Origin of the sequence: Lysinibacillus sp. JNUCC-52 (genome assembly GCF_015999545.1) — a bacterium.
In the GTDB taxonomy this organism is placed as follows: Bacteria; Bacillota; Bacilli; order Bacillales_A; family Planococcaceae; genus Lysinibacillus.
On the sequence record NZ_CP065546.1, the window covers coordinates 57,672 to 115,198 of the forward strand.

General features: G+C 34.9%; 67 protein-coding genes (1 of these 67 only partly in view). 56 read left to right on the top strand and 11 right to left on the bottom strand.

Going from position 1 to position 57,527, the window contains the following annotated elements:
- Positions 1 to 10: 10 nt before the first annotated feature.
- From JNUCC52_RS00300 to JNUCC52_RS00330, 7 genes are all read left to right on the top strand, one after another.
- Positions 11 to 559 carry a hypothetical protein gene (locus tag JNUCC52_RS00300; protein ID WP_172771875.1) on the top strand — a complete coding sequence of 183 codons (549 nt, stop codon included), beginning with the start codon at positions 11 to 13 and terminating at the stop codon, positions 557 to 559.
- Between the two features lie 73 nt (positions 560 to 632).
- Positions 633 to 1,067, top strand: a complete 435-nt coding sequence (locus tag JNUCC52_RS00305) for a GNAT family N-acetyltransferase (protein ID WP_337980976.1) — start codon at positions 633 to 635, stop codon at positions 1,065 to 1,067.
- Positions 1,068 to 1,077: 10 nt separating this feature from the next.
- Complete coding sequence (locus tag JNUCC52_RS00310; RefSeq protein ID WP_337980977.1) at positions 1,078 to 1,557, top strand: nucleoside 2-deoxyribosyltransferase; 480 nt, start codon at positions 1,078 to 1,080, stop codon at positions 1,555 to 1,557.
- 12 nt (positions 1,558 to 1,569) lie between these two features.
- Entirely contained in the window at positions 1,570 to 1,893 is a 324-nt protein-coding gene (locus JNUCC52_RS00315) for a YbjQ family protein (RefSeq protein WP_172771873.1), read from the top strand.
- Positions 1,894 to 2,111: 218 nt separating this feature from the next.
- Complete coding sequence (locus JNUCC52_RS00320) at positions 2,112 to 3,089, top strand: helix-turn-helix transcriptional regulator (protein WP_172771872.1); 978 nt, start codon at positions 2,112 to 2,114, stop codon at positions 3,087 to 3,089.
- A 60-nt stretch (positions 3,090 to 3,149) separates the two neighbouring features.
- The gene (locus tag JNUCC52_RS00325) at positions 3,150 to 3,665 is read left to right on the top strand and encodes a hypothetical protein (protein WP_337980978.1); all 516 of its coding nucleotides are present in this window, start codon (positions 3,150 to 3,152) and stop codon (positions 3,663 to 3,665) included.
- A 179-nt stretch (positions 3,666 to 3,844) separates the two neighbouring features.
- A complete protein-coding gene (locus tag JNUCC52_RS00330; RefSeq protein WP_337980979.1) occupies positions 3,845 to 4,369 on the top strand; it encodes a GNAT family N-acetyltransferase in 525 nt (174 codons plus the stop codon).
- Between the two features lie 73 nt (positions 4,370 to 4,442).
- Here JNUCC52_RS00330 and JNUCC52_RS00335 read toward each other — a convergent pair whose 3' ends face one another.
- Positions 4,443 to 4,841 carry a glucosamine 6-phosphate synthetase gene (locus JNUCC52_RS00335; RefSeq protein WP_172771869.1) on the bottom strand — a complete coding sequence of 133 codons (399 nt, stop codon included), beginning with the start codon at positions 4,839 to 4,841 and terminating at the stop codon, positions 4,443 to 4,445.
- A gap of 197 nt (positions 4,842 to 5,038) precedes the next feature.
- Between JNUCC52_RS00335 and JNUCC52_RS00340 the strand changes: the two genes are divergently transcribed.
- Positions 5,039 to 5,806, top strand: coding sequence for a DUF2935 domain-containing protein (locus tag JNUCC52_RS00340; protein WP_337980980.1), 768 nt, complete (start codon positions 5,039 to 5,041; stop codon positions 5,804 to 5,806).
- 79 nt (positions 5,807 to 5,885) lie between these two features.
- On the opposite strand, the gene JNUCC52_RS00345 is transcribed toward JNUCC52_RS00340, so the two are convergent.
- Positions 5,886 to 6,152, bottom strand: a complete 267-nt coding sequence (locus JNUCC52_RS00345; protein WP_337980981.1) for a hypothetical protein — start codon at positions 6,150 to 6,152, stop codon at positions 5,886 to 5,888.
- 225 nt (positions 6,153 to 6,377) lie between these two features.
- Between JNUCC52_RS00345 and JNUCC52_RS00350 the strand changes: the two genes are divergently transcribed.
- The 14 genes from JNUCC52_RS00350 to JNUCC52_RS00415 all read left to right on the top strand — a co-directional run bounded on the left by JNUCC52_RS00350 (position 6,378) and on the right by JNUCC52_RS00415 (position 19,210).
- Positions 6,378 to 8,519, top strand: coding sequence for a type IA DNA topoisomerase (locus JNUCC52_RS00350; protein ID WP_337980982.1), 2,142 nt, complete (start codon positions 6,378 to 6,380; stop codon positions 8,517 to 8,519).
- A 144-nt stretch (positions 8,520 to 8,663) separates the two neighbouring features.
- A complete protein-coding gene (locus JNUCC52_RS00355) occupies positions 8,664 to 9,578 on the top strand; it encodes a class I SAM-dependent methyltransferase (protein ID WP_337980983.1) in 915 nt (304 codons plus the stop codon).
- 664 nt (positions 9,579 to 10,242) lie between these two features.
- A complete protein-coding gene (locus JNUCC52_RS00360; protein WP_172771864.1) occupies positions 10,243 to 11,601 on the top strand; it encodes an aspartate kinase in 1,359 nt (452 codons plus the stop codon).
- Between the two features lie 228 nt (positions 11,602 to 11,829).
- Positions 11,830 to 12,012, top strand: a complete 183-nt coding sequence (locus JNUCC52_RS00365) for a hypothetical protein (RefSeq protein ID WP_172771863.1) — start codon at positions 11,830 to 11,832, stop codon at positions 12,010 to 12,012.
- A gap of 270 nt (positions 12,013 to 12,282) precedes the next feature.
- Entirely contained in the window at positions 12,283 to 12,966 is a 684-nt protein-coding gene (locus JNUCC52_RS00370; RefSeq protein ID WP_172771862.1) for an adenosylcobinamide amidohydrolase, read from the top strand.
- On the top strand, positions 12,963 to 13,919 hold the full coding sequence (gene cbiB, locus JNUCC52_RS00375; RefSeq protein ID WP_337980984.1) for an adenosylcobinamide-phosphate synthase CbiB: 957 nt from the start codon (positions 12,963 to 12,965) through the stop codon (positions 13,917 to 13,919). The genes JNUCC52_RS00370 and cbiB overlap by 4 nt, the downstream gene beginning before the upstream one ends.
- Entirely contained in the window at positions 13,906 to 14,991 is a 1,086-nt protein-coding gene (locus JNUCC52_RS00380; RefSeq protein WP_172771860.1) for a pyridoxal phosphate-dependent aminotransferase, read from the top strand. The genes cbiB and JNUCC52_RS00380 overlap by 14 nt, the downstream gene beginning before the upstream one ends.
- A gap of 5 nt (positions 14,992 to 14,996) precedes the next feature.
- Positions 14,997 to 15,605 carry a histidine phosphatase family protein gene (locus JNUCC52_RS00385; RefSeq protein ID WP_337980985.1) on the top strand — a complete coding sequence of 203 codons (609 nt, stop codon included), beginning with the start codon at positions 14,997 to 14,999 and terminating at the stop codon, positions 15,603 to 15,605.
- A gap of 13 nt (positions 15,606 to 15,618) precedes the next feature.
- Positions 15,619 to 16,194 (top strand): bifunctional adenosylcobinamide kinase/adenosylcobinamide-phosphate guanylyltransferase, encoded by a 576-nt coding sequence (locus JNUCC52_RS00390; protein WP_337980986.1) that lies wholly within the window; start codon positions 15,619 to 15,621, stop codon positions 16,192 to 16,194.
- Between the two features lie 86 nt (positions 16,195 to 16,280).
- Positions 16,281 to 17,057, top strand: coding sequence for an adenosylcobinamide-GDP ribazoletransferase (gene cobS, locus JNUCC52_RS00395; RefSeq protein WP_337980987.1), 777 nt, complete (start codon positions 16,281 to 16,283; stop codon positions 17,055 to 17,057).
- A complete protein-coding gene (locus tag JNUCC52_RS00400; protein WP_337980988.1) occupies positions 17,030 to 17,626 on the top strand; it encodes a histidine phosphatase family protein in 597 nt (198 codons plus the stop codon). The genes cobS and JNUCC52_RS00400 overlap by 28 nt, the downstream gene beginning before the upstream one ends.
- Positions 17,578 to 17,970 (top strand): bifunctional adenosylcobinamide kinase/adenosylcobinamide-phosphate guanylyltransferase, encoded by a 393-nt coding sequence (locus JNUCC52_RS00405; protein WP_337980989.1) that lies wholly within the window; start codon positions 17,578 to 17,580, stop codon positions 17,968 to 17,970. The genes JNUCC52_RS00400 and JNUCC52_RS00405 overlap by 49 nt, the downstream gene beginning before the upstream one ends.
- 62 nt (positions 17,971 to 18,032) lie before the next feature.
- Positions 18,033 to 18,527 (top strand): ECF transporter S component, encoded by a 495-nt coding sequence (locus tag JNUCC52_RS00410; protein ID WP_337980990.1) that lies wholly within the window; start codon positions 18,033 to 18,035, stop codon positions 18,525 to 18,527.
- A complete protein-coding gene (locus JNUCC52_RS00415; protein WP_337980991.1) occupies positions 18,524 to 19,210 on the top strand; it encodes a hypothetical protein in 687 nt (228 codons plus the stop codon). The genes JNUCC52_RS00410 and JNUCC52_RS00415 overlap by 4 nt, the downstream gene beginning before the upstream one ends.
- A 123-nt stretch (positions 19,211 to 19,333) precedes the next feature.
- On the opposite strand, the gene JNUCC52_RS00420 is transcribed toward JNUCC52_RS00415, so the two are convergent.
- Both JNUCC52_RS00420 and JNUCC52_RS00425 read right to left on the bottom strand, forming a co-directional pair.
- Complete coding sequence (locus tag JNUCC52_RS00420; RefSeq protein WP_337980992.1) at positions 19,334 to 20,149, bottom strand: ABC transporter permease; 816 nt, start codon at positions 20,147 to 20,149, stop codon at positions 19,334 to 19,336.
- Positions 20,146 to 21,159: an ATP-binding cassette domain-containing protein gene (locus JNUCC52_RS00425; RefSeq protein WP_337982162.1), complete on the bottom strand. Its 1,014-nt coding sequence runs from the start codon at positions 21,157 to 21,159 to the stop codon at positions 20,146 to 20,148. Before JNUCC52_RS00425 ends, JNUCC52_RS00420 begins: the two co-directional genes overlap by 4 nt.
- A gap of 327 nt (positions 21,160 to 21,486) precedes the next feature.
- On the opposite strand from JNUCC52_RS00425, the gene JNUCC52_RS00430 reads away from it, so the two are divergent.
- From JNUCC52_RS00430 to JNUCC52_RS00510, 17 genes are all read left to right on the top strand, one after another.
- Positions 21,487 to 23,220, top strand: a complete 1,734-nt coding sequence (locus JNUCC52_RS00430; protein ID WP_337980993.1) for an ABC transporter ATP-binding protein — start codon at positions 21,487 to 21,489, stop codon at positions 23,218 to 23,220.
- Positions 23,217 to 25,037 carry an ABC transporter ATP-binding protein gene (locus tag JNUCC52_RS00435; protein WP_337980994.1) on the top strand — a complete coding sequence of 607 codons (1,821 nt, stop codon included), beginning with the start codon at positions 23,217 to 23,219 and terminating at the stop codon, positions 25,035 to 25,037. The genes JNUCC52_RS00430 and JNUCC52_RS00435 overlap by 4 nt, the downstream gene beginning before the upstream one ends.
- 211 nt (positions 25,038 to 25,248) lie before the next feature.
- Entirely contained in the window at positions 25,249 to 25,779 is a 531-nt protein-coding gene (locus tag JNUCC52_RS00440) for a sigma-70 family RNA polymerase sigma factor (protein WP_228134515.1), read from the top strand.
- Positions 25,763 to 26,665 carry a signal peptidase II gene (locus JNUCC52_RS00445; protein ID WP_337980995.1) on the top strand — a complete coding sequence of 301 codons (903 nt, stop codon included), beginning with the start codon at positions 25,763 to 25,765 and terminating at the stop codon, positions 26,663 to 26,665. The genes JNUCC52_RS00440 and JNUCC52_RS00445 overlap by 17 nt, the downstream gene beginning before the upstream one ends.
- A gap of 199 nt (positions 26,666 to 26,864) precedes the next feature.
- On the top strand, positions 26,865 to 27,587 hold the full coding sequence (locus JNUCC52_RS00450) for a toast rack family protein (RefSeq protein ID WP_172771848.1): 723 nt from the start codon (positions 26,865 to 26,867) through the stop codon (positions 27,585 to 27,587).
- A gap of 112 nt (positions 27,588 to 27,699) precedes the next feature.
- The gene (locus tag JNUCC52_RS00455; protein WP_172771847.1) at positions 27,700 to 28,224 is read left to right on the top strand and encodes a tubby C-terminal domain-like protein; all 525 of its coding nucleotides are present in this window, start codon (positions 27,700 to 27,702) and stop codon (positions 28,222 to 28,224) included.
- A 250-nt stretch (positions 28,225 to 28,474) separates the two neighbouring features.
- A complete protein-coding gene (locus JNUCC52_RS00460; RefSeq protein ID WP_172771846.1) occupies positions 28,475 to 29,398 on the top strand; it encodes a DoxX-like family protein in 924 nt (307 codons plus the stop codon).
- On the top strand, positions 29,395 to 30,006 hold the full coding sequence (locus JNUCC52_RS00465; protein ID WP_337980996.1) for a DUF4166 domain-containing protein: 612 nt from the start codon (positions 29,395 to 29,397) through the stop codon (positions 30,004 to 30,006). Before JNUCC52_RS00460 ends, JNUCC52_RS00465 begins: the two co-directional genes overlap by 4 nt.
- The gene (locus JNUCC52_RS00470; RefSeq protein ID WP_337980997.1) at positions 29,975 to 31,528 is read left to right on the top strand and encodes a YndJ family protein; all 1,554 of its coding nucleotides are present in this window, start codon (positions 29,975 to 29,977) and stop codon (positions 31,526 to 31,528) included. The genes JNUCC52_RS00465 and JNUCC52_RS00470 overlap by 32 nt, the downstream gene beginning before the upstream one ends.
- A 396-nt stretch (positions 31,529 to 31,924) precedes the next feature.
- A complete protein-coding gene (locus JNUCC52_RS00475) occupies positions 31,925 to 33,607 on the top strand; it encodes a methyl-accepting chemotaxis protein (protein WP_337980998.1) in 1,683 nt (560 codons plus the stop codon).
- A 345-nt stretch (positions 33,608 to 33,952) separates the two neighbouring features.
- Positions 33,953 to 34,894, top strand: a complete 942-nt coding sequence (locus JNUCC52_RS00480) for a hypothetical protein (RefSeq protein WP_337980999.1) — start codon at positions 33,953 to 33,955, stop codon at positions 34,892 to 34,894.
- A 217-nt stretch (positions 34,895 to 35,111) separates the two neighbouring features.
- Positions 35,112 to 36,017 (top strand): hypothetical protein, encoded by a 906-nt coding sequence (locus tag JNUCC52_RS00485; RefSeq protein WP_337981000.1) that lies wholly within the window; start codon positions 35,112 to 35,114, stop codon positions 36,015 to 36,017.
- 230 nt (positions 36,018 to 36,247) lie between these two features.
- Complete coding sequence (locus JNUCC52_RS00490; protein ID WP_337981001.1) at positions 36,248 to 37,822, top strand: right-handed parallel beta-helix repeat-containing protein; 1,575 nt, start codon at positions 36,248 to 36,250, stop codon at positions 37,820 to 37,822.
- Between the two features lie 537 nt (positions 37,823 to 38,359).
- Positions 38,360 to 38,551: a hypothetical protein gene (locus JNUCC52_RS00495; protein ID WP_172771839.1), complete on the top strand. Its 192-nt coding sequence runs from the start codon at positions 38,360 to 38,362 to the stop codon at positions 38,549 to 38,551.
- A gap of 359 nt (positions 38,552 to 38,910) precedes the next feature.
- Positions 38,911 to 39,507, top strand: a complete 597-nt coding sequence (locus JNUCC52_RS00500) for a class I SAM-dependent methyltransferase (protein WP_337981002.1) — start codon at positions 38,911 to 38,913, stop codon at positions 39,505 to 39,507.
- Between the two features lie 30 nt (positions 39,508 to 39,537).
- A complete protein-coding gene (locus JNUCC52_RS00505; protein WP_337982163.1) occupies positions 39,538 to 40,095 on the top strand; it encodes a DNA-3-methyladenine glycosylase I in 558 nt (185 codons plus the stop codon).
- 331 nt (positions 40,096 to 40,426) lie between these two features.
- On the top strand, positions 40,427 to 40,627 hold the full coding sequence (locus JNUCC52_RS00510; protein WP_024360941.1) for a cold-shock protein: 201 nt from the start codon (positions 40,427 to 40,429) through the stop codon (positions 40,625 to 40,627).
- 90 nt (positions 40,628 to 40,717) lie between these two features.
- On the opposite strand, the gene JNUCC52_RS00515 is transcribed toward JNUCC52_RS00510, so the two are convergent.
- On the bottom strand, positions 40,718 to 41,005 hold the full coding sequence (locus tag JNUCC52_RS00515; RefSeq protein ID WP_337981003.1) for a transposase: 288 nt from the start codon (positions 41,003 to 41,005) through the stop codon (positions 40,718 to 40,720).
- A 696-nt stretch (positions 41,006 to 41,701) separates the two neighbouring features.
- Between JNUCC52_RS00515 and JNUCC52_RS00520 the strand changes: the two genes are divergently transcribed.
- Complete coding sequence (locus tag JNUCC52_RS00520; protein WP_172771835.1) at positions 41,702 to 42,004, top strand: hypothetical protein; 303 nt, start codon at positions 41,702 to 41,704, stop codon at positions 42,002 to 42,004.
- A 181-nt stretch (positions 42,005 to 42,185) separates the two neighbouring features.
- On the opposite strand, the gene JNUCC52_RS00525 is transcribed toward JNUCC52_RS00520, so the two are convergent.
- On the bottom strand, positions 42,186 to 42,653 hold the full coding sequence (locus JNUCC52_RS00525) for a hypothetical protein (protein ID WP_172771834.1): 468 nt from the start codon (positions 42,651 to 42,653) through the stop codon (positions 42,186 to 42,188).
- A gap of 375 nt (positions 42,654 to 43,028) precedes the next feature.
- Between JNUCC52_RS00525 and JNUCC52_RS00530 the strand changes: the two genes are divergently transcribed.
- From JNUCC52_RS00530 to JNUCC52_RS00560, 7 genes are all read left to right on the top strand, one after another.
- Entirely contained in the window at positions 43,029 to 43,424 is a 396-nt protein-coding gene (locus JNUCC52_RS00530) for a hypothetical protein (protein ID WP_172771833.1), read from the top strand.
- Positions 43,425 to 43,569: 145 nt separating this feature from the next.
- Entirely contained in the window at positions 43,570 to 44,220 is a 651-nt protein-coding gene (locus tag JNUCC52_RS00535) for a hypothetical protein (protein ID WP_337981004.1), read from the top strand.
- 94 nt (positions 44,221 to 44,314) lie between these two features.
- Positions 44,315 to 44,944 carry an NAD(P)-dependent oxidoreductase gene (locus JNUCC52_RS00540; protein WP_337982164.1) on the top strand — a complete coding sequence of 210 codons (630 nt, stop codon included), beginning with the start codon at positions 44,315 to 44,317 and terminating at the stop codon, positions 44,942 to 44,944.
- 274 nt (positions 44,945 to 45,218) lie between these two features.
- Positions 45,219 to 45,599 (top strand): hypothetical protein, encoded by a 381-nt coding sequence (locus JNUCC52_RS00545; protein WP_337981005.1) that lies wholly within the window; start codon positions 45,219 to 45,221, stop codon positions 45,597 to 45,599.
- A complete protein-coding gene (locus JNUCC52_RS00550) occupies positions 45,586 to 46,221 on the top strand; it encodes an O-methyltransferase (protein WP_337981006.1) in 636 nt (211 codons plus the stop codon). Before JNUCC52_RS00545 ends, JNUCC52_RS00550 begins: the two co-directional genes overlap by 14 nt.
- Before the next feature lie 252 nt (positions 46,222 to 46,473).
- On the top strand, positions 46,474 to 47,220 hold the full coding sequence (locus JNUCC52_RS00555) for a polysaccharide deacetylase family protein (RefSeq protein ID WP_172771830.1): 747 nt from the start codon (positions 46,474 to 46,476) through the stop codon (positions 47,218 to 47,220).
- Between the two features lie 164 nt (positions 47,221 to 47,384).
- Positions 47,385 to 47,954 (top strand): cysteine hydrolase family protein, encoded by a 570-nt coding sequence (locus tag JNUCC52_RS00560; RefSeq protein WP_337981007.1) that lies wholly within the window; start codon positions 47,385 to 47,387, stop codon positions 47,952 to 47,954.
- Between the two features lie 50 nt (positions 47,955 to 48,004).
- On the opposite strand, the gene JNUCC52_RS00565 is transcribed toward JNUCC52_RS00560, so the two are convergent.
- The 3 genes from JNUCC52_RS00565 to JNUCC52_RS00575 form a co-directional block, all read right to left on the bottom strand.
- Positions 48,005 to 48,181 (bottom strand): asparagine synthase, encoded by a 177-nt coding sequence (locus tag JNUCC52_RS00565; protein WP_172771828.1) that lies wholly within the window; start codon positions 48,179 to 48,181, stop codon positions 48,005 to 48,007.
- 201 nt (positions 48,182 to 48,382) lie between these two features.
- Complete coding sequence (locus tag JNUCC52_RS00570) at positions 48,383 to 48,595, bottom strand: YjcZ family sporulation protein (protein WP_172771827.1); 213 nt, start codon at positions 48,593 to 48,595, stop codon at positions 48,383 to 48,385.
- 369 nt (positions 48,596 to 48,964) lie between these two features.
- Positions 48,965 to 49,114 carry a GNAT family N-acetyltransferase gene (locus tag JNUCC52_RS00575; protein WP_337981008.1) on the bottom strand — a complete coding sequence of 50 codons (150 nt, stop codon included), beginning with the start codon at positions 49,112 to 49,114 and terminating at the stop codon, positions 48,965 to 48,967.
- Between the two features lie 665 nt (positions 49,115 to 49,779).
- Between JNUCC52_RS00575 and JNUCC52_RS00580 the strand changes: the two genes are divergently transcribed.
- Complete coding sequence (locus JNUCC52_RS00580; RefSeq protein WP_172771826.1) at positions 49,780 to 50,157, top strand: phage holin family protein; 378 nt, start codon at positions 49,780 to 49,782, stop codon at positions 50,155 to 50,157.
- Between the two features lie 432 nt (positions 50,158 to 50,589).
- Entirely contained in the window at positions 50,590 to 50,898 is a 309-nt protein-coding gene (locus tag JNUCC52_RS00585) for a hypothetical protein (protein WP_172771825.1), read from the top strand.
- Between the two features lie 126 nt (positions 50,899 to 51,024).
- On the opposite strand, the gene JNUCC52_RS00590 is transcribed toward JNUCC52_RS00585, so the two are convergent.
- Positions 51,025 to 51,564, bottom strand: a complete 540-nt coding sequence (locus JNUCC52_RS00590) for an HXXEE domain-containing protein (RefSeq protein ID WP_337981009.1) — start codon at positions 51,562 to 51,564, stop codon at positions 51,025 to 51,027.
- A gap of 545 nt (positions 51,565 to 52,109) precedes the next feature.
- Here JNUCC52_RS00590 and JNUCC52_RS00595 point away from each other — a divergent pair.
- The 7 genes from JNUCC52_RS00595 (at position 52,110) to JNUCC52_RS00625 (ending at position 57,101) form a co-directional block, all read left to right on the top strand.
- Complete coding sequence (locus JNUCC52_RS00595; RefSeq protein WP_172771823.1) at positions 52,110 to 52,271, top strand: hypothetical protein; 162 nt, start codon at positions 52,110 to 52,112, stop codon at positions 52,269 to 52,271.
- A 166-nt stretch (positions 52,272 to 52,437) separates the two neighbouring features.
- Positions 52,438 to 52,962 carry a GNAT family N-acetyltransferase gene (locus JNUCC52_RS00600; protein ID WP_172771822.1) on the top strand — a complete coding sequence of 175 codons (525 nt, stop codon included), beginning with the start codon at positions 52,438 to 52,440 and terminating at the stop codon, positions 52,960 to 52,962.
- A 173-nt stretch (positions 52,963 to 53,135) separates the two neighbouring features.
- The gene (locus JNUCC52_RS00605) at positions 53,136 to 53,495 is read left to right on the top strand and encodes a mediterrocin family bacteriocin (RefSeq protein ID WP_337981010.1); all 360 of its coding nucleotides are present in this window, start codon (positions 53,136 to 53,138) and stop codon (positions 53,493 to 53,495) included.
- A gap of 87 nt (positions 53,496 to 53,582) precedes the next feature.
- Entirely contained in the window at positions 53,583 to 55,523 is a 1,941-nt protein-coding gene (locus JNUCC52_RS00610) for a hypothetical protein (RefSeq protein ID WP_337981011.1), read from the top strand.
- A complete protein-coding gene (locus JNUCC52_RS00615) occupies positions 55,520 to 56,128 on the top strand; it encodes an ATP-binding cassette domain-containing protein (RefSeq protein ID WP_337981012.1) in 609 nt (202 codons plus the stop codon). The genes JNUCC52_RS00610 and JNUCC52_RS00615 overlap by 4 nt, the downstream gene beginning before the upstream one ends.
- Complete coding sequence (locus JNUCC52_RS00620) at positions 56,125 to 56,568, top strand: hypothetical protein (protein WP_337981013.1); 444 nt, start codon at positions 56,125 to 56,127, stop codon at positions 56,566 to 56,568. The genes JNUCC52_RS00615 and JNUCC52_RS00620 overlap by 4 nt, the downstream gene beginning before the upstream one ends.
- A 206-nt stretch (positions 56,569 to 56,774) precedes the next feature.
- Positions 56,775 to 57,101, top strand: a complete 327-nt coding sequence (locus JNUCC52_RS00625; RefSeq protein WP_337981014.1) for a hypothetical protein — start codon at positions 56,775 to 56,777, stop codon at positions 57,099 to 57,101.
- Between the two features lie 119 nt (positions 57,102 to 57,220).
- On the opposite strand, the gene JNUCC52_RS00630 is transcribed toward JNUCC52_RS00625, so the two are convergent.
- Positions 57,221 to 57,527 carry the 3' end of a pentapeptide repeat-containing protein gene (locus JNUCC52_RS00630; protein ID WP_172771816.1) on the bottom strand. The gene runs 338 nt beyond the window's last position, so 307 of the gene's 645 nt are visible here — the last part of the coding sequence; the start codon falls outside the window, past its right edge; its stop codon occupies positions 57,221 to 57,223.

Below are 57,527 nucleotides of genomic sequence, written 5' to 3' on the forward strand. Positions count from 1 at the left end.
AGGTGAGGATATGGCATATACCATTTACATAGTATTAACTAAAACAGGTACTTTATTATCGAAGGCAATAGGTATGTACACTGGCAAAGAGATGAATCATGCATCAATTGCCTTTGACGAGGGACTCTTTGATATGTATAGTTTTGGTCGAAGACAGCTTAATAATCCTTTGAGTGGTGGATTTTTACGTGAAAATGCAGAATCTGGACTGTTTGAGTATGCGGATTGTGTTATTTATCGCTGTCGTGTTTCGTCATATCAGTATTTAGAAATGATGAGAATTGTACGTTATATGTATTGCAATCGTGATCGTTATAAATATAATTTTATCGGGTTATTTGGGGTAATGATGCAAAAGGAAGTGCGCAGAGAACGTGCTTATTTTTGTTCACAGTTTGTGGCGACACTGTTAAAAATAGGTGGTCTAAAAGTTTATCAAAATCCAGCATTGATGACACCCGACTGTATTGCACAGTTGCCTTATTTAGAACAAATCTTTGCAGGGAAGCTGTCTGATTATTTACAAGATGTACGTCAACCTGCCATGTTGTATGGTTAAGCTTTCTAATCGTACGTGCTTGACGTTTTTTCTGATATAATAATTGATTAGTATACGAGATGAGGTGATAAAAGTGCAACTAGTTGTGGTTGAGGGTGTACCATATGCTTGGCTACATCAGTTACAAACAATTCATGCACAAGTATTTGATGGTGCGCGCCTTAAGCTTGAAAAACTTGAAGACAAGAAAGAACTTCTATGTATATTAGCAGTGGAAAAAGATGAATTGGTAGGGTTTAAACTAGGTTATCCACACCCTGATGGTGTTTTTTATAGCTGGTTAGGGGGTGTCGATGAAAAGATGCGAGGTCAAGGAATTGCAAGTCAGTTGATGAGACACCAACATGAAAAAGTGCAAGCGCTTGGCTTTAAGAAAGTACGTACATACGGTAGAAACGAGCGGAAAGCAATGCTCATCACAAATATAAAACATGGTTTTGACATTATTTCCACCTTTATAGATGATAAAGGACGTCATAAAATAGTGTTTGAAAAATTATTGAATTAAGGGGTTTATTATGAAGGCATATTTAGCAAATGGATTATTTTCTCTAGGGGATCGTTTAGTCAATGAACGATTAGCGTCGGCAATTCGACAAGCGATACCAGAGATTGAATTATATGTACCGCAGGAGAATGATGCGATTAACGATAAGACAGCGTATGCGGATAGTTTAGCAATTGCAGAAGCTGATTTAGCAATGTTACAAAAGAGCGATGTATTAGTTGCTGTATTAGATGGTGTTGAAATTGACTCTGGTGTTGCAGCTGAAATAGGAGCGTTTGCTATGCTCAACCGTCCAATCGTAGGAGTATTTACAGACGTGCGTCAACAAGGGCGAGAAAATATGATGAAAATAGAAGCACTTATTCGTAATGGGATTGAAAATCAATTTGTCTACCGTAATTTATTTGTCATCGGTTTAATAAAACGTAACGGTGTCATTACTACCTCTATTAACGATGCCGTATTAGCGGTTCAGGAATTACAACAATAAGGAGGATTGCGAATGCTTTTATCAACAACAGATGTTGTTGCTGGAAAAGTGATTAAAGAAACATTAGGTTTAGTCAAGGGTAATTCTGTTCAATCAAGAAATATTGGTCGCGATATGATAGCGGGGCTCCGTAATATTGTTGGTGGCGAAATGAAAGAATATGCGGAAATGCTCGTTCGCTCAAGAGAAATTGCTACGCATGCTATGGAAGAAGAGGCTAAACGACTAGGTGCAGATGCGATAGTAGCCATTAGATTTTCGACATCATCCGTAATGGATGGCACTTCCGAGGTGTTAGCCTATGGTACTGCAGTAAAATTGAAAATATCATTTTAACAGAGGACTTCAGTCTAAGTGGATTGAAGTCCTTTTAGTTTTAAATATTGATAATAATAACAGATAACTGGTATGTCCGTCTGTGAAGTATATGTTAGAGTGAAATTATTATGGAACTAATTATCCCAGATATATAGAAAATTTGTAGTTAAAAGGACTAATAATGTCCATCTCGTTTTGTATAATAAGAGGGTAACTATGTAGAAAGAGTGGGATATATGGTGGATTCACAACAAAATAAAGGCTATCGTGTCATTTCGATGTTTGACAGATTGATGGATGGCCAAGGGATAAGCAAAAAGCAAGAAGCATTTACACATCAAGTTGGTGAAAAAACCATTCAACGGGATTTAGATCAAATTAGAGCTTATATTGAAAAAGCTAAATTAGATTGTCATTTAGAATATGTGCGAACAGAAAAACTTTATAAGCTGACCAAAACAGGCGAAAATGTTTTATCGAAAGAACAAGTGCTGGCAATTGTTAAAATACTTATCGAATCACGAGCTCTTTTGAAATCGGAAATGAGCGACATTATCGATAAGCTAATATCAATTGTTGCGGCGGATAAACAAGAATTTATTCATAACATCATTTTAAATGAAAAGCATTTATACGTTGACTTAAATCATAAAAAATCCCTTTTACATTTAATTTGGGTAATTTCAGAAGCAATTCAGAAGAAAAAAATAATTAAAATTGATTATTTACATGAAGGTGAATCAATTCCTTCACAAAAAATATTAAAACCTCTCGGTGTTATTTTCTCAGAATACTATTTTTATTTAATTGCTTATGATAGCAAACATGAGAAGGATTTACCGATTGTCTATCGCATCGACCGTATCCAACATTTTCTGGAGTTAGATAAGAAATTTCAAATTCCTTATTCGGAACGCTTTCAGGAAGGTGAATTTCGCAAACGAATTCAATTTATGGATGCTGGAGAGCTGATACATATTAAATTTCTGTTTATAGGGCGCTCACCACAGGCGGTTTTAGATCGTTTGCCAACAGCTAAAATAGTATCAAACAAAGCTGGAGAATGCTTATTTGAAGCGGAAGTTTTTGGCCGTGGAATTAAAATGTGGCTGCTTAGTCAGGGCGCGAATATTGAAGTACTAGAGCCACTTGAGCTAAGAGAAGAAATGATTGAAACAATCCAATCTATGCAACAAAATTATCTTTACATGTAAGAAGGAAAACATGATTAAAAAATTATTCCCTTGCCGACTATAGTAAAAAGGGGGAATTACATGTTTTCACTTTCCAATTTTAAATTACTAGTAGAAAAACAGGAAGAAATAGATGCAATATATCAAAATTGTGAAGAATTAAAAAAAACAACGGTTGCACCTAAAATCTCCTCTGAAGTTGATCATTTTTTTGACTGTATTAAAAATCATTTAGAAAGCCAGGGCTTTATGGTAACTGTGACAACCTCAAAGCTAAAAGCTCAATATAAGCAAGCGTTTATTACTATCGACAAGCATTCAAAAGACTTAGAAGAATGCATTTTTATTAATTTAAATAATTATGTAGAAGATCAAGTATCTATTATGCTAGACAATGATAATGATACGCAACAATCCCAACAAATCAGTATAAATAACCAAGATGACTTTTCATCGGTTATAGATCAAGTAAATGACAAGTTACACCGTGCGAAAAATCTTCAAAATGCTTGTCGAGCCGCGAAGCTTATTTATAAAAATAAACAAAATAAAATTTTTCTATCTGCTCACGAGGCAATCAACTTTTATTTTCACTAATAAAGACATAAAAAATAATAAGAAAATTTATAGCATACGAGAAATACTTAGTATGCTATTTTTTTTTTTAATTTTTTTGTGTATGCTCGGTTATCGTATGTATTTTAAAATTCAAAATAACGGAAGAAGGATTTTTTGCGAATTTTGAAGAATTAAAAGGAGAATAAAGGAGGAGTTACATGTTTCCGAATATAGAGACAGATAGATTACAATTAAGAGAAATAACGTATGAAGATGCAGCGGATCTTTTTCGCTGTTTTTCTAATCATCATGTTACACAACATTATGGAATAGATACATTTACAACAATAGAACAAGCTGAAAAACTAATCGATTCGTTTTCTAAAAGCTTCAAGGAAAAGAGGGGCATTCGATGGGGAATAGAAAGAAAAGAAGCGAAAGGTTTGATTGGAACAATTGGCTTTAATGCTTGGTCACCGAATCATAAGCGGGCAGAAGTTGGTTATGAATTGCATCCTGATTACTGGAGAAAGGGCTATACAAAAGAGGCGATTAACGAAATTTTGTCTTATGGATTTGACGAGATGAAGCTCAATAGGATTGGAGCAATCGTTTTTGTCGAAAATGTGGCATCAAACCAATTGTTAACGACAATGGGCTTTCACAATGAAGGGATTTTAAAAGGATATATGTATCAAGATGGAAAAGCACATGATACCTATGTTTACGCAATTTTTAAATAACAGGAAATATTTTGAGTTGAAAAAAGAGCCCAAATTACCACCTTCAAGGATAGCTTGGGCTCTAGTCATCTAATTAGTTTTTTGTTAACGCTAATAGATAGTTGTCTCGAACTGATTCTTCTTGCATTTTGCTATCGACTAACATGGCACCGTACTTCACAGTCGTCATATTGGGATCGACTAAAAATTGAACATTTACTTTAGCATCCTTGTTATTAATAAGACAATCTCCTTTAAATTCCACAACATCTTGTCCCTTTTGTGTTTCAAAATAGAGCCAATAAGGATTTTGGCAAGCGGATACGAAAGCTGCTTCTAAAGTTTGATTACTATTTTCGATTGAATAGTTTTTGACATATGTAATATATTCATTATCTGTTACATCTTTTTGAGGACCGTAAAAATACCAAAACACCCCTAATATGCCGATTGGTATAATCCACAAAATATTACGCTTACTTAATTTCCCCATTTCCCATCCCCCTTTATATCCATATTTTATCATCTCAACACGCTTATTTGCTAGCTCAATATAATTTTTTCTAGGTTAGCCATTTTTCTTGTTGTCCTTACTCAAGTACTTTGCTTTTGCTTGGACTGTAAAATTAATATTAAATAATAAAGAGGAATAGAATGGAAGGACGTAATGAATAAAGGGGATGAAAGCGATTGTCAAATTATGTGCAACATGCTGTATTTGAGCATAGTTTTTGGTTAGAAATATTGAAGGATCACAGTAATTTTATTCATGATTCTTTGTATCCTTCAGAAACTGAGGATATTAATAAAGCAGCTTCTTTTATGCAACAATTTTCTCAGCTACTTGCCTTTGCTAAATCCATCAATTCACCAGACGTATCAATATCTTTTTCAGTCAGTATTGCTGAGACCGTTGAGCAATTTAAACAGTTTAAATTTTCTATACTTAGACGACAGTTATCAGGCGATATTGGTATTCATCTAGCACCTACATTTGTAAATCATATGGTCAATGAATTAGAAGAATATCAAAATGTTCTTAGCTATCTAAAAAAAGGTGAAGTCCCTCCAATCTTTCATGAACTACATCATCACTTGCTCTGGCTTTTAGATGCATCAGGCCATGCTGGTACTATCAATGATGAGTTAGATGGGGTTGAAAAAAGGCTAAAAGAAAAGAGTCATATGTTCACCAAACATTTTGAACATTTTTATTTAAAGGCTGTGGAATTAACGGGCTATTTGCGTTCTAACGTAACTTCATTCCCAGCTTTAACACGTTTTAATAGAGATGTAGAAATAGAAATGACGTTATTTAAAACATTTTTACGGGAGTTAGAGGAAATGGAGCTAGGTGCTGAAGTATTAGGAACATTTACAGCATTAATGGCTGATCATATGTGGAGGGAAGAACAATATTATTTAGCAAAGTTAGCACAATCAGTGAAGGATGAATAAAACATATAGCAAGTAATGAAAAAAACCATCTCAAATGAGATGGAGAGCTTTTCTATATAGCAACCTATAAAAGTATAACTCATGCATTCAAAGCACGATGAACAAAATATTTCGCATGCTCTGCGTCTTTTTTCTTAACAGAAACAATATATTGTTTTTCATATTTACTGTTCATTCCGAAACTACCGAAGTTCCCTCTCCTTGTACCAGATCCTATCCACTGTGTTGAAGAATCAATGACTTTATAGGTAAATTTGATGCCTTCGCTGTTTAAAATGGCTCTTATCTTCGATAATTCTTCCATGGAGTATCCAATATATACTTCTTCTTTAGTAAAGAAAAACATATCCATCCCTCCTTTTATAATACTACCATATGTTGCCGCTACCAGATAAGTTGACATTTAGTATTTAACTGAATGGTATTTCTAGTATGAAGACATTAGATATTTCAATTTGTTTAAAGTAAAATAGTGGTATGGTATTTTATTGACTCAACTAATTTAATTAGTTGAGTTTTCCGTTTTTATAAAAACGCTATTCAAATATTTAAAAGAAGATGTGATCACTTAATGGGTAAAATTGCTATATTAGCTGAAAAGCCATCGCAGGCAAGAGCATATGCAGAAGCATTTAAAATTAAACATAAAGAGAAAACGTATATTGAGTTGGAGCCATGTTCTACATTTCCCGAGGGAGCAGTAATTAGTTGGGGAATTGGACATCTCGTCGAATTAAAGGAACCTAAAGAATATAAAAAGGAATGGGAGAAGTGGTCATTAGATTCGCTGCCGATTATTCTTGAAAAATATGAAGATAAAGTTGTTAGTAATATGTATGCACAGTTTAATGCGATTAAAAAAATCTTCCACGATCCTCAAGTGACAATGATTTATAATGGTTGCGATGCGGAACGTGAAGGTTCAAATATTTTTTATTCCATTTATAAAATGACGAAAGTAAAAAAGCCTGTCAAGCGTTTATGGATTAACTCTTTAGAGGTCGATGAAATTCGAAAAGGTTTTCAAAATATGCAAACGAATGAACGAGATTTGCTCATGTACCAAGAAGCGAAAACACGTCAAATTAGCGATTGGCTTGTTGGGATGAACTGTAGTCGTTTATATACACTATTGCTGCAAAAGAAAGGGTTTAATGGCAGCATTTCAATTGGGCGCGTGCAATCGCCTACAGTATATTTAATTTATAAAAGATTACAAGAAATCGAGAATTTTAAACCTGAGAACTTTTATGAAGTTGAAGGTCTATTTAAAGCCCAAAATGGCATGTATAAAGGGAAAGCAAAAATTAAATCAAAAGCGAGAGAAGAAGTAGAGCAATTATTGATGCATCACGGAATTCAGCCAATGGATAGTGGTCAAATTACGAATGTCTCCAATAAGACAAAGCGAATCCAGCCACCTAAATTGCATGCGTTATCCACTTTGCAAGCAACAGCAAATAAACGTTGGAAATATAGTCCTGCGCACGTGCTGAAGCTCACACAGTCGCTGTATGAGAAGAAGCTAGTTTCTTATCCTCGTACAGATTCGCAACTTATTACGCATAATGAATACGATTATTTAAAAGATTCCTTACAAAAATACCAACAACTTATTCAACAGTCATTTGCACCTGTTGTTAGAGCCCAAAATAAACGCTATGTTGACAGTTCTAATGTAGGGGAACACTATGCCATAATTCCAACAAAAAAGATCCCAACAGAAAAAGCGTTGCAATCGATGGGGGTCGATGAAAGAAATATTTATTTTGAAATTTTAAATACGACGCTTGCGATGTTTCATCAAGATTATGAATATGATGAAAAAACGATTTTAACAAATGTGAAAAATTTAGAATTTAAATCGGTAGGGAAAACGGAGCTTGTGAAAGGCTGGAAAACGCTTTTTTCTGCGGATAAGGAGCCTCAAAACCGTGAGGAGGCACTACCTGTTGTGACCCAAGGCGAAATAGTACAAAGCAAAGTCGATATTATTGAAGGCACGACAACTCCACCAAAGCCCTATACGGAAGGGCAGTTAATTACCATGATGAAAACATGTGGTAAATCGGTTGAAGATGAGACAGAAATTGAAATTTTAAATTCTGTTGAAGGTATTGGAACAGAGGCAACTCGAAGTGGTATTATCGAGACGATTAAAAAGCATGGATTTATCGAGGTAAAGAAAAATATTGTAAGCATCACACCTAAAGGAGAATTGCTATGCAGAGCGATTGAAGGAACTTTGCTTTCTAGTCCTTCGATGACAGCTAAATGGGAGATTTATTTGAAAAAAATAGGGCGTGGTGAAGGGTCAGCGAAACATTTTATCGATAACATTGGCAAATTTATTCATCAACTAATCGGTGAAGTGCCGAATAAAATTAACACGTTAACGATTGAAGCGGAGCAATTTGTAAAGCCAGTTGCGAAAGATATCGTTACATGTCCAACATGCAAAGTCGGCAAAATCGGTTTACGAAAAAAATTTTATGGCTGCTCAGCGTATAAAAATGGTTGTAAACAAACATTCCCAGAAAGATTATTAGGAAAAAAACTTACGGAAAAAACGATTAGAGATTTATGTACTAGTGGGAAAACTGCCGAAATTAAGGGGTTTAAAGCGAAGAGTGGAAAACAGTTTAGTGCTGCATTGCGTTTTGTTGATGGCAAAATTGAATTTGACTTTAATGCAAAAAATAATGAAAACTAGTTGCACAAAGTCATCAATTCGGCACAAAATAAGTCTAAATATTTGACAAAAAATCTTTTTATGCTATAATTTACATTTATAAATCAAGGTGATAGAATAAGATTCTCCTGGCCAGGGGAATCTTTTTTTATTGGAGTGTTTACTGTGAAAAATAATGAATCAAGTCTAACTTCTCTAGTTGCTGCATTTAGTCGAGCGTATCATGCAAAAGAAGATCGTCCAATTATTTTCAATGATTACATCGCGCAAGATTTCCTATTAGCGGAAGAATATAAAGCTATATCAACCAATATGGCGAATGGCATTGCTTTTTTTAGTTCAGATATGGCCGAAAAGCTAAAAAATCAACATGAAGCAATATTAAAATGGGTCACACAAATTCAACTATCACCAACACCACTTGCGAGAGCCGCATACGCAGAAAATGTTGTGTTGCATGAATGCCAACTTGGGGCGGAGCAATATATCATTTTAGGTGCAGGTTTAGATACGTTTGCTTGGCGGCACGATACACTGACAAATATAACTATATTTGAAGTAGATCACCCATCTACTCAACGTTTTAAAATAGAACGTTTACAACAAGCAGGGCATACGATCCCTCCACATTTGAATTTTGTAGCAATGGATTTCATGAAGGAATTATCACTCGATAAGTTAGTTGCAGCAGGGTTTGATTTATCGAAGAAAACGGTTATTACGCTGCTTGGCGTTTCGTACTATTTAACAAAAGAAGTGTTTCAGCAATTGCTAAGATTGTTTTTTAAAGACTTGCCTAAAGGTAGTTCCATTATTTTTGATTTTGCCGATGAGCGCTTGTTTACAGAGGCTGGTATTTTTAATCGTGTACAAAACATGCTACAGATGGCTAAAGCCTCAGGAGAACAAATGAGTTACGCATCATCCCTAGTAGATTTAGAGCGATTACTGTCAAATGAACAATTGTTAGTTTATGAACACTTATCACCTCAAGAAATTCAAAATCAATATTTTGCTAATCGAAATGATAACTTACAAGCGTTTGAAACGATTCACTATTTACATGCAGTAAAAAACTAATTTCCACTTTATCGTTCCAATGGTAATAGAGAAACAATTACAAGTAAGGACTCATAAAAGAAAGCGTTTCCTTCTTTAATAGAAGAAAGACTGGGATGAATTTTCTAATGCTGTGAAAGATAAATAGAAGACTACTCATAAGAAGAATAAAAGCTAACGCGCACCGTTAAAAATGCCATCCTTTGTAAGGGTGGCATTTTGCGATTTTTACAGCCCATTCTTTATCAAAAAACACAGACATAATGATTTTTGCCGCATATCATAATGGGGATAAGTATTTCTCCATTGTATACAAGGAATTAGGTGCAGTTAGCTAATTAAAGGGAGCAAGCTGTGGCATGCTATTCGAAGAAGATGACGAGTAGAAGTTTGCAGAGGCTTATACAACATTGATCGTTTTGAACATATAGCTGAATTAAGCTAGTTCAAACGAAATTTTTTATGATTATGTAATATATACGAAAAAAATTAATAAAAACCTTAACTATTTCATATGAAATCCGTATAATAAATCAAACAGTGCGAAAATTGTCCATTTTTCTATTGATAAATTGCGTGAATTTTTTAAATTGTATTGACGTAGAGAACGATAATTTGTACACTGTGTACATTCAATTGTTTTTTGGAGGAATACATTATTTTAAAAGGTTAGGATTTGATAGATATGATCGTATGTAAATTTGGTGGAACATCTGTAGCAAGTGCAGAACAAATTCAAAAAGTAGCAAACATTGTAAAATCTAATCCGGCGCGCAAAATCGTAGCCGTTTCAGCACCAGGAAAACGTTCTGGTGATGATATAAAAGTAACTGATTTATTAATTGATTTAGCAAATGCGGCACTAAAAAATGAAAATACAGAAGAAAAAGTTCAAACAGTAGTGAACCGTTTCAAGTCTATAACTGATGGATTGCAGCTGGATAATACAATTTGTGACGTAATTGCTGAAGACCTACGTGAACGTGTGCTTGGTGATACTTCAAATGAAGAATTATTTATTGATAGCTTAAAAGCAGCTGGAGAAGATAACAACGCCAAGCTTATCGCTGCATATTTTAACTCTATCGGTATGCCTGCACGTTATGTAAGTCCAAAAGAAGGTTTGGTTGTCAATGATCTACCTGAGCGTACGTTCGCATTACCTGAAGCATATTCAAATTTAGCGCCTTTAAAAGATACAAAAGAAATTATTGTTTTCCCAGGTTTCTTCGGTTACACTAAAGCGGGCATATTGCGTACGTTTGATCGCGGTGGCTCGGATATTACAGGCTCTATTTTAGCAGCAGCTGTTGAAGCGGAGCTTTATGAAAACTTTACGGATGTAGATTGTGTATTTTCTGCGAATCCGAAAGTCGTGAATGATCCAGTTGAAATTAAAGAAATTACGTATCGCGAAATGCGCGAATTATCCTATGCAGGCTTTTCTGTTTTCCATGATGAAGCACTAATGCCTGTTTATAAGATTGGGGTGCCAGTTAACATAAAAAATACAAATAATCCATCAGCCCCAGGTACTCGAATTGTACCGAGTCGTCCTGCTACAGGTCGCCCGGTAACAGGTATCTCGGCAGACAGTGGCTTTTCAACGTTATATGTGTCTAAATATTTAATGAACCGTGAAGTAGGGTTCGGTCGTAAGCTTCTACAAATTTTAGAAGATGAGAATATTTCTTATGAGCATACGCCATCTGGTTTAGATGATATTTCAGTAATTATGCGATCTAATCAACTAACACCAGAAAATGAAGCGCGTATACTGACGCGTGTGAAAAATGAATTGCAAGCGGATGATGTTCAAATGCGTCATGGTTTCTCTATGATTGTTATTGTTGGAGAAGGTATGCGTAATAACACAGGTCTTGCAGCACGGGCTGCAACAGCCATTTCAAAAACTGGAGCAAATATTGAAATGATTAACCAAGGTTCGTCTGAAGTTAGTCTTGTATTCGGTGTGCTTCAAGAATTTGAAAACCGTATTTTACAAGCGCTATATGGAGAATTTTTTGCACAAGTGCAAGCATGAGTGGATAATATACGATAGTTTTATTAAAAACCATTTTTAAAATTATCTAACATAAAAAGGAGCTGTCTCCCTTAGCTATGAGTTTATAGCTTAGGAGGCAGCTTTTTCATTTTTTTATTGTAATTTTCACGATGGATGATTTTTCTAACAATACTATAAGGAATAGAGTTTTCTTTTATGCAGTAATGCTGTAAAATCGATTGCGTACATAGATAGGAGGGCATAGATTTGAAAAGTTTTTCAATGGGAATGATATTATCTGTAATTGGGATTTTATTTGTCTGTTTAACAATTATGGACATATTACCAGCATCGACGAAATCGATGAAAGTTGTTTTTGTTGGTATTGGTTGGGTCTTTATTATTGCAGGATCAATTATTCGATTTAAAAATTTAAAACAAAAGCAATAAGAAAAATATCATGAAAATGAATGTTGTAAACGACAAAGTTATGATACAATTTTTAAGAAAATAAATATATTCAGTACGATGAAGTTGCGCTTCTGTACTATACGAAAAATTCAGAAGGTTCAAATTTGCAGTGTATTCATAATTTAAGAATGAACAGTACAAATTCTTCTTAGTAAGAATTTGTTTTTTTATTTGTAGTAAGGTTTTTACATGCGAGCTCCATAAAAAGATAAATGAGTGATTCTAGTAAAGATTATAGGAGGTGAGTAGATGACAATCGTTCGTAAAGAGGATATAAAAATAATGGATCAGTATGTTGCTTTTCAAACAGCGACGCCGATGAAAGTTGTATCATCAGCAATGCATAATCCTGGTTTTGGTTATTATACACATCTGCTAAATCGTTCTGTGCCTAAAACATATGATGAACGTAAACCACACCAGGAGTTACGTTCTTTTTTGCAATTAGAGGGCTACCCTATTAGCAATACGGTTGCCATGATGACAGCAGTTAATGCATGTTTTGCAATTATTCGTGAATTTACATATGAAGGTATTCATCTTGTCGTGATGATTACAGCGGGATTAGGAAATGCAGTCGATATTACACGTGCATTCCATCGTCAAGAGCAGTATCACGCAGGAACTATTAATACATGGGTACTGATCAATGGAAAACTATCGGATGAGGCATTATTTCAAGCGATGATTTCAACAACAGAGGCAAAAGTGAAGGCACTTATAGATGAAAATATAGTAGACCCTACAACTGGTACACAAGCAACTGGCACATCGACGGATAGTTTACTCATTGCATCAACAGAAGAGGGCGATTTCCATCAATACGCAGGTCCTATAACAATGTTAGGGAAAATAATTGGCCATGGTGTTTATGAAACGATGCGAGAGGCCATTCAAAAATATCAACAAGATAAGGAGGCGAATCCTCAATGATTTTATTAATGATTGCCTGTATTATTGGCTTACTATTTGATCTAGTTGTCGGGGACCCTCCTAAAATGCCACATCCTGTACGCTGGATTGGTAAACTAATTCAAGCACAAACCACGTTATGGAACAGGGGTAAAATGCGCAAAGTGCGTGGCATGGTTATGGCGCTTGCTGTTGTTGGTACGACGATGTTTGTAGTAACGATTATTTTAATAGTCAGTTATCAAGTAAGCATCGTGTTTGGTATTCTAGTAGAAGGAATACTAATAGGTATTGGATTGGCTCAACGCAGCTTAAAGGAAGCAGCTTTAGCTGTTTATGATCCTCTCGTAAAAGGGGATTTTGCAGAAGCGCGTGTAAAGTTATCGTGGATTGTCGGACGAGATACCGAACGACTTGATGAGGATGAAATTGTTCGTGGCGTTGTTGAAACGGTGTCTGAAAATACAAGTGATGGTGTAACTGCACCACTTTTTTATGCGTTTTTATTTGGTGCCATTGGCTTATGGGGTTATAAGGCAGTCAATACGTTGGACTCGATGATTGGCTATAAAAATGAAAAATATAAAGACTTTGGAATGTTCGCAGCGAAGCTTGATGATGTCCTGAATTTTATTCCAAGTCGTTTAACGGGATTATTAATGGTACTTGGAACAAAAAATGAAACTTCTGTAACGCTTGGCAAACGTTTAAAACGTTGGGCACAGGATGCGAAAAAACATCCAAGTCCAAACAGTGGTTATTTGGAAGCAGCAACAGCCGTTCAGCTAGGTGTTCAACTAGGTGGGAAAAATACATATCAAGGAGTTGCTTCATACAGGGCGACTATGGGTGAAAAGTACGTACCGTTAACGAAGGAGCATATTGCAACTTCTATTATTCATATGCGTGTAGCTACAGTGCTCTTTACGCTCGTTATGTTAGCAATGGAGGTGTTCATTTTTGCAATTACCTAATCATGGAGCAAATCCGCAAAATGTCTATCATCAGCTTGGGCTAACGATGCCTACAGAGGTTTATGATTATAGTGAAAATGTAAATGCTGCAGGGCCTCCTGCATTTGTTGAGGCACGTTGGCGAACTTTTTATCCATTAATTCAGCGTTATCCAGATCCAGATGGAGAGCCCTTTTTAACAAAGGTGGCACAATTCCATCACATTGAAAAAGATTTTATCGTCTTAGGAAATGGGGCGTCCGAATTATTTAGCGTTTTAGCAAGACGTTATGCCAACAAACGTGTGATAGTTGTGCATCCAACATTTTCTGAATACGAACGAACATTAAAGGCAGCGGGAGCAGACGTTGTGTCGGTTGTAGTCGATGATTTTATTCACTATACATTACCGATGGAGCTTCTTTATCAAGAAATGGTTATTGCAGATGCATTATATATTTGTACGCCTAATAATCCAACAGGTGTATTACCGAAGAAAGAGGACCTGCTGCGCTTAATAGCATATGGAGCGGAAGTAGATTGTGAGCTCGTTTTTGATGAGGCATTTATCGACTGGGTCAATGAAGCCTATTCGTTAATTGGCTTTGTTGCTAATAATGGACATGTAATTGTCGTTCGGTCGATGACGAAAATGTATGCGATTCCTGGATTAAGACTAGGTTATTTAATAGCGAGCAAGACCATTGTTTGTGAGTTAAAAGCCATGCTGTCTCACTGGAATCTCAATGCATTTGCACTCGTTATTGGTGCAGGTTGTCTGGACGAGCATGAATACTGTCAGCAAGCCATTAGCTATGCAACGAAACAAAGGGAAAGGTTACAGCAGTTTTTAATAGAAAATGGGTGTTTGGTAACGAATAGTGTTACGAATTATGTTTGCTTTTCATTGCCCGAAAGTATGCAAGCTGATACATTTTTCAGCTATTGTTTAGCTGAAGGGGTAGTCCTGCGACATACAAAAAATTTTAAGGGCTTAAACGGGGAATGGTTCCGAATTGGAATAAAGGATGTAACAGCGATGACCTATTTACAAAACTGTTTACAAGCGTGGTTTAAAGCAAATAAGGGGTGAGAAAAGTGACGACTTTTTATATAGTTCGACATGGGGAAACAGTATGGAATAAGGAGCAACGATTACAAGGGTGGTTAGATTCACCTTTGTCAGAAATGGGCATTTTACATGCCCAAAAACTTGCAGAACATTTAATCGATATTCCGTTTACAGTTGCTTATAGTAGCACTAGTGAACGTGCAAGAGAAACAGCTCGCTATTTAACAGCTGGTCGAGAACTTGCAATGCACTATGAGGACGATTTACGTGAAATTTTTTTAGGGAATTGGCAAGGGAAAACTGTTGAGGACATTATGGCAACAAATCGATTTGACTACGAGCTGTATACAAATTATCCAGCACAATTCGTCGCAACGCATACGGAAAGCTTTGGTGCAGTGACAGAACGCGCCATGTATACGTTAAAAAATATTGCAAAAATTTATCCACATGAACATATTTTAATTGTGTCCCATGCAGTTACAATTAAATGCATTATTAATGCAATATTAGGGCGTGGTATTGATCAGCTATGGTCAGCACCATACATCGAAGGAACTAGCGTAACAATCATAGATCGATTAGAAGAAAGTTGGCATATCGAGGAAATAGGCAGTACACAACATTTACAATAGAGAGGTGAGAACAGTGCCGCTAATTTTTATTTCAGGTGGTGTCCGCAGTGGCAAGTCTCACTTTGCCGAGAAAGCAGCTGTTTTGCACTATCAACATAATAACTCAATCCATAAACGACTTATTTATATAGCTTCAGGTGTGGCAATGGACGTTGAAATGGAAAAACGCATAGCTCGACACCAGTCTGATCGGCTAAAACAAGCGATTGCATGGCATACGATTGAAGCACCTTATCAAATACAGAATGTTTTCGATAACTTAGTTGAGGGCGATGTCGTACTATGGGACTGTGTAACGACTTGGCTGACAAATGCCTTTTATGAGGGGTTTGATCGAGGCACGCCTTGTGTGGAGAAGCCTGGTTGTTTAGAGGAAAAGCTGAGGAATATGAAAAGTTCAGTGCAAACGTTACTTGACAAAAAGGTGACGCTTTTTGTCGTTTCTAATGAGCTTTTTGATGAACCGCCATATGAAAACGAAGAGGTCGAATTGTACAGGCAAATGCTCGGTACATTACATCAATGGTTCGTTTCTGTCGCGTACGAGGCATATGAGATTAATTATGGTATCGTTAAGAAATGGAAATAAGTGAGCAATGAATTAGATGTGTAGCAACTAACTTAGTGTTGTGTGCAAGAAAATTGAAGATAACTTACAAGAAAGAAGGCAAGGCAATGAAAACTATTTGGCATAGCATATTGCTCGCATTTCAATTTTTTACGGTTTTGCCTGTACATAAAGAGATTCCTCTATCTAAAAAAACAATTACGGGGATGTTCGCCTTTTTACCGTGGATTGGTGCACTTATGGGTGCTGTCGTTGCAGCGATAATCTTTAGTTTATCAGAATGGACATCGAGCAGTGAACTTTTATTAACATTTATGATTGTTGGGCTGTTCGCGTTTTTTACAGGCGGCTTGCATTTAGATGGCTTTATCGATATGGGAGATGCTTATTTTTCGTATCGAGATCGCGAGAAGCGTCTTGAAATTTTAGATGATCCTCGTGTTGGAGCATTCGGTGTTTTGTCTGTCTTATTTTTAGTACTAGGGAAATTTGTTGTGCTTCATGAACTTTTTGTACAGAACAAACTAGCCTTGTGGATGCTTGTTTTTATTCCTTTATTGACACGGGTAGGGATGAGCTTTTATTTTCTATCTTTACAATGCTCGAAGGAAAAAGGACTTGCCTATTTTTTTAAAACACAACTAAACCATCGTGTTTTAGCTTGTTTTATGATAATGACACTATTACTTGCTAGTTGTGGCGTATTTTATGTAATAGGCTTTTCAAGCTTGCCATTCGTGCTTATTACAGTACTTGTCGCTGCCTTTTTATTATTTCGTCAGTTTACAGTACGCAATTTCGGTGGGGTATCAGGAGATTTACTGGGAGCATCCATTGAAGGAATGGAGGTAGTATTATGGGTGACATTGTTACTGTTCGCTTAATGAGACATGCGCCAACTAAAGAAAATCTAGAGAAGCGATATATTGGCTGGACAGATTCCCCATTAGCAAATGCTACGACGCTTCCTATACTCAATGATGGTGTAAAAAAGGTATATGGCAGTGACTTACGTCGGTGTCAAGAAACGGCATCTTGTTATTTTCCAAACGCTCGCTATATTGCAGATGCGAGATTTCGGGAGTCTAATTTCGGTGATTTTGAATGTAAAACATATGATGAATTAAAGTCGGACATACGTTACTGTACATGGCTAGATAACCCGACTGTTATATCACCACCAAACGGAGAACCGTTTGATTTATTTTGTAATCGGGTGATTGCGGGGTTTTTGGCATTACCAAAAGATAATGACGATTATTATCTCGTCGTGCACGGTGGAGTTGTACGAGCGTTACTTGTAGCATTTGCACCACAACAAAAGCCTTTCTGGTCATATCAAGTACCACATGATCGAATGTATACATTAACGTTTGCTAGAGCGGCTTGGAAGGAGGGCGCGAGATGCGTATCTTTATCGGAGGAGCCTATAATGGAAAAACCGCCTATGTAACACAGTTGCTTAAGGAGCAAAAAATAGCAGTGATAGATGGTTTTATACCAGAGGTTGCACCTACTTGTGATGCACTGATTATTAAAAATCTTGAACAATGGCTCATTAAGCAAAATCTTGAGGAGGATGAGGTGATTGTCGAAAATATTTTGGCAAACCTTAAAACTCTTGAAGAAAGCTGTCCTTTGTATATTATTGTTACCGATATGGGGCGTGGCGTTGTGCCAATGGAAAAACAGGTACGACTATTGCGAGACACTTGTGGTCGTTTGTATCAGGCGTTATTTGCAGAAGCAAGTCAAGTTGACCGTATTTGGTATGGCATTGCAGAACGTATAAAATAATTAAAAGATTAAATACAATTCCCGAGAGGGGCATTCACTATTTTTAGAAAAGAGGAAATGGAATGGATCGACAAAAATTAATGATTATAACACTCACAGCGATGGTAGCGGCGATTTGTGCTGTTGGTGCAGTCATTAAAATCCCATCAATCGTATCATCGGCTGCATTAGACTCAGCGCCAGCATTTTTGAGTGTAGTGTTTTTGTCACCTGCTCTAGCAGGGACAGCGGGGTTCATCGGACATATTATTACAGCGATGACTTCTGGGTTTCCATATGGACCTTTGCATATTATTATTGCCGCTGAAATGTTTCTTGTCGTTTGGATATTTGGTGTTATGCACAAACGAGGCATGCATTTTTGGAAATGGCCAGTAGCACTTTTTCTAAATGGTGTCATTGCGCCAATTCCTTTTTATTTCATTATTAGCCCAGCATTTTTCTGGGGTTCGTTAGCTAGTATTTTCATGGCAACAGTCATTAATCTTGTTATTGTCGCTGTTGTCATGCCTATTCTCTCGAAAGTGTTTGTCCGTAAGGAGGGGCGAGTGAATTGAGAAATGCAGTAAAAGTAGGGGAACTTATTGCTACAACGGACAATGCAGCAGCAATTGGTGAAAAATCACAAGATATCGTCTTTGCATCTGACAAGTTAACAGCTTATTTAACAGCGCGTGTTACATTTTTAGAGCAGCTTGCAGCAGGAGCGATACCTATGCATATAATTCTTGCTAACTTTTCGGGCGATGCATCATGGACACGCTATGTCGCGGGAATTGAACAAGTTTTTGAAGAAGTAGGGCTACTTTGTCCTCCGATAGCTGGTAGTTCAGAATCGAACATGCCAACATTGCAATCGGGATTATCGATCACAATGCTAGGTCAGGTACATCAAAAAATACCTGTTCAATGTGAAAAACTGATGTGGTACACGTATGGACTACCACTTGTCGGCAAAGAAGTGCTTGAACAACCTGAAGATGTTGCACAGCTCCAGCCAATATTTCGTGCATGGCGGGAAGAAATTGTACAGCAAGTTTGGCCAGTAGGCTCGCAAGGACTACAAGCAGAATTTTCACGACTTTTCGGTTATTCCGAAGTAAAAACTTCGTTGGATATTGAGAAATCAGCTGGACCTTGTGCTGTAATATTATTAGGCATACATCCAGAAAAAGAGCATTTGGCACAAACATTGTTTACTCGAAATTTTGAAAAGTGCCAGTCACTAAAACGATTCTGAAAATTCGTAAATTGTAAAGCCGCAACCCGCAGAAGAAGCGAGGGTTGCGGCATAGTTTTATGCGTACAGTAAATAGTCACGCTACAAGAAGCCAATTTGAGTTACTATGATACAAGAAATTTTTTAAGTTCTACGCATATAAGCACGGACCGTAATTGGTGCGAAAATTGCTACAATAACTGCAGCTCCGATAAGAGACGCACTTAAATCCCAACCGACAGTGCCACCATTAGTTAGTTCTCTGACAGCAGTGACTAGATGAGAAATAGGATTGATCTTCACAAACCATTGCAAGAAGTTTGGTAATGTTTCAGCTGGTACAAAAGCGTTGGACAAAAACGTCAGCGGAAACAATACGAGCATTGAAATTCCCTGTACACTTGAAGCAGTTCGTGCAATGACACCAAAGAAGGCAAAAATCCAACTCATAGCCCAAGCACAAACGATGACAAGAAGACCTGCTAGCACAACAAAACCTAAACCACCTTCTGGGTGATATCCCATGATATAACCCATCGAAAACGTTAAGACAGTTGCAATTGTATATCGAATCGTATCAGCTAGTAACGCACCAGCCAATGGGGCAATACGTGCAATCGGTAAAGATTTAAACCTGTCAAAAACCCCTTTATCCATATCTTCACGTAATTGAACACCAGTAACGATTGAGGTCGTAATAACTGTTTGCACTAAAATGCCAGGAATAATAACTGGTAAATAACTTTGAACGTCACCAGAGATGGCACCACCAAAAATATACGTAAACATTAAAGTGAAAATAATCGGCTGTAATGTTACATCAAATAATTGTTCAGGTGTGCGTCTAATTTTCAAAATGCCGCGATAAGCCATTGTTAATGAATTATTTAGTGATTGACGTAAGCTCGTTCTGTTGGGCAGCTGGCGTACGCCATGTTGTTTTATCATTGAATTTTTCATCGTTTTGCACCACCTACCTCATTAGCCTCTGAAAAAGTATTGTCCTGTACACCATGACCAGTAATCGTTAGAAATACCTCATCTAATGTTGGCTTTTGCACACTCATCTCGTCTAATAAGATTCCTTTTTGTCTGAGGGCAATAAGTAAATCTGTAACGAGGTCCGCGTTCGTCATTGGGGCGGTTATCTTTCCTATACTAGAAGTCATCGTTGAAGGAACTTTAAGTACATGTTCAATTATTTGACGAGCATCACTAATATCGTTTGGATTTTGAATGCTTAAATGCAGTGTTGAAGTACCGACTGATGCTTTTAGTTCATCGACTGTTCCTTCAGCAACTACTCGACCATGATCAATAACAGCTATTCTGTCTGCCAATTCATCGGCTTCTTGAAGGTACTGGGTTGTTAAAAGTACGGTTGAGCCCATATCTACCAATCGACGAATAGTATCCCACATTTGATTACGTGTTCGTGGATCTAATCCCGTTGTCGGTTCATCTAAGAAAATTAATGGAGGCTGAGCGATGAGACTTGCTGCTAAATCTAATCTTCGTCGCATACCTCCAGAGAAATTTTTCAATGGACGTTTTGCAGCATCTGTTAAACCAAATTCTTCTAACAGTTCAGCAGCTTTCCTCCGTGCATCAGCACGCCCTAGTCCGAGTAGTCGAGAGAAAATAATTAAATTTTCTGTAGCACTAAGCGACTCATCTACTGAAGCATATTGACCTGTCACCCCGATCAATTGACGAACAATATGTGGTTCCTTCACCACATCATAGCCGAAGATGCGTGTTGTACCAGCATCCGCGCGTAAAAGGGTTGCCAGCATTCTAATTGTTGTTGTTTTGCCTGCGCCATTTGGACCAAGCACACCGTATATACTGCCAGCACGGACGTTTAAATCTACACTGTCAACAGCCCGATGATCGCCAAAATTTTTAACTAAACCTTTTGCTTCGATGGCCCATTCTGGGTTGCGCAATATTCCTGCTCTGTTGTTCATTTCTTCCAAAATTATTCCTCCTTCATAAAGTCACAGTAAGTTTTGCATAGTAATGAACTTTCATAGAAATGCCCTTCTTTTTTCTTCAAAAAATTATTCATAAACGGATAATACACTAAGTTTATGAACTGAATATTAACTGAAAAAGGATATTGAAGATGATTATTTTTTGTCATTTTGTTGATTCAGGAAACGATGTAAAAAAGGGGGTAACGTTTATTAAGCAGAGGTATATATTACGTGACTCGAAAAATTATGTGCCAATTGGGAATGATTTTCAGTTATAATGAATAGCGAATGTGATTTCCAAGGAACGGAGACGAAAGAATGCAGGCAGTTAGACAGTTAGGGCGCTTTTTAGGGCCTTATAAATTTTTTACGCTTATTGCACCCCTTTTAATGGTGCTTGAGGTAACGATGGATTTAATCCAGCCAACTATTATGCAACATATGATTGATACAGGGATTGCCAATAATGACAATCCATATGTATTTAAAATGTTTATTTTCATGCTTATAAGTGCTGTACTTGGATTAGTAGGGGGGCTGGGGTGCTCTATTTATAGCTCAAAGGCAGCCATTCATTTTGCCTCTGATATACGTCAGTCTTTATATGAGAAAATGATGACCTATTCGGCAAAAGAACGGGATGCGTTTACTACTGGCAAGCTGATTACAATTTTAACAAGTGATGTGGAAAGTATTCAGCGTGCGTTTATGATGACGCTTCGTATTTTTGTACGTGGACCATTGTTATTTATTGGTGCGGTTGTCATCGTGTTTGTAACGGCACGCGAGTTATTTTCAATATTGCTTGTAATTGTACCAATCTTAATTATCGCAATGTATTTTTTCACTAAGTATTCTGGAGTTTTATATCGTAAAGTACAGGAGGCAATTGACGGGGTTAATACGAAGCTGCAGGAGAATTTAGCAGGAATTCGTGTTGTAAAGGCTTTTCGTCGTGAAAAACATCAAGTAGAGCAATTCGGAGATCTAAATGATGCACTTACAAAACGTTTTATTACGGCTGAACAAATTGTAGGTGTGCTCGTACCGTTTACAATGTTTGTAGTGAACCTCGGAATTGTTGCAGCACTTTGGCTTGGTGCTATTAAAGTTGAAGCAGGCACATTGCAAGTTGGTGTAATTCTCGCTTTTATTAACTATTTAACAATTATTTTAAATGGGCTAATGTCTTCCAGTATGGTGTTAATGCAAATTGCTCGTGCACTTCCATCTGGCGAGCGTATTGTTGATGTTCTGAACAAGGAAGTAGCAGTGCAAGAAGCAGCACAGCCAATTACTTCGTCTATTCAAGGAACAATCGAATTTCAAAATGTAAGCTATCGTTATTATGAAACGTCAGAAGATGTATTAAAAAATATAACGTTTTCGGTGAAGGCAGGGCAAACCGTTGGACTCATTGGTAAAACGGGTAGTGGTAAATCGACCCTTGTAAAGCTATTACCACGTCTATTTGATCCGACTAGTGGTAGCATTCTGCTTGATGGTAAACCGCTAAATCAATATGCATTGACCACATTACGTGAACATATTGGTTTTACCTCTCAAAAAGCGCTACTCTTTTCTGGCTCAATTGAAAAAAATATTCGTCTCGGTAAGGAAGCAGCGACACAAGAACAATTAAATCAGGCTCTCGAAGGGGCATGTGCATCTGAATTTGTTGAGAAGCTTGAACGAGGGCTAGCGCATGAACTATCACAGAGCGCAACGAATTTATCTGGCGGCCAGAAGCAACGGTTAGCCCTTACACGCGCATTTGTAAGACAGCCAACTATATTAGTTTTGGACGATACCACATCTGCTCTTGATAGCGCTTCTGAAAAGCATGTGCAGCAGGCGATAAGCGAACATTTTCAAGAAACGACAACATTTATCGTCGCGTCGAAAATTACTTCCATCCAACAGGCAGATCTTATTTTAGTGTTAGAGGATGGCGAAATTGTTGGTCAAGGTACGCATCAACAATTATTACAAAGTAACCAACCATACCAAGCAATCTACGCTTCACAGCAAAAGGCTGGTGAACAACAATGAGTCAAAATCAACCAAAGCAAATGAATTTTGGACGTGGGCCACGTATGGGTGGACCTGCTGAAAAGGCCAAAAACCAAAAAACAACAATTTTACGTGTATGGCAATATATCAGACAACAAAAAGTAGGGCTGTTCTTTTCGATATTTTTTGTTATCGCCTCTACATTTTTAAGTTTGGCAGGACCTTATTTGATCGGACATATTGTTGATGATTATATTATGAAAAAGCAAGTTGCAGGTACGATACGACTCGGTATTGTGCTAGCTTGTATTTTTACAGTAGCATCAATTTTCACTTGGCTACAAACTTATGTCATGATTCAAGTGGCAATGAAGACAATTCGTACATTACGGCTGGACCTATTTAAAAAACTGCAAACATTAACACTGAAATTTTTCGATCAACGTGCACTTGGTGATTTAATGAGTCGTGTAACGAATGATATTGATAATTTAAATACAGCATTGGCACAAAGTGTGACTCAAATCGTGTCGTCCATTTTAACAGTAATCGGTGTTAGTATTGCGATGTTCTCACTTAGCTGGCAATTAGCCATTGTGACACTAATCATTATTCCTTTAATTGTTTTCACTACAAAGCAAATTGTTAAACGTAGTAGTAAAAACTATGCAGCGCGTCAACGTGATTTAGGCAAACTGAATGGAACAATTGAGGAAATGATTACGGGAGCGGAGGTACTTACACTTTTCGGTAAAGAGCAACAAACGATTGAATCGTTCCGTAAACAAAATAACAACCTACGCGACTCAGCACAACGCGCAGAAATTACATCAGGCTTATTAGGTCCAATCAATAACTTTATGAATAATTTAGGGCTAGCTGTTGTAATCGGTACTGGTGCATTTTTAGCGGTCAAAGGGGTAGTGACTGTCGGGATAATCGCGGCATTTGTCACATACACTCGTCAATTTTTCCGTCCATTGAATCAGCTGTCGAATTTATTGAATACGTTCCAATCAGCGATTGCAGGGGCAGAACGAGTATTTGAAATTTTAGACGAACCATCGGAAGTCGCGGATAAAAAGCATGCAATTGATAGTCGACGCTTGAAAGGGGAGGTTGCATTTCAGCATGTTTCCTTTAGCTATTTGCCAAATCAACCTATTCTAAAAAATATTAATTTCCATGCTAAGGCAGGGGACACCATTGCACTTGTTGGTCCGACTGGCTCAGGGAAAACAACGATAATTAACCTACTAACTCGTTTTTATGATGTGGATGCTGGTGAAATTCTTATTGATGGTCATAATATTGAGGACTACAAGATGGCAACGATTCGAGAGCGCGTTGGGGTCGTGTTACAAGATACTTATTTATTCACTGGTACGATTCGTGAAAATATTCGCTTTGGCAAGCTAGATGCTTCGGATGCAGAGGTGGAGGAAGCGGCAAAAATTGCGAATGCGCATAATTTTATAAAGTATCTCCCAGCGCGATATGATACAGCTGTACAGGCAGGCGGTGCTAATTTAAGTCAAGGGCAACGACAGCTTATAGCCATTGCACGCGCCATTTTAGAAAATGCTGATATTTTAATATTGGATGAAGCGACATCTAGCGTAGATACGCAAACAGAGGTCGATATTCAAAAAGGGTTACAGCATTTAATGCGTGGTCGCACTAGCTTTGTCATTGCACACCGTCTGAAAACTATTGAAAACGCCGATCAAATTTTAGTTATTCAACAAGGTGAAATTGTTGAACAAGGTAACCATCGGCAACTTATGCAAAAACAAGGGATATACAGAAACCTTCAGCAAAAGTTACTTTTAGAAAAAGATGAGCTAAATTTATAAGTCAATAAAAGTTTCATGAAAAAATATTTATTTTTTCATGAAACTTTTTTATCATTCGGTTGTCTAACTACAAATCGGTTCTTACTCTATATTTAGAAAAAATATAAATATTTTCCTTAAATAAAATTTATTTTATAATGTGTATCATGAATGTGCATGTTACGAGGTTTGCACAAATCACAAGCTTTATGGATTGGGGGCGAGCAAAGTGATGAAAACTCAGAAGGATGCTTGCTTAACAAAAGCGATGACGCAGTATGGCGATTATTTAGTACGTGTGTGCTATACATATGTACAAAACTGGGCAGTAGCCGAAGATTTAGTGCAGGATACATTCGTAAAATATTATGAAAAAATGGACCAATTTCGTGAAGAAGCATCTGTAAAAACATATTTGTATCGTATTGCTATTAACCATTGCCATAATTATTTATCTAGTTGGCGTTATAAACAAATACAAGTTATAGAGTATTGGAATAATTTAATGGGCAATGAAGTAAATCCAGTTGCTCAACTACTTACAAATGAGTCTGATACTATGTTAGTTGCAGCTATTGAGAAACTACCTACAAAATACAAGGATGTCCTATTACTATTTCACTTTGCGGAATTATCGTTAAATGAAGTAGCTGAAACATTAAAGATGAAAGAAAATACAGTCAAAACGAGACTCAGAAGGGCACGTCAATTAATTGGCATGACATTGCAGGAGGAGGGATTTGAATATGGATCAGATTCGTAACGCCATTAATACTGTCTATAAAGAAGGATCATTTTCAATAGACAATCAAGCAAAAACCTTTCATAAAATCCATCAACAAAGAAAACGTTCCCTCATGCCTGTTTTATTAACAATCTGCTTAACTGTAATTCTTTTTATAGGACTAGATTTACTTTTATTTAAAATAGATCATTTATCACCCGATGCGCCAGCAATAACAGGCTCAGCAAATTATCCCGAAAAATCGGGTAAGGAAAAAGACTATACAATCCTACAGCAACCTTTAATGATAGGTGGGCTAGTAGCAATTGTCATTTGCTGTTGCTTTGTCCTCTATGCGTTACGTAAAAAGTGGCTATGGTGGGTGTTGCTTAGTACGATTATTGTACTAGCAATTGTCGGCAATATGACTGAACGCATTGGCTATCGCTATTATGTAGCAAATGAAGCCGATATCGTGAGTACATTACAATCAGGGGTATGGTCAATAGGAAATACAGAGGATTTGCGTCTTTTTGATACGATGACTATCAAACAATATCGTATGAGTTATTTTTCGACGCCTAACATGCAAGGTATTTCTTTTTTCAAGAATGATGGGAAAGGCTATAAATTAGATTACGGTTTTTTAAGCTCTGAAGGTACGATGCGAGTGATAGCAATACTTGATATTCAATATTTAGTGATTCCCCTTGTTGACGAAAATGACATTGAGAAATTAATCGTAAGCATGAATACCGAACAGATTGAAGTGCTTGTGAATGCAAATCGTGCACAGCTAGCTACGGTACCTTACCGCTCGAATGTCGATTTATCAGACATCACAATACGAGCTGTTCACGAAGATGGTATTATGGACAATTTATATGAACCATCAGACATAATTTTTTTGCCAGACAATGAATAGCAAATTTAATGAACCCTTCATCTAGAACTGTTTTTAAGAGAAAAGATGAAGGGTTCAAATTTTGCCTAGGGCAAGCATATAGAATGAAAACCACTACGTCTCAAGTCTTAGTCGAAGTTAAAGCTAAGGGTCGTTTTCATTTTTCTTATATCAGATAAAATGGATTTAATGGAAGAATATAATGTAGGAGGAAATAACAGTGAAAAAATTGATAGGCTTTGCTTTAATATTTAGTGCTTCGTTGCTCATATTAACAGGTTGTTTTTCTTTTATTCCAGAGAAAGTAAAAGAACAGGAAAATACATTGTCAGTTAAAAAGGATAATGCAGAAAAATTAGAAGTAGAAATAAATCTAGGTGTCGGCGAATTGACGGTTGCAAAAGGTGCAAAGGAATGGATGGAAGGAAATGCTCAATATAACATAAAGAAACTAGCACCAAAAGTCCACTACAAACAACGCGGGAAAACTGGTGATTTAGTCATCGAACATAAAGGATCTACTAAAATTGGACTTGGCAATATTAAAAACTTTTGGGATATCGAACTGAATGAAGATATACCAATGGATCTTTCTGTAGAGACAGGAGCATCAAAAGCAAAGTTAGATTTACGTGGGCTAAAGCTTGAAAACTTAGATATTGAAACAGGTGTAGGCGACTTATACGTTGATTTAGGTGGCGATTGGAATAAAAGCTTCGAAACGAATATTGAAACAGGTGTTGGTCAAACTACAGTTATTTTACCTTCTACAGTCGGCGTAAAAATAACAACTGATAAAGGAATTGGCTCAATTAATTTGGAGGGCTTTATTGCTAAAGGTAAAGGAATTTTTGTCAATGAAGCATATGAAAAAGCAGATGTTATATTAGAGATAAACGCTGAAATGGGCGTGGGTGATATTACATTTAAGCTGGATAAATAGATACTAGCGCTATTCCTTGATAAATAAGTGTCAAATACATCAGGTAAATTGTATTTGATGCTTATTTTGTGTTAGCTTAATAGAAGCAACGGACATTGAAGGAGCGAATATTTTGAGAACTTTTACATATAAGCAACCCGCAGCGATTGAATCGACAAACGTAGTTCAAATAGTGGATGAGGAAGGGCAAGTCTCTTCAAATGTTCAGCGGATATACTCTAACGGATTGAAAAAGGTATTTGACCGTATGATGGATTATCGGTATTTTGTACAATTTGATGTAAGGGCACAAGATGGGCAACGTCTTTTTACATGTAAAAAAATATCACGTCGGGGCCGTGTGCATTTTAAAGGGAAAGACATTTTAACAGGTAAAGATTATATGATTGCCTATGATGGCTGGCAAATCATGATTCCAGATTTAATCATAACAGATGGTCACCTTAAAATAATGCTGAATAAGGAAATGGAAGACTGGTCAGTGTTTACATTGGATGAACAGCCAATTGCACGCTGGCAAGCAATTTTTCATGAAACCCATTTTGATATTACACTCCAAATTGAAGATACTAGCCCGATTCAGCATGAAGCCTTTTTTATTGCAATAGGACAGGCTGTGTTGTTTGTTGGTGCATAATATGAGTAGTGCATCACATAAATAATTGTTTTAGAATTGTTTTAGTGCCTGACACTCCCTGTGAACAGCTTTCATCTTGAAAGCTGTTTTTTTTATTGAATCGCGGGGTTAATCATAGGAAATTCACTGTTATAATGTTAAATATAGTATAAAATGTATTCGCTAACTTCAAATTGTAATGTTACACGATAAGGACTTATAAAGATGTAAAAGACTTAAATTTTAAGTCATTACTTGAGGGGAGAATGGAATGAAAAAAAAACCGATATACGTTGAGGTTGATATGCAAGCATCAATTGAAGATGCTTGGAAATATACCCAAAATCCGAAGCTTCATGAAAAGTGGGATTTGCGCTTTACTAAAATTACATATGAAGATAAAAAGCATCCAAATGAGCCTCAACGTTTTACCTACGAAACGAAAGTAATGCCTGGTGTAAAAGTGAATGGTTGGGGGGAAAGCAAAGGGGAGCATATAAAAAAAGATGGTTCGAAAATTTCCTCTTTGCATTTTGGGACGCCACAGAAAATATCGCCAATCGCAGAGGGAAAAGGATACTGGAAGTACATCCCTAAAGATCATGGATTAACATTTTTAACGCAATATGATTATGAAGTGCGTTTTGGCAAACTTGGTAAACTCTTTGATTTTGCATTTCGTCCGATAATGGGCTGGGCAACAGCACTTAGCTTTGATGTATTGAAAAGATGGCTTGAGCAAGGAGAAAATCCAAGTACCCAGTACCGACGTTTCTTTTTAACAATGTTTATAAGTATATTTTTTTGCTTTATATGGCTGTACCATGGTCTTGTGCCAAAAGTAATGGTTCAGCATCCTGATGAAGTGATGATGGTAAAGGAATCACTTACTTTTCTGAATGGTGCCAATCTAAATCTACCGTTTCTAGTTTTTTGCATTGGTATTATAGAAATGATTTTTGCACTCTGCTGGTTATTACCAAGGGGAAAACGGCTACTCTTTCTAATACAAATTATTTTGTTTCCATTATTAACATTATGCGTGTTAGGGGTAAATATAAATATAGCGATGGCGCCATTTAATCCAGTGACCTTTAATGGTGCATTATGGGTATTATCCATTGTCGGGTATATACTTAGTAAAGATTTACCTAGTGCAAAAACTTGTAAACGAAAGCGAGGGGAAGAGGGATGACCATTTATCAAACATTATTAGGTGAAGATTATAAAAGACTTCATCCGAAACTCCAACAGCGCTATGCATTGCCATTAAATCAAACTTTTTCTGCAAAAGGTGTTATGCATAGTATCCAATCAGGAGCGAAATGGATACGTCCTTTTTATATCGTTGCAGCTAAGTTTAAGTTTTTATTTCCCGAATCAGGAAAGGATGTTCCGTTTACAATAAGCAATATTTGTCGCCAATTACCTAATGGAGAACTAGAAGTGAAATGGGAACGAACTTTTTTTATGAGTAAAAAGACAAGGCATTTTGATGCAAGGATGACAGTAGATCCAGTCAAAAAGGTTGTTAAGGATTATTTGGGTTCACCAGCTCTTTTCTATTCGGACTTATTGTTTTCTGTAACACGTGAGGGGAAATTAGTAATACGGTCTGGTGCACAACGTTTTGTTATGTCTAAGCTAGAATGTAAAATTCCTAAAATGTTAGAAGGACATGTGAATGTCGAGGAAGGCTATGATGACAGCAAAAATGTTTTTACCATTCATGTAAATATTCATAATCCACTTTTAGGGAGGTTAATGATGTATGCTGGCGAATTTACGCAAAAATCTCTTTAGTCCAGTGTTATTCCTTGGATGGATACTCTTTATTATTTGCTATCTATTTAGTAAGCAACCGAATTATTTAATTTTACTTACATTTGCTCAACTTGTATTAGTGCCTGCAATGGTAAAAATCGTCGTATCTTTCAATAAAAAGGGTCATGTAATTATGAGTGTGATGATGATTGCTGTAACACTGTTGCATTGGTTAGCTGATAGTGAGCTGGCAATTTACTTAGCAATTGTATACGTTCTTTATACAGCGTTTATTGCATTACAAGGGGTGACACGATTTTTACACAGGGGTTTTGTGAATATCGCTGAGATTGCTATTGATATTGGACTCATATATATATTGATTGGAGGACTGTGGTTCTTTGCTTACATTGCGGAAATCGATACAGGATTTTCTCCGTTAATTACGTGGTTAACCGCTATTCATTTTCACTATTCTGCATGTTTATTAGCTATTTCCATTGGCTTGTTTGGAAGGATACATAAAAGTAAAGGATACAATATCGTTGTTTTAATTTTACTGACAGGCCCACTGCTCGTAGCACTTGGAATAGCATTTTCAACAATTATTGAAATTGTGTCCGTTATGCTCTACATAGTTGCAATCTATTGGTTGTTTAAGCTTACGTTAAAGATAAGTTTACCAAAAAGACAGTGTATTTTGTTGCAGGTATCTTACGGTGCATTATGTTTTACAATAGTATGGTCTTTACTTTACGCATTCGGTAATTTCTCTGGCATTATCATTGTCAGTATACCAGGTATGCTAACATTTCATGGCTTAGTAAATTGCTTCCTGTTTGGGTTGATAGGTGTAATAGCATGGGGCTTGGAAGTTCCGATTTCTACACATCAATCATATACTTTTCCAGTAAGTCGTATACGTGGAAAATTACATACAACAGGAGATGCACATGCTGGTTTAGTCGATGCGCTTCAAGATTTTGTCGATACGAGTCATCTTCCTACAGTCATTCCTCATTTTTATGAACACACCAACTGTTATCAATTAATTGCTTCCGTACAATGGCGAGCATGGTTTAAACCACTAGCGTTTATTTATCAAGGTATTAGTCGTTGGATGCAGCAGCTTAATTTACCTTTAACAAGCAAGCAAGTGGAGATGAATGGCGTCATTGTCAAAGTAGATGAACGACAGGATGGTCGACAAGCGCCACGAGCATGGATTCGTACGATCGATGAGCAAACAACATTTGTGGCCATCTATTCACAACATACGACAGCTCAAACAACTTTTATGAATATTGCTTTACCACTCCCTTTTTCAACAATGATAGGTATTTTATATGTTTATGAAAAAGACGGGGACTTACATATAACGAGTTCCAATGGAGGGGATGCAGGCATTTATTTAGCAATGAAACACTATGTATTTAGACTTCCTTTAAATGAGCATTTTACTATTACTGCTAAAAATGAGACAACATTATCGGCTGTGCATACGATGCGCATTTTTGGACTGCCCTTTTTGCGTATAGATTATCAGATCGAACGAAAATAAGGCAAACGATGTCTGCATGTACAAGCAAAATCTCCTGTTTCGTGTTAAAAACGAAATGGGAGATTTTGTTTTTAAGCATTACTAATATAAAAAAACGGGTGAAAAGTCTTAGTAATAACCGAGATTTATAATCCAATTGGGAAAATAATTTGTAAAAAGGATGCTTAAAAACACAAAGAAACTACTAATTTATTCAATTATATTTAAGAAAAATTCTAAAATCATCCTAAAGCAAATAAAAAATGATAGATTACTAATATTGTGCAATACAGTTAAATTTTTTTGATTGTAAACAAAGATTGTTTTTATTAGGTCTAAAAAGGTTTAGTAGTATATTTCATTAGCAAAGTGAAGGGGATAAAAAAATGACTATATCAAATAAGGGGATAATGAAGAATGCACTTTAAATCCATCGGCAAAAGAATTGTTTTTGCATTTAGTATTGTAGTAGCTGTAATTGTTTTCTATATTAGTTTTAATTTTTATGAAATCTCGCAAAGTAATAAGGCAACTGAACAAATTGTAGATGAGGAATTACAATTATTAATAACTGATTATGAGTTAGCATCAACAATTGGTTTACGGATTGCAGCAGCACGTGGATATGTGTTATCTGGTAATGAAAAATATATAAATATTTATAATGAAAACGTAGAAAGAGCCCTAGAAAATGAACAAAAACGTTTATCTATTTCGGAATCATCGGAATTTACCAAATATGCAGAAATGGCAAAAGAATGGAGTAGCTATGTCCAAAAAGAAGTATTTGATGTATATGACAAAGGAAATGTGGAATTAGCTGTACATAATTTAGCGGCAATGGATACAAAAGCTACAGAAATTCGTGAAGGTTACGAAGGTTTAGCAGAACAACGAAAACAATCCATTAATGCGGTAGGGGATTCCCTGCTTACGTCAGGTGAGCGTAAGCAAACAGCAAGTATTATCGTTGGAATACTTATAGTCGTCATTGCAATTATTACAGCGCTAATTAGTGCGCGTCTTATTTCGAAGCCGATTATTTTAATTACTAAACGCATGCAACGCATTACAGAGGGTGTTTTAAGTGAGCCTGCATTAATTGTAAAAACAAAGGATGAAATAGGGCAATTAACTGAAGCGACAAACACTATGTCTCAAATTTTAAATGATTTGTTAAAGCATATTCAATCTGTTTCAAATGAAGTGGCTACACACAGTGAGGAATTAATGCAATCAGCTACAGAGGTAAAAGAAGGTACAGAGCAAATCGTTGATACGGTTGGAGAAATAGCGAGTGGAACAGAAGTGCAAGCGAGTAATGCTTCTGATGTTGCGACAAGCATGACTGACTTTTCAACTAAAGTAACGGACGTCAACCAAAGTAGTAAGGATGTCTATCAGTTCTCTGAATCTGTAATGAAGTTAACCGAAGAAGGTAAAGAGCTTATGGAAGCTTCTACACAGCAGATGATGACCATTGACTTTATTGTGAAGGATTCGGTTGAAAAGGTTGACGAGCTCAATAAACAAACACAGGAAATCTCTAAAATTATTGCGGTCATTCATGAAATTGCAGCCCAAACAAATTTATTAGCGCTAAACGCAGCAATCGAAGCGGCACGTGCTGGCGAGCATGGTAAGGGCTTTGCCGTTGTAGCAGATGAAGTCCGAAAACTAGCTGAACAAGTATCCGCATCAATTAATGAAATCACGACTATTATTAAAATAATTCAAGATGATTCCATGACTGTCACTACATCTTTAGAAAAAGGCTATGGAGAGGTTGCAAAAGGAACAACTCAAATCGTTTCCACTAATGAGACATTTAGTGACATTGCCAATGCTGTTTATTCCATGTCATCTAGCATTGTCCAAATGTCTACTAAGTTAGAGGAAGTTGTTCAAAGTACGATGGATATTAATAAATCAGTTGATGAAATTGCTGCTGTTTCAGAGCAATCAGCAGCGGGTATTCAAGAAACCTCTGCAACGATTGAACAAGCTGCAAGCTCTATGGATGAAATTAAAAATAGTTCAAGTAATTTAGCGGAAATGGCAGAAAATTTAAATGACCTAGTTGGTAAATTTAAATTATAAAAATGATTAAACCAATCGGATTTCATACTTTCATCACAATTAAGAGAAATACTTTGGTAATGGAAGGTGGAGTAAAATTGACACAACTTTGACTGTTGTACATACGATGCGTATTTTGGGACTATCATTTTTTACGGATAAATTATCAAATCGTACGAAAGCAAATCGGACACGTGTAGGAGATGCCAACACTTATCTTTTTAACTGAAAAAGGGGATAGTTCTATTGCCCATTTAGAAGCTAGAAAGAAAATGTAACAGCCTTTTCATAAATAAATATAAAATTATCAAATTTCAAACTTTCATCACAAATAGTATTTATACTAGGAATTAGGAGGTGGAAGATTTGAAAAAAATTATACTCATGATATTGATGATTGGAATGTTCATCATTCCGTCAGCAGCTTATGCACATCCAATGGATAAAAGTATGCTTTATTCAGATGTTTCTGCTACTACGCCTAATTTACAGGAAATAATGGTTCTTCATAGTATTGGACTGCTAGGATATAATGGCATAGATATGACGTTGAACCCATCAGAAAATTTATCACGCAAAGATTTTACAGCTTGGCTAGGAGGCTATTTGGGCCTAAATGGTTCTACTTTAGATGAACTAGCTCTAGCCGCGAAAAATGAAAACTATATCTCTACTTTAGAAGGAGATATAACGTATAAAGAAATAAATTCTGCATTATTGCAACAGAAGTTGGAATTGGAAAAGCCAGATGCAACGCTCACAAAGGATGACTATATTTCTTTTATAACTAAAAATTTGGATTTAGATATAAAAGGAAGTTCTATACTTCAAATGGGCGGTTTCTCTTATGGTCCAATGGGGATAATTGAAGACGTAGTAACAGGTGATGAATTAGGCATTATTATTGAAGGAAAAACATATAGGTTATCTGGTCATGTTCGTATATTTGCTGATTCAACTGACCCAAACAGCTGGATTGGGCAAAACTTAGAAAAGTCTATTTTAACCATGCATGATGATCACGGTCATGATCATGGACAAGGGACAAGCGATGATCATGGACATGAAGAACAGCTGTCTGATTCATCAACACTACAATATATTCAAATAGGTTCAACTACTCAGCAAGTTACGGAAGAAACCCAGCAACAAGAAACGAAGAAATCTTCTAATGAAAACGAAACAGCTGATACAACTTCAACAAGTTCAAGCACGTTATGGATTGTTACACTTATTGCACTTGTGGCAGTTATTATAGCAATTTTCTTGATGAAACGTAAAAAAAATAAGTATGACTTAAACCAGTAATTGGCGATTTAATCGCTAAATTGCTGGTTTTTATTTGGCTTGATCGAACGAAATCAATTTGAATTACTATTACCTTATCAATACCGAAACAGTCACTTACAATGTTATAACCCATTGAATTGTAATTAATTTGTACAAAATAGTATTATACCTATCGGATTTCATACTTTCAACACAATTAGGCGATATACTATTGTAATGGAAGGTGGAGTAAAAATTGAGAAAATACATATTATTACTATTAATGAGTGCACTACTTATGGCGCCAGCAGTAGCCTCTGCGCATACGACAGATAAAAGTATGCTTTATACAGATGTCCCTGCAACTTCAGAAAACATACAACAAATTATGATCCTTCAAAGCTTAGGGCTTATTGGATATAATGGTGTCGATATGGCATTGAACCCATCAGAGAACTTATCCCGTAAAGATTTTGCCGCTTGGATAGGAGCATTTTTCGGTCTGGAAGGTTCAACAGTGGAAGAGCTTGCCCAAGCAGCAAAAAATGAAGAATATGTCTCTTCATTAGAGGGAGACATTACGTATAAAGAAATTAATACAGCATTACTGCATAATAAATATGAATTTGAAAAACCAGATGCAACGTTGACAAAAGAAGAGTATATTACCTTTTTATCTGAAAACCTAGATATGGATATGGGTGGACATACTTTACTTCAAATGGGTGGTTTTTCTTATGGACCAACAGGAACAATTGAAGATGTTGTAACAGGAGATAACATGGGCGTTATCGTTGAAGGCAAAACGTATATGCTATCAGGGCATCCTCGTATTTTTGCTGATTCAACTGACCCTGAAAGCTGGATTGGTCAAAACTTAGAAAAATCTATTTTGACGACGAGCGGTGGTCACCATCATGGACATGAACAACAGACATCAGATGCACCAACAATACAATACATTCAAATCGCTTCGACTACACAACAAACAACGGAAGATACAACAAACAAGTATGAAGGAACGTCAACACTCCGAGAAGATCAGCAAAAGAATGAAGGAAGCGATAAAACTTCAACTAGCTCAAGTATGATATGGATTATTGCAGTCATTGCACTAGTCGCAGTGATGATAGCAATATTCTTCATGAAACGAAAAAAATAATGTAGCAAAAAACCAGTAATAAGCGAATGTATCGCTTTATTGCTGGTTTTATTTTTTATTTTTACTATTGTTACATAAAAATATCAGTTGATACCATTGCCATTTCTTTTGATTTGAAGCCAACATCATATATATTGTAAATTATTTGTACAAAATTGAATAACAGGTAGTTCAATGGGTATATAAATAGGATGTAGAGGGATTGAAACAAAAAGATCGGAGGCATGTGGATGGCAACACTTGTTGTAAAAAGGAGTATAATGCATCGTTATCAAAGTATTAACCAGGCGCTGCAGGATGCTGAAGTAGGAGACTTTATAGAAATAAGGGATGGCGTTTACGAAGAAAGTATAGAGATATCAAAAAGGTTAACGATTTACGGTAAAGGTGATGTCACAATTAAAGGTAGTGTATTTGTTCGCTATCAAACACATGTAGAAATGCGTAATCTCCGTTTTAGTCAAGGTCAGGGAATATATATTAAAGGTGATTTACAGCTTGAAAACTGTGTAATTGAGCAACAAAGGGTGAGTACGCAAGTTACAGTTAGCTTTGGAAGTTTGTTGATGAAAAATGTCGATATAATAGCAAGTCCATCTAATCAATTTGGACTTAGAATTGATAATGGATCTAGCGTGATGCTTTCGGAGTCTTCGATACAACAACATACAAAGGCTCAAATTATTATACAAAATAGTGAAATAGCAATGTCAAAATGTTTGTTGTTAGAGGGTGCGATGAATGGAATTTTTGCCATTAGAAATGTAAAAATGACGATAGAAGATTGTGAAATCCATGGGCACAAAAAAACACAAATTGTTGGAGCTTCGAGTACAATCAATATGCTAAATACAGTAATTCACGAAGGAAAGGATTTAGGTATTCAAGTAATTAGTGGTTCCGACTTAACAATGGATCATTGTGAGATTAAACATCATATAGGAACAAATGTGGTAGTTCATGAAAGCAAAATGGTTGCGACAGATAGTATCATTGCATACGGACAAAGTAACGGATTATATATAGGGGAAAAATCAAAGGTAATTATCTATGATTGCCAGATTTATAAACATGTAAAGCCACAATTGTTTATTGAAAATAGTAAAGCTGAGGTTCGGAAATGTCATGTGAAAAAGGGAAGTACAACAGGAGTTACTATTTTCAATGAATCCGATGTAATAATGACTGAATGTGATATCCAACACCATACACAATTCCATGTTATTGTAGACGCAAGTGGGCTTGTAGTCGATCAGTGTAAAATACATGTTGGGCAGACGGGCGGAATTTATGGCAACGACCATGCGAAGATTACCTTAAAAAATTCACGTATACAGGAATTTGAAAGCCATCATATTTATATAAATAATGCACGTCTTTTTGCGAATAATTGTACTTTTAAACATATTGTAGGGAACGGTATTACGTGTATTGATGCAATTGTGGAAGTAGTGGATAGTAAGTTTTTACAATGTCAGCAAAGTCCTTATTCGATTTTTTGGTCTGATAAGTCAATGGGACGTATCCAAAATTGTGCAATCGATGAAACAGATAGAACTTTTTTAGCGATGACCAATCAATCACTTCTGGAAATCGTCAACATGAGTTTAGCGCATATGAAAACAGTAGCTATTGTACAAGAACAAAGTCAGCTCTATATACGTGGGCAATATAAAGATAGGCAATGCCAAAGAGATAGCTCCTCAAGAATCAGCCGTCCAACCACACAGCCTGTAACATCAGAAAAAATACAGCAATCTGTTGACAGCTTAAGTACATGTAATAGTAGCAATGGAAAAAAATGAAAAAGGGTAGCATAAGTAGTTTCAAAAAAATTTTGAAATTACTTTTTTGTATGTCAATAAACGTATATTTAGCCCTAACACCCTTCATTTTTAATAAGCAAAATTGCTACAAGAATGTAAAGCAGAGAATACATTAAATATTTGGGCAGTACGAGTGAAAATACTTGAACATTACTTTTTTTTGATGCAAAATATTGACAAAGATTACTGGATTTCGACAATTAAAGTATTCTTTTTTACAAGTATATTGTCATTCTTAATTATTGCCTAAGATAGTATTATTTTAGAAAACCTTGTTAATTTATTGGAATTATGGAATAAAATATTTGTAATATTATATACAATATAATAATAAGTGTTGCTAAAGAAGAATATATTATTAGAAAATTTAGTTTTTAGATTGATTATTTCGTATGTTATATCCTATAATTAGTAAAAATGGTTCATTAATAATAATGCTTGTCTTGAGTACTAGAACTTGGATAATGTTTTTGGAATAGTGAATTATTTTTGAAATATGAAATGGGGTGATTAAAGATGTTTGGGCTTTCGAAAGAAGAAATTATGTTGATGCTGAAGAAGGTTGAACTAGCAGATAACCAAAAAAGTGCAATAGCTGATATTTTTCATCAAAATAATCTGCGAATTGAACAACAGTTAGCATTTATTATCCATCTAGTAATAGATGAGCGCGAACGAAATACTTCAAACAATACATATTTAAATTAATTTAGAGTGTTTTTGTCGAAGGCATGCAAAATATGTCCAGACAAAACAATAAAAATTTGTCCATATAAAGTGAACTCATATATATATTTATCGAAAAAATCACAGTGAAATGTAACTGTGATTTTTTTATGTATCAAAATGGAAATTATTGAAACTTTTAGGTTTTGTAAACGTAAAAATTATATAGGAAACTTACAGGGAATGGACACGAAAAAATACGAAAAGCATTGCTGCTGAAAATGTAAAGCGATTATCTAGTAGAACAATCGAATATCAGTTTCAAAGCATTAAATTCAACCATAGCCCAAACGTAAGTAGACATCGGAAAAAAATTATCGTGGTATAGGAGGTTAATTATATTGACAATTTTACAAAGGCTTATTGAACAGGCAAAGCACCCAAATGGGTTAATAGGGTCAATAATGCTACGTATTATGAATGTTGCTCACCGTGGAATGACTTCTTGGTTAATCGAAAGTGGTGCAATCAAGAATGGAGATATTGTTTTAGATATAGGATGCGGGGGTGGAAAAACAATTCAAGCATTATCTAGAATTAATCACCATGGAAAAATCTATGGAATTGATTTTTCCGAACAAGCGATACGAAATGCAACGAAAGTAAATAAGAAAGATGTCGCTAGTGGCAAAGTAATTGTAAAACAGGCAAGTGTTTCTAATATTCCTTACCCAGATGCTTATTTTGATAAAATAATAGCATGCCAAACACATTATTTTTGGCAAGACTTTGCGAAGGATGTTAAAGAAGTATTTAGGGTTTTAAAAAAAAATGGTCAGTTTATTATCATTTCAGAACTTTATAAAATCAATTATCATAGAGAGGACTATAAGACCAATAAAGAAATAAGACAGCTATTTGACCACGTAGGTTTTCAATTTGTGAATATACAAGAACATAAGAGAAATGGCTGGCTTTATATAATGGGCACGAAATAGTCCGATAAAAAATACAATGGAGGTTGAATGATGAAAAGATGTGAATGGGTGAAGTTGGACGAGCCGTTATACGTAGATTATCATGACAAGGAATGGGGTGTGCCAGTTTATGACGATCAACATTTATTTGAGATGCTATGTTTAGAAGGAGCACAGGCTGGACTTAGCTGGTGGACCATTTTACAAAAAAGAGAGGGCTACCGTGAAGCTTTTGATAAGTTTGATGCTTCCAAAATCGTCACGTATTCAGAAGATAAGTTAGCTGAACTAAAAGAGGATCAGCGGATAGTGCGCAATAAACTTAAAATAGCTAGTGTCGTAACGAATGCGCAAGCTTTTTTAAAAATACAACAACAACATAAATCATTTTCTGATTACATATGGTCCTTTGTAGATCATCAGCCTATTGTCAACAATTGGGCAACAATCGCCGAAGTACCTGTGACAACAGAGTTAAGTGAACAGATGAGCAAACAGTTAAAAAAAGATGGATTTAAATTTGTCGGAAGTACGATATGTTATTCATTTATGCAAGCGGTAGGTATGGTGAATGATCACATTGTAGATTGCAGTTGTCGACAAGTTTAGAAGCAGAGCTTTTTATTGTAGTAAATAGTAAGACGAGATGTATCGTTTATAAGAAAGCGCCTTCAATTAACAACTCTAAAGTTGAATTTGAGCAATTGAAAAGTGGCATAAATAAAGACGTATCGCATGATTGCTTTAAAATTTAACGAAATTCAGCTAGACAATTGGTATGTTTTCGTATATAATGAAATTAATAAAAAGATTTCTTGATTTAAAATATTGAATTCACCTATTACAAAAAGTAATCGTGTTTTTCGGTACTTTTTATAATAGGTGAATTTTTTTTAAAAAGAAATTGTTTATTAATTTATTTTTTTTGGAGGTTTCGTATATGAAACAAGGTACAGTTAAATGGTTTAACGCAGAAAAAGGTTTTGGATTCATCGAAGTTGAAGGTGAAGCAGACGTATTCGCTCACTTCTCAGCGATTCAAGGCGAAGGTTTCAAATCACTTGACGAAGGTCAAAAAGTTGAATTTGAAGTGGAAGACGGTAACCGCGGACCACAAGCTAAAAACATCGTTAAACTTTAATTAATAAATGCATTTGCAAAAGAGGCATCCATCTGGATAGCCTCTTTTTTTGTTGCAGAAATATCACTATCTGTTTGTCATGGGTAATTTTCACTTTTCATGCCATGTTAAAAGCATTAGCCTGTAAATAATGAAGACGCCAATATAAGCGCCTGCCATTATAAATAATGGATTTAAAAATACGGCATGGATCGTGGTCATAAAAACTGCATTATCCACAATAATTTGATAGATGGAGGTGGATGCAATACTCCCGAAAAAAATCATAGCCAAAACTGCTAATGTGTTAAACAAAGAACGTACGATTTTGCTTTTCAATTGAAGTAATACCATCACAAAAGGAACAAATACGCTTGTAACTACTAATAAAATTTTCAATCCATCACTTCCTTTCCTTAATTATGACCACAGTCTTTTAGACATAAACATTCGCTTTATTAGACATTCTTTTTAATGAATAACAGCATTTTAGGAAAAAGAAGTGTTAAATAATTGATAATCGGGTAATAAAGATTACGAGAGAGCGTATATAAGGTATCACCAGTTAAGTAATTTAGAAATTTATATGCTGATATAGGATGGTCGTGCCTTACTAAACATATAATGATTTATGAACCAACTTAAAAACAACTGTTATCGCCATAAAATGTGGAGAAAGGGGGAAATGAAAATAAAAGTTAGTCGTGTTTTACACACCAGAAGCCCGAAAAGGAAGGTGTATAACATGGAGAATAAATCGGTTGTAAAAAATGGAATAGGATTTGGTTCTGTTCTAGCCATAACAATATCGTGGAGTGTCAATCATTCAATAATTTGGGCAATTATCCACGGTTGTTTTAGTTGGCTATATGTAATTTATTATGCTTTAACAAGATAAGGTGTTTCTAAACATAAATCCAGACTATGCATATTATTACTAATCATATAATTTGCCGTTTTGGCATACATAACTAAGTGTTGCTTTGAATCAAGTAAAAATTCAAGCATCAGTATTAGAAATAGAAAAAAGGATGATACTATTCGTTTACGTAACAAGATAATGATTAAATGGTTTATTTTAGAAAGGTTGATTGGATGACACATCAAGTTACTGCTACGAGCAATATTAATTTTTGTGCAACGGGTGTTGAGGAAGTATTGCAAAATGTAGCTTATATTTTATCTACATTTGTTATGTCTTACCCAGAAAAAAGGGTAAGAGATAAGAAAAAGGAGCATGAAGTACCTTTTCAGTTTGCAAAGAGACGGAATACCGAACGTATTATTGATAGTATTCAACGTTTTGAACCGCGCGCAGTTGTAATAGATGTGGACTATTTAGGAGATGCATTTATCGGAAAGCTAGAACCAATTGTAAAAGTAATAGTTAATGGCTAACGGAGCTTTACTACAGAAGTAAGATAAAATAGTCAGATATCATATAGAAAGCATCTGCTTGACAATGACGGAATAAAATAATGACTGGAAAACGCAGCAGACTTTGTCTGAGCAGCACGGTAATATTTATTCTGGATTGCAAGCAGATGCTATTAAAGTTTAGTTGACCTCTAGTTTATAATTACACAGTAGCAATGCGTCTAATTGCGTCAATTTTTTCACAATCGATAATAATTGGTTCAGATGCTGCTGCCTGTTCTACAAAATATGCACAGCAATTTCGATTATCTAGTTTTAAAAATACAACGCCACGGAAGCTACCTCCACCAGATAAGTAAACATCAACTGTAGTTCCTAGCTCAAACCGTTTTAATAGATGACATATACAGCCTTTACATTGATGATCATGTTTGCATTCATCTTTCTCTTCTTTCCAGCAATGTTTTTCTTTTTTACATTCATCTCTGTCTTCTTTCCAACAAGATTTCTCTTCTTTGCAATCACAATGATGCTCTTTATGTTTCCATTCATTATATTTATGACAGCATGGTTTTTCTTTATGTCCTTGGTCATGTTTATCACAGCAACATTTCTTTTCAGATTTGCTATAATCCCAATTCATATGTTTGTAATATCTATTATCTTGCATTATTATTATCTCCCTTTTGTTAGTATTTTGTGTAATGCCAGCGCCAGCCTTACATTTATATACTATGAATTGAAAAATGATTGACTTGGTAAAATGTCCAACAAATAGATTTAAAATAAAATATAGCTTCAAAAATTAAATTGGTATGTATACCTAAAAGAAACAGATGGTATAAAAAATATAAGGTCAAATAACATAATTTAGTAGGTAATAGCTTCGGACCATTCACACAAATTCGAACGCAACATGAAGTTATATCACTGTAATGAACTACATATATCTAATCCAATCGCTATTACTTAATAATAAAATTACTTCTATAAGAAGGATTTCTTTAAGGTTTGGTCATTTATTCATAAAGGAGAGCTAGAGAGGGTGCAGTTAAGACTAAAAAGAGGCTTTTTTTATATCATGATTATGTTGATTATCTTTTTAGCAATTTATTTAAAAAATCAAATCCCCTCAACTGTACAAATTACTCAAAATAATTTTTCGCAAACAAACGCTGAGGACATAGCACAGAAATTACAGAGTACACAATTAACAAAAAAAATTATTTTGGCGTTACGTGCTGAAGGTTATCAACCAGATAGTACAGTTGAATATTTAATAGATTCCTCTGACAATCAGATTATTACAATCCATCTACATGATTTAGAGAAATTAGATAATAGAACGGAGAGCAAAATTCAAAAAATAGTAACTAATATTGCCCAAAAAAATAGCTTTGATTTATTTATTGTGGATGTGCAACTGACCAATAATGATTGAATTGGATGTAAATGTCCTTGGCAATCAATGAAAATAGATAGTAATAACTATCTTAAATTGAATAATATTGTAAAATTATTATAGTTTATACCTCCTTTTATTGGTATATTTAGTATGTTAAAAGAATTTTTGGGAGGACTTAGTAATGAAGAAGTTTGTATTAATGGCTGTACTTTCTCTACTAGCAATTATGGCAGCAGCATGTGGAAATGAAGTGAGTAAAGGTGGAAACACCTCATTACCATCGAGCGAAGCAAAGAAGGAAGAAACATCACCTGAAAAAGAAACCGAAATCAAAGACGAAGCAGAACAAGAAACAGCTGCTTCAATAGTAACGGTGAATTACGCTAGAAATTATTTAGAAGATATTCCTAGTATTACGGAAGATCAATTAACATTGGATAAGCAATCATATAATTTCATTTCATCAAATCCAGATTTGTTCCCAGCATTATCAAAAGAGGCAATTCAAAAGACGAAAAAGCTTGCGGATGATAAAATCACATCTAAGCATTTAAATAAAAATGTAAAGCCATATTTAGAGCAAATGGTAAACTTTGCTGGCGATATTATTCAGATTCAAGAGGAAACATTAGATGATGGGACACCAGTGTCGGTGATTTTAATTGAGGATATGGATTTTAACGCTATATTTGCCATCGGTTATCATTCTACAGAATTCCTTGAGGGAGATTTTGTTGAAGTATGGGGTCTACCGTTAGGTCCTTATAATTATGAAAATGTTGATGGTGGTACTACGTTAGCGCAAGTTATTGCCACATCCTTTATCGAATAGTAAACAAGGGCACACTCTTTGAGGTGTGCCTATTGTTATGCAAAAGTAAATGAATAGAACCTATGATATAATCGCTAGGAAAGAGGTGATTATACTGAATATATTAGTTTTAGGCGCTACTGGCCGTGTAGGTAGTCATGTCGTTTCATTGGCATTAAAAGATGGTCATCAAGTCATAGCGTTAGTACGTACGCTAAGTAAATTAAACATAACCGATGAAAACTTTGAAAACTTACTTGTTAAGCAAGGGAATGTCTTAAATCGTGAGGATATTGCGTCTGCTATGGCTAAAGCAGATATTGTCATTAGTACTTTAAATACTGATGGTGCATCAACTCTTACAGATAGTTTTCCTTTAATCTTACAAGAGATGAAAAAAAGAAAAATAAACCGAATTATTACAGTAGGAACGGCAGGAATATTACAAAGTCGTCTAACACCTAATTTGCTAAGATATCAATCCAGTGAATCGAAAAGAAAGACAACAAGAGCTGCCAAAGAACATCATAATGTTTTGAAAATATTAGAACAATCGGATATGGAATGGACGATTGTTTGTCCTACATATTTACCCGATGGACATTATACTGGTCAATATCGCGTAGAACGAGATTTTCTACCCGATGGTGGAACTGAAATATCAGTAGCAGATACTGCCGAATTTACTTATCAACAAATTCAAAGTACAAAATATGTAAAATCTCGAGTGGGCATTGCTTACTAAAAGAGATAAATATTTTTATTGTCGTATTTGCCTAAAATTAAACACACTAGTTTTAACGATATTTGTTAAAGCTAGTGTGTTTTTTGATAACTAATGATGATTAATGTTAAAAAAGTGAAAAAAGCTACTTCAATAAAAAGTAGCCCAAAACAGGAAAGTTTTTTGTGAAAGCTGAGTTTTTAAAAGTAAGTATATTATTGACAATGTGTATACAAATGTATACAATCAATTTATATTAAAATGTATACATTTGTATACAAAAGGAGGATGTAAAATGAGAAGAGAAGAATTTAAAGAATATAAAAGAGAAGGACACCATCGTGGCGAGCGTTATAGAGGAAAGGATAGTTCATCGCATCATCGAGGACCGAAGACATTTCGTCGAGGTAGAGCTATAGCCTTTTTAGAGACACTGAATATAAAGCGTGCAACGATTAAACAACAACTAGAACAGCCTGAGTATCATTCAATTCAACCAATATTAATTGGAGAATTAAAAGCAATGGATACGGTCATTAATGAATTCATTCAATTATTTGAAATTCAAGAAAATGAAACAATGGAAATGGTAAGTGAAGAGGAAAATACGAGTACAAATAATAAAGAATCTATGCTGCAAGAGGAGGCAGGTGAAGATAGTAATGCAACAAATTAATCACTATATCGATACAACTTTTTATCATCAAGATCCATTATTGGAGGATGTGATGGCATCTATAGAAGAAAATGGCATGCCTTCAATCTCTGTTTCACCCTCCTCGGGTAAATTTCTAACAATGCTTGTCTCGATCTCTGGTGCCAAAAAAATATTAGAAATAGGTGCTCTTGGAGGATATAGCGGAATCTGTCTAGCTAGAGGATTTGGGAGTACAGGGAATTTAATTTCCCTTGAATTAGAGGAAACATATGCAAGGCTTGCTGCAAGTAACTTATCGAAAGCGGGATTTAGTCAGCAAGTATCATATATGACGGGACCAGCTTTACAAAGTCTTGCAACTTTAGCAGAACAAAAAAAACGATTTGATTTTTTCTTTATTGATGCTGATAAAGATAATTATGAAAATTACTTAAACTATTGTATTTCACTTGCTGAAGAAGGTGCCTTAATCGTTACTGATAATGTCCTTGCTGGTGGCAGTGTAGCAGATCAGAATGCAAAAAGTAAACGTTATACAGATATTATGAAGAAATTTAATGCAACAGTGGCTAATCACCCACAATTAGATTCTATTCTTATCCCAATTGGTGATGGCATCACAATTTCAAAAGTGAAATAAATGAAAGCCTCGAGAGTTTGCTCTCGAGGTCTTTTACATTTATTAAATAAAAGTAAACAAAAAAAGGCTGTAGCAATAAAAGCTACAGCTTAAAAGATGTTTAGGGAGATTTATGGCTTTAAATTTATTATGGCAAAGATGTAGTATTTTTATACTTCTGATGATAGTTATTATTTTAATTTAAAAAGCATTTTTTAAAGAAATCAACAAATAATAAAGTACTAAATATTTTTCTCTGGGAAGTGAAGATTTTTGAAGAAGTTTCTGCTGGTAATCGTGCCTATTTGTATCTTGGCTGTATCTGTCTTTTTCGTGAGCGAAAGTTTCTCTGCCGATAAAGGGAGGAAATATTACGAAGAAGCAGGTCAAATATTGTGGGAAATTAAAACAAATGAAAAAATAATAGCGTTGACCTTTGATGATGGTCCTCATAAAAAGTACACATCAGAGATATTGGATGTATTAGCTAAATACAAAGCGAAATCAACATTTTTTGTCGTTGGGGAAAATGCAGAAAAAAACTCGGAAGTTGTGCAACGAATGTATGAAGAAGGACATGAATTAGCCATTCACACATATACACACCCATTACGAACGACAGTCCCAAATTTACTGAAGGAAATTAAACAAACACACGATACGATTTACGGTATTACTGGGTATACACCGACTTTATTCCGACCAGTAGAAGGACAATATACAGATGGAATGATTGAAGCTGTTGCAAAAGAGGGATATAAAGTAGTGATGTGGTCTTGGCATCAAGATACGATGGATTGGAAAAGCCCTGGCGTCAACAAAATTGTTCACACTGTATTAAAAGGAGCTAAAGAAGGAAATATCGTACTTTTTCATGATGGCGGAGGAAATCGAGCACAAACCGTTAAAGCTTTAGAAAAAATACTACCTGAACTTGAGAAGCAAGGATACAAATTTGTAACAGTTTCAGAACTACTTGACGTACAAAAGGCAAATAAAAAATTAGATGAAAATAAATAATGATTTTAGTTTAGAAATGGTCATAACTAAAAATGATTACCTCGATTAGATGCGCAAAAGAAGTGAGCACTTTTCGAGGTTTTTCTGTTCAAGTATGTTGGTTTTATATTATAGTAATTAATGGAATAATTAAAAATTTTAAAATATAGAGACGAGGGAAATGAATGAAGCAAGCTTTATTAGTGATTGATGCCCAACAAGAATTAATGGATGGTAATAATGAAGAACAAGAAGTATTTCAGAAAGATAGATTAATTGAAAATATTAATTACGTAATTCAACAAGCAATAACAGAGAATGCATTAATTGTTTTTGTTCGAGATAAAGATGTTGCTAACGGACAAGGGCAAGGTTTCCAAGTTCATAATAAAATCAATATCCCAACAGATAACTCAATATTTATTGATAAACTGGCGACAAATGCTTTTTATCAAACAGACTTGCTGCAATATTTTAAAGAACAGAACGTGCACCATATAGTCATAATGGGCTGTAAAACAGAACATTGTATCGATACTGCAGTGAGATCAGCAACAGTGCAATCGTTCGATGTTACACTAATTGCAGACGGACATTCAACAACAGATTCAAAGGCACTTTCTGCTGAACAAATTATTGCCCATCACAATGCAACACTACACGGTCATTATAATGTTGATAATTTTGCTGTTGTCAGAAACGCTCAAGATTGTGTATTTGAGCCTACTCACAATCAATATCGAACAGAAATGTAGGTATTCGAAAATCTAAAAAAAGAAGAGCACAATTACGTGCTCTTCCATTACTAACGACGATGTTCTACAAGGTCTATTGCTCCTAACACAATATGAGCTAAACCAAATCCAAAAACTGTGTTTGCAATCATTTTGTTAGAACCACTTTTTTGCTTAAGTGCATAGCCAGCGGCCGTAACTGCAGAACCTAAAATAGTTGGGATTAAACCTTCTCGAATGTTATTCATCAACAATCCCTCCATCGTAGTTAATTGGCGTAATGACACCATTATTACTATTTACGAATATGCACGATGCTATACTTGTCTAATGTTGATATGTAATATCTCGTCTTTAGACAGACATTATAAAAAGGGTCACTTGGGGGAAGTGACCCTTGGATTTAATAGGAGTTTAAAAATGGCAACACACATTCATTTCTTTGAATGTTAGTAATTAATAAAAGCAGTACCGACAATAATTAAAAGAATAAAGAGTACAACAATTAACGCGAATGCTGAGCCGTTGTTACCGCCGCCGTAGTAATTGTCACCGGAGTTACAACCACCGCCATAGTTACAGCCACCACCGTAACCACCGCCATAGCTATATCCACCATAAAAACTATTGTTCCAATTACCTACATTTCCGTAGTATCCCATGAAACATTCCTCCTTCCTTCAATTTATAATATGTTCATTGTAGAATTGCGGAGGGGTATTTATCCCAGTTTGGTTTTTGAAATGTTTTAGTTATAAAAAAAATTATAATTTGGATTCTTATAATACGTAGAAAACAGTAATGCCATCTAAAAAAAGCTGTAGCGCACAAAGACGCTACAGCTCAATATTGGTTACCTTTTTGGTTTGTCAGTACAGTTATTATAACATACTTTTTTTATTAAGGCATAGGATAGCTATTGATTTTGGGTAATTGTAGCACTGTCCGAGTCATTGCGATTCGTTTTTATTTAAATTTCTTTGCAGCTAATTGGAATGACAACGTTATCATGTAAGACAACAATATAATTGCTAAGCCAATTCCAAACGCATGATATGGCTCATATCTTGGAACCCTTGTTTTTCGTATAATGCAATCGCCCCTATATTTCCCGACAAGACATTCAACTCCACGTAATCTAATTGACGATTTTTTGCCCATTTTTTTGCCTCAGAAAGCAAAGCTGAACCGATACCCTGCTTTTGATAGTGACTTCACACAATAATATCGACAATAAAAGCGTATTGATGTTCAACGATACATGGATAGGAAGGAGACGTAGTTTCATGTATTAGCAAAAAGCCTACTGTTTCGTTATCGATGGCTGCTACTACAATATATGAGTCTTTATGATTTATCGTATTCCGAATAAATGTCACATCTTGTTTTGCAGGTTTTATATACTATGGTTGTAAGGTGGACATTTCTATAAATAGCTCTTAATATAAGCATTCAATGTCAGGAATTTCATTGACTGTAGCCTTTTTTTTATACTAACTTTTTATAATATTGTTTTATATATTGTATTTTTACGTTAGGGTAAAAGTTTTAAATATAAAGAAAGAAAATAAATAGCTGGAGACTAGAAGCGAAAGAGATAAATCTAGTGATTGTATATAAGAAAGATTACTAATAATAAAATATTTTTTATGTTTATTGTTTCTGTATTATTGTTAACGTTCATCGAATACGCAATTGAATATGTTAGAAATGAAGGCTGTTATAGCGAAATCAAACGATGTAAGTATGGTTTGTGCCTTCAGCTATCACCTGTGTGGGTTTATAAGAAGAGGAAGTAGGTGATATTCTGGAAACAAATACGCTTTGGTCATCATTGGTAGGTGGTATGACTGCATTAATTGCATATCTAATTGGCGGTGTAGATGAATTGGTAACATCTTTAACAATCTTAATGGCTATCGATTTGATATTAGGAGTAATGGTAGGTTGGATAATAAAAGATATCGATTCCCGTAAAACGTTTAAAGGGCTCTTGAAAAAAACAGCCATGATTTTAATGGTTATCGCAGCTGTACAATTGGACAATGCTACAGAAAGCGGAGATTTCATGCGAAATGCTATGATTCTGTTTTTAATAGGAATGGAAGGAATTAGCATAATCGAAAACTTAGGGAAGTTAGGTATTCGTGTTCCAAATTTTTTAGCTAATGCTTTTGCACAGTTAAAAAAGGATAACGATGATAAAAAGGATGATAAAAAGTAACTGTAAGGTAACGTTGCGACTCTACAATAATTTTAATCAAAAAATTATCCCACACAGGAAATGGCAATACACTTAATCAAACAAGACCAGAGCAAAAACAAATAGTCTCCACTTCTTGTCTATAGAATAGTAACATTAACAAGAGCTAAGGCATCAATGAGTAGTGATTGGCAGGAATAAATATTGAAAAATTCATGATGGACAAGTAAATAACAAGCTAAATGGGCTTATTATTCAACAATATAGGGACTGCTAATCCCATTGAAAAAATAAAAAAAGAGTCACATCTAACTAGGTGTGACTTTTTATTATGCATTTAATGATTATGGGGGAAGAAATGTTGAATATGTAGAAAATGCAAAACTCCTTGATGCAGGCCTAATTATGGAAATCAACAACCGAACTCTAGTTTATAAGGAAGAGGTGTTATAAATGCAATTGACCGACGGATCTTGGATTTTTGAAACAGAAGAAATAGATATAGCTGCAATGAGTTTAGAACGAACGGATTATGAAAAAGAAATGCTAAACGCATTTGCTCGTTATGCATATTTACGGTATAAGCAAATAAGAGATTATGTGAATCCACGAAAATGTAAATATATGTTGATTGATAAAGTGAGAGAACAATTAAAGTCACCTGCTAAATTACGAAGAGTTTGCAGTTTAGTAAATATGACAGAAGAGGAAGTACAATACATTGTTACATTTGTGAAAAAGCATTTGAAATATGTAAAGTAAATAAATTTAAGCCCTTAATAAAAGCAAAAGTGTTTAACATTCATGCATAAAAAATACCAATGCCCAAAATAAGATTTAGTCTAACATCTGAGTACAAGCGCTCTTACGATAATCCCAAAAATATATTTATTCAATAAACTTTCTTCCTAACCAATGTGCTATTAAAACAATAGGGAAAAATAAAAGTCCAAATGGTAAACAAATTATTATCATTTTCCATGTAACGATTTCCGCCATAAATAACGATCTATATAAAAGAATGCTGTAGGGGATGATAATAATTAACGATGTAACAGTTCCAGGGGTAAGAGAGCGAAATAAAATCGTCTGCCCAATGTGCGTAAATGCATGGATAAAAAATACGGAAGTAATAATGATGAAAAAATAAAGATTTGTTGCTATGCCATTATAGAAATATATATTAGCGGATATTGTAGCGGCACTTATAAGTAAAAAAATAAGGAGAACGGCCACTGCAAATTGAGCTGTAGTCATTGAAAATTGCTTCACTATTCGATTGGCTATTTTTGTTGGCAATCGTTTATATAGGTTGGTTTGATTGTTATGCAGCCATTTTTCAACCATAATAATCTCTTCAAAACCGTGGATAATAAACATAATAGGGAACAACCATATTAATGTTTGTATAGTTAGCAAAAAATCCATAGTGCAACGCCACTTTCTATTAGTAAATTAAATAGGGTCACTGGACCAGAGTGACCCTAACCAACAAATCAGGAGGTGCAAAGCTAAATTCGCTTTACACTACTATTACTATGATGAAATAGTTATGATAGCTAGCTATTAGCCTGTAAACTAGAAAAAATAAAAGTTATTTACTTAAAAATAACCCCTTAGTATCTACTTTATAAATTTATGCATTTACGTAAGACTTATTATACCAACTAAGAGGTTATTGTTTAATATTTTTTGTTTAAAAGGGAGATCATATAATGATAGAAATCCAATTTACTTGTATTTATAATAACCTTCAATAATTCCCGATTGTTGCTCCTCTAAACTATCTAGTGTTTATGGCACCTAAATAAAAATGCGTATTTAATAGGATAATAGTATAGTGAAGCATTCATATAATAAGCCAATGCTCATGTGATATTGTCGAACTTATTAATCAAATTTACCATTTATGATTGTCAGAAAATATCAATATAGCATATAATGAAAAAAAATATAAAATAAGAGGTGAACTTATGGGGAAACCAGTAGATTACAATCTATTTCCGGCCTATCAAAACACACTTGATGACAGACTGAATGAGCGAAAAGAAGAATATATAGAAGAATTAGAAAAAGCAAAAATCGGTGGATACCTTCTAGACTTTGAAAAAATAACTGAAGAAATACCGCAATAAATAGAATGCATCTCACTTTAAAGTGAGATGCTTTTTTTATTAAACTAACGTGGGAGAGCGCTGCTTTGTGAGTGGTATTCGTTTCTGCCCTACAAAAAAGTAATGTAAATATGCAGGAATTGTTATAGAATGGTAAAAATACTCTTTTCGAAAGTAGCGTGTAAAAATGTTTCCTATATTAAAGACCAATCGTTTAGTACTAAGAGAATTAACAGAAAAAGATGCGCAAGCAATATTAGATTGCTTTTCAAACCCAGATGTTTTACGCCATTATGGACAACAGCCATTAACGAGCTTAGAACAAGTAAAACAGATCATCCAAAATTTCTCTAATAATTTTGAGAGCAAACGTGGCATTAAATGGGGTATTGAAATGCAAGGGCAAGAAGGAATAATCGGTACTATTGGTTTTCAAGAGTGGTCCACTGAGCATAAAAAAGCTGACATTAGCTACGCGTTATTTCCCGAAAGTTGGGGGAAGGGCTTCGCAAAGGAAGCTGTAGAAAAAGTGATTTCCTATGGTTTCCAAGAGATGGATTTAGTGCGTATTGGGGCCATTGTGTTTACTGAAAATAATGCATCCAACAAGCTATTAGAAAAATTAGGGTTTGAAAAAGAAGGGGTTTTAAGAAACTTTATGCATCAAAATGATATGCCATATGATACGAATATTTACTCTTTAATTAAGTAAATACTATTATAAAACTCAATGTAACGACCAGCGAAGTGAATATAGCGAGCTGGTCTTTTGTTATTTTTTTAAAAGCACAATCTAAAATCTGAAAATTTAGTTAACTGCATTGATTTTTTTGTTTTGATAGTATATAATGATCGCAAAAAAAATTAAACAAGGAGGCGTAGTTTATGTGTAAGAAAAAGGTAAAAAATTTGTCCGCAGGGTTTGCTCTGGTCAGTGCCTTAACGTTTTCAGCAGTAGTTCCTGTTTCCGCTGCTACATTAGAAGCTACGTATAGCGGAAACTTTGTAACAGCTTGGGAACGGTATGCTACAGGATCGGATGGGTTATCTACCATCACGTATGGTTATAATACACGGTTTATTAATGAAGATTATGTTTGGGCAAACCATGCGTCGAATGAGCATTATGCGTCTTTATTTAATGGTGAATGGCATACAGGTTCAAGTCAACCTGCTTCAAGACTATCAAAAGTAGAAGTACGTCATAGAGATAGTGGTACTTATATATATCGTTGTAATTGGTAATCTAGTAAGACTACTAAAGCGAGTTAACACTAGGTTAACTCGCTTTTGCTATCTAAAAGTATTCTAATCCTTAACAAGGTGATTGCGGTGAAAAAAGCAAAGTATATTCTTAGTTTACTACTTTTTAGTATAGGGTTCACTTTTATCGGAGAGACATACGTATGGCATTTAGTTAGCTTTGAAACGAAATATGATTACGTTACGATGTATAAAAATGGAGTAATGTCTATCCATATTCCTCAAGAAGAGATGTTAAAGGATATTACAACAGCAGCTAAAGAAGAAAATTTAGAGGTTTTTGTGGTGGATAGAAAAATTTCCACTATTTATTCTGAAAATATAAATATATATGCGACAGAAGGAACCGCAAATTATTTAAAGGAAAGTTCATCAGTACAGCCTGGTCATTATCAAAGCATCTTTTTAGGGGATATCCAATTTGAGGTTTTACCAATCACCACTATTCCAGATGTTAATAAGTTTGAAAAATATTATGTGATTGGGAATAAAGAAAACCAGATTCGTTTTAAGCAAAAACTGATTGATAAGTATGCAGGAAAGTTTCCACAGGAGGGATATAGTGCCTTTAATAGTGCCTTCAATATTAGCGTTACTTGGGTTATTATATTAGGTCTTTTACTTTTAATCACTTTCTACGAAGTGGCTCAAATGAGGAAAGAAGTAGCGTTAAGAGTTATTTCTGGAGAAAGATTGCAACATATTATTTTTCGAAATGTTATCGCAGATATACTGTTTTTTCTTTGCACGTATTTAGTGCTAATCCTATTATTTATACAGTTTACTAATGCAAACTTTCATATTAGGATTTCCCTTTTAATGTTTGCAATTTTTGTTGTAGGAAATGCATGTATCTTTTTCACACTTTTTTTAAGTGATTATAAAAAAGATATGAAATCCAAAGATAGTGTCAAAAAAGTTTTGCAGTTAAGTTATGTATACAAAATTATTACTATTTGTATAACGGTGATACTGGCTGCGGGATGTCTAACGGCAATTGATGAAGGGCTAACATTTTATAAACAAAAACCTTTTTTTGAAAATGCTAAAGATTATTCTTATGTAAATATAAATGTTGAAGACGGTGAAGTGACACAACAATTAAGATTTGATTTTTATAAAGAGAATCTTGCAATGAATAACACCTTTTCTTTAGTAGATTTACAAACTAAAGAGCTAGGTTCTCCATTTGTTTTTGCTGATAGTGGTGCCCTTGAGTATTTACATGATAAAATAAGCGAATTTAATACTGCTTCGCTCGAACAAAAAGTGTATTTTTTAGTTCCAGAAAAATATAATTCTAAAAGTGTTCAAACGGAAATGATAAAAATATGGGAAACGTACTATCCACACCCTTATGAATTTAATATTATTGCCTATAAAAAACAACTAGATATTATAGCAATAGATAAAGGTTTTAATATTAGTAGTAAGATAGTGAAGAATCCAATCATTCTATTCAACAATATGGATACAAATGCGCTTAACCCTTACTGGAATGTTTTTATATTTGGAACATCCATGTATAAAATTCAAGACCAGGAGTGGGAACAATTTATTGAAAACAACCATTTAAGTCTTTCTAAGGCAAATAATTTCAAGACAAATGTTTATGAGCATTATCTTCATCAATGGAATATTTATAAAAAAGGGATAGTTATAGCTTGCGTTTTACTCATTGTTTTATTAATTTTAGAAGCCATCATTATTAAAACCATTTTAAACTACGAATATAGTATCAACGCAGTTGAAATTGCATTGAAAAAAATAATGGGTTATGGCTTATTTGAAAGATATAAAAAATTATTTTTAACAACCATTATTTTTGGCGGTATTGCAGGAAAGGCTGCTTTTATAATAGGGCATTTCCTTGATTGGAGTTCGGGACTATACTTAATCACTGGTGGATTTTCAGTTGTGATATTAGAACTTTGCTTTGTTTTCTATTACATAAGAATAACAGAAAATAGAAGCATACAATCAATTCTTAAAGGTGGATCCGTTAAATGATCGAAATCAAGCACTTAAGTAAATCTTTTGGAAATCGAGAATTATTTAAAGATTTTAGTTTAACTATTCAAGATGGAGAGTTTATTGTATTTTCAGGGCCAAGTGGATGTGGTAAAACAACACTTTTAAATATGATTGGTGCGATTGAACAAATAGATAGTGGCACAATTTTAGTAGACAGTATGGATATTAGTCAGAAAAAAAAACAGTTGAATTATTTTGGGAATAAGGTAGGATTTCTTTTTCAAAACTTTGCATTAATAGAAGATAAAACCGTAAGTTATAATTTGAAAATGATTAAACAAAAAAATCGTTCAAGTATTAGTCTTGAAGAAGCGTTAAACTCTGTAGGGTTATTAAATAAACTAAATGATAAGATTTATACGCTATCTGGTGGCGAGCAGCAAAGAATTGCACTAGCACGGTTAATGATAAAAAAATGCGATATTATTTTGGCAGATGAACCGACAGGCTCATTAGATAAAGCGAATGCAGACGTAGTAATGAGTATATTAAAAAATATGCATGCATTGGGAAAGACGATTATTTTAGTTACACACGATGAAGACATTAAAAAAAGAGGAGAGCGGATTGTTGAAATATGAGAAAAAAGAAAAAAATGATCATCATTTTAGCAACTATTTTTTCTATGTTTATTGTCTACAATCTATTTTGGTATGCCTGGATGAATGTTAAGTATTCTAACTATACGGGAGAATTAAATGAATTTATACCAAATCGTAGTTATGTATTATCGCAAAATGCTTATCTTTATAATGTGAAATTTCCAGATTATTTATCGTTAGTCGGCAATTTAGCTGTTTCTACTGAAGATAATAAATATGCATTAATTATTTGGCCATCATTTATAGGAGACAATAAATATGGTGTTCAAATTACAGATGAAAATAAGCAAACGTACTCTATTATAATTAATAGAGATTTAAGCGTTGTTGATGAGGCTCATAAAAATCTAATTGAACAAAATAAAGAACAAATAGAAACCTTGTTTATAAAGGCGAAAGACATGTGGGGAGAAATATAATTTATGCAAGTTAGCGGATGGCTCTGTACTAGCAGAACCATATTACGTTAGCTCCCATACACGAAGTGACTTCCTAAAGGAGAAAACTCGCATTCATGTTTTCAAGCTGCGAGTTTTTTCTATTTGCTATTTTTGAGCATACTTCGCAAGGGAAAAAATATATATCATTTCTTAAACCCATTTTAAAAAGATAAAGGGGAATCACTATGCAAATAGAAAAGCTCAAAATGATAATAAATGGTGACCTATCTTCATTTATAGTTTATTTGGAAAAATTAATTCAAACTAATAGATTTGATGATGGGGAAGTGTTGGGAATTGCAGTACAAGCTTTAAAGGATGGACCTGAGAGCTTATCAAATAGGCAATGGATTTTATTACTAGAGAATGTTATTTTAAGAGATAAATACATTGATAAATGTGAGCGATGTGCGGAAGATATGCCATGGTTAAATATGTATAATGCGATTTTTATTTATCAAGATTTTCTCTGTGATAATTGTCGTTACATGGTAAATAAAATAAATGTCTAGTATAAGGACTTTACTAGCTTGGAGTCAATGAATAATCCAAGTAGCAATTAAACTAGAAAAAAGAGCACAATATGTGTTCCAATCAATACTACTTGGATAAATCAGATGAAAGCTATTTTTTATACTACTTTTATACCTAACAATGAAGCAAACCCAACTGCTTGTTGTGAGGATACTTCACACCCTTTCAAACTTTCCAATGAAACATTCAACCTTTCAAAACTACATGTACTAATATCAATACCTTTTAAAGATGTTTGAGAAAAATCAACATCGTTAAGGTCACATTGATTAAATACGACCTTATTAAATTTGGATTCAAAATAATTGGCTCCTTGTAGTGTGGAATGATTAAACATGACCTGTTTTAAACGAGTGTCTGTAAAGTCACATAAATTTGCAATACAGTCTTCAAATGATACATTT

What these genes read in the sequence shown, in the direction of transcription:
- JNUCC52_RS00300 (WP_172771875.1), top strand. Translation starts at nt 11, where the DNA reads ATGGCATATACCATTTACATAGTATTAACTAAAACAGGTACTTTATTA.
- JNUCC52_RS00310 (WP_337980977.1), top strand. Translation starts at nt 1,078, where the DNA reads ATGAAGGCATATTTAGCAAATGGATTATTTTCTCTAGGGGATCGTTTA.
- JNUCC52_RS00315 (WP_172771873.1), top strand. Translation starts at nt 1,570, where the DNA reads ATGCTTTTATCAACAACAGATGTTGTTGCTGGAAAAGTGATTAAAGAA.
- JNUCC52_RS00320 (WP_172771872.1), top strand. Translation starts at nt 2,112, where the DNA reads ATGGTGGATTCACAACAAAATAAAGGCTATCGTGTCATTTCGATGTTT.
- JNUCC52_RS00325 (WP_337980978.1), top strand. Translation starts at nt 3,150, where the DNA reads ATGTTTTCACTTTCCAATTTTAAATTACTAGTAGAAAAACAGGAAGAA.
- JNUCC52_RS00330 (WP_337980979.1), top strand. Translation starts at nt 3,845, where the DNA reads ATGTTTCCGAATATAGAGACAGATAGATTACAATTAAGAGAAATAACG.
- JNUCC52_RS00335 (WP_172771869.1), bottom strand. Translation starts at nt 4,841, where the DNA reads ATGGGGAAATTAAGTAAGCGTAATATTTTGTGGATTATACCAATCGGC.
- JNUCC52_RS00345 (WP_337980981.1), bottom strand. Translation starts at nt 6,152, where the DNA reads ATGTTTTTCTTTACTAAAGAAGAAGTATATATTGGATACTCCATGGAA.
- JNUCC52_RS00350 (WP_337980982.1), top strand. Translation starts at nt 6,378, where the DNA reads ATGGGTAAAATTGCTATATTAGCTGAAAAGCCATCGCAGGCAAGAGCA.
- JNUCC52_RS00360 (WP_172771864.1), top strand. Translation starts at nt 10,243, where the DNA reads ATGATCGTATGTAAATTTGGTGGAACATCTGTAGCAAGTGCAGAACAA.
- JNUCC52_RS00370 (WP_172771862.1), top strand. Translation starts at nt 12,283, where the DNA reads ATGACAATCGTTCGTAAAGAGGATATAAAAATAATGGATCAGTATGTT.
- cbiB (WP_337980984.1), top strand. Translation starts at nt 12,963, where the DNA reads ATGATTTTATTAATGATTGCCTGTATTATTGGCTTACTATTTGATCTA.
- cobS (WP_337980987.1), top strand. Translation starts at nt 16,281, where the DNA reads ATGAAAACTATTTGGCATAGCATATTGCTCGCATTTCAATTTTTTACG.
- JNUCC52_RS00400 (WP_337980988.1), top strand. Translation starts at nt 17,030, where the DNA reads ATGGGTGACATTGTTACTGTTCGCTTAATGAGACATGCGCCAACTAAA.
- JNUCC52_RS00405 (WP_337980989.1), top strand. Translation starts at nt 17,578, where the DNA reads ATGCGTATCTTTATCGGAGGAGCCTATAATGGAAAAACCGCCTATGTA.
- JNUCC52_RS00410 (WP_337980990.1), top strand. Translation starts at nt 18,033, where the DNA reads ATGGATCGACAAAAATTAATGATTATAACACTCACAGCGATGGTAGCG.
- JNUCC52_RS00420 (WP_337980992.1), bottom strand. Translation starts at nt 20,149, where the DNA reads ATGAAAAATTCAATGATAAAACAACATGGCGTACGCCAGCTGCCCAAC.
- JNUCC52_RS00425 (WP_337982162.1), bottom strand. Translation starts at nt 21,159, where the DNA reads ATGAACAACAGAGCAGGAATATTGCGCAACCCAGAATGGGCCATCGAA.
- JNUCC52_RS00430 (WP_337980993.1), top strand. Translation starts at nt 21,487, where the DNA reads ATGCAGGCAGTTAGACAGTTAGGGCGCTTTTTAGGGCCTTATAAATTT.
- JNUCC52_RS00435 (WP_337980994.1), top strand. Translation starts at nt 23,217, where the DNA reads ATGAGTCAAAATCAACCAAAGCAAATGAATTTTGGACGTGGGCCACGT.
- JNUCC52_RS00440 (WP_228134515.1), top strand. Translation starts at nt 25,249, where the DNA reads ATGAAAACTCAGAAGGATGCTTGCTTAACAAAAGCGATGACGCAGTAT.
- JNUCC52_RS00445 (WP_337980995.1), top strand. Translation starts at nt 25,763, where the DNA reads ATGGATCAGATTCGTAACGCCATTAATACTGTCTATAAAGAAGGATCA.
- JNUCC52_RS00460 (WP_172771846.1), top strand. Translation starts at nt 28,475, where the DNA reads ATGAAAAAAAAACCGATATACGTTGAGGTTGATATGCAAGCATCAATT.
- JNUCC52_RS00465 (WP_337980996.1), top strand. Translation starts at nt 29,395, where the DNA reads ATGACCATTTATCAAACATTATTAGGTGAAGATTATAAAAGACTTCAT.
- JNUCC52_RS00470 (WP_337980997.1), top strand. Translation starts at nt 29,975, where the DNA reads ATGCTGGCGAATTTACGCAAAAATCTCTTTAGTCCAGTGTTATTCCTT.
- JNUCC52_RS00475 (WP_337980998.1), top strand. Translation starts at nt 31,925, where the DNA reads ATGCACTTTAAATCCATCGGCAAAAGAATTGTTTTTGCATTTAGTATT.
- JNUCC52_RS00490 (WP_337981001.1), top strand. Translation starts at nt 36,248, where the DNA reads ATGGCAACACTTGTTGTAAAAAGGAGTATAATGCATCGTTATCAAAGT.
- JNUCC52_RS00495 (WP_172771839.1), top strand. Translation starts at nt 38,360, where the DNA reads ATGTTTGGGCTTTCGAAAGAAGAAATTATGTTGATGCTGAAGAAGGTT.
- JNUCC52_RS00505 (WP_337982163.1), top strand. Translation starts at nt 39,538, where the DNA reads ATGAAAAGATGTGAATGGGTGAAGTTGGACGAGCCGTTATACGTAGAT.
- JNUCC52_RS00510 (WP_024360941.1), top strand. Translation starts at nt 40,427, where the DNA reads ATGAAACAAGGTACAGTTAAATGGTTTAACGCAGAAAAAGGTTTTGGA.
- JNUCC52_RS00520 (WP_172771835.1), top strand. Translation starts at nt 41,702, where the DNA reads ATGACACATCAAGTTACTGCTACGAGCAATATTAATTTTTGTGCAACG.
- JNUCC52_RS00525 (WP_172771834.1), bottom strand. Translation starts at nt 42,653, where the DNA reads ATGCAAGATAATAGATATTACAAACATATGAATTGGGATTATAGCAAA.
- JNUCC52_RS00535 (WP_337981004.1), top strand. Translation starts at nt 43,570, where the DNA reads ATGAAGAAGTTTGTATTAATGGCTGTACTTTCTCTACTAGCAATTATG.
- JNUCC52_RS00545 (WP_337981005.1), top strand. Translation starts at nt 45,219, where the DNA reads ATGAGAAGAGAAGAATTTAAAGAATATAAAAGAGAAGGACACCATCGT.
- JNUCC52_RS00550 (WP_337981006.1), top strand. Translation starts at nt 45,586, where the DNA reads ATGCAACAAATTAATCACTATATCGATACAACTTTTTATCATCAAGAT.
- JNUCC52_RS00560 (WP_337981007.1), top strand. Translation starts at nt 47,385, where the DNA reads ATGAAGCAAGCTTTATTAGTGATTGATGCCCAACAAGAATTAATGGAT.
- JNUCC52_RS00565 (WP_172771828.1), bottom strand. Translation starts at nt 48,181, where the DNA reads ATGAATAACATTCGAGAAGGTTTAATCCCAACTATTTTAGGTTCTGCA.
- JNUCC52_RS00570 (WP_172771827.1), bottom strand. Translation starts at nt 48,595, where the DNA reads ATGGGATACTACGGAAATGTAGGTAATTGGAACAATAGTTTTTATGGT.
- JNUCC52_RS00580 (WP_172771826.1), top strand. Translation starts at nt 49,780, where the DNA reads ATGACTGCATTAATTGCATATCTAATTGGCGGTGTAGATGAATTGGTA.
- JNUCC52_RS00585 (WP_172771825.1), top strand. Translation starts at nt 50,590, where the DNA reads ATGCAATTGACCGACGGATCTTGGATTTTTGAAACAGAAGAAATAGAT.
- JNUCC52_RS00590 (WP_337981009.1), bottom strand. Translation starts at nt 51,564, where the DNA reads ATGGATTTTTTGCTAACTATACAAACATTAATATGGTTGTTCCCTATT.
- JNUCC52_RS00595 (WP_172771823.1), top strand. Translation starts at nt 52,110, where the DNA reads ATGGGGAAACCAGTAGATTACAATCTATTTCCGGCCTATCAAAACACA.
- JNUCC52_RS00600 (WP_172771822.1), top strand. Translation starts at nt 52,438, where the DNA reads ATGTTTCCTATATTAAAGACCAATCGTTTAGTACTAAGAGAATTAACA.
- JNUCC52_RS00605 (WP_337981010.1), top strand. Translation starts at nt 53,136, where the DNA reads ATGTGTAAGAAAAAGGTAAAAAATTTGTCCGCAGGGTTTGCTCTGGTC.
- JNUCC52_RS00615 (WP_337981012.1), top strand. Translation starts at nt 55,520, where the DNA reads ATGATCGAAATCAAGCACTTAAGTAAATCTTTTGGAAATCGAGAATTA.
- JNUCC52_RS00620 (WP_337981013.1), top strand. Translation starts at nt 56,125, where the DNA reads ATGAGAAAAAAGAAAAAAATGATCATCATTTTAGCAACTATTTTTTCT.
- JNUCC52_RS00625 (WP_337981014.1), top strand. Translation starts at nt 56,775, where the DNA reads ATGCAAATAGAAAAGCTCAAAATGATAATAAATGGTGACCTATCTTCA.